Source organism: Pseudomonas linyingensis (assembly GCF_900109175.1).
GTDB classification, from domain to species: Bacteria; Pseudomonadota; Gammaproteobacteria; order Pseudomonadales; family Pseudomonadaceae; genus Geopseudomonas; species Geopseudomonas linyingensis.
This window is the reverse complement of record NZ_FNZE01000004.1, coordinates 207,818-263,530: the sequence shown is the minus strand read 5'-3', so window position 1 is coordinate 263,530 and position 55,713 is coordinate 207,818. Positions and strand designations below refer to the sequence as shown.

Here is a 55,713-nt window from a genome sequence, read left to right as displayed (position 1 = left end):
AGGGCCAGATCGAGGCCGTCGCGCCGCGCCAGCAGCCCGGCGCGGGCGAGGATGCGCTGGCGCAGGTCGCCGCCGGCGGCGCGGGCTAGGCGGCAGGCTTCGGCGTCTTCCAAGGGGCCGCTGCGTTCTTCGACGAGGCGCAGGGCTTCGGCGAGCCAGAGGGCGTCGGGGATGCGGGTGAGGGGCAAGCGGCCTCCGTGGTCGGGTATTGTTCAGGAGCCAGGATGGTACGCAGGCGCTGGCTGAATGGTGAATCCTGGCTGGAGGTCAGCAGCAGGTGCTCCAGCGAGCGGGTCATGCCGACGTAGAGTACGCGGCTCTCGTCCTCTACGGACGCGGCCTTGGGATGCGGCAGGCGGCCGACGAAGGGGATGGCTACCGCTTCGAACTCCAGGCCCTTGCTGGCGTGCAGGGTCAGCACCTTCACACTGTCCTCAACCAGCGCTGCCTGCGCGTCCTTCTGCGCCAGCAGGCCGGCAGGGATGCCGGCGCGCTGCAAGTGGTCGCGGACCTTCACGCAGTCGGCGTTGGTGCGCACCAGCACGGCCAACTGCCCCCAGCTGTCCAGGCTGGCGCGGCGCTCGCGCAGGAAGGCGGTCACCGCGGCGAGTTCGGCGGCCTCGTCGGCGCACTCGCGCCACAGCGGTAGCGGCCCGTGGCGGCCGACGCTCTGCGGCGGCACTAGCGGAATGCCGTCCTCCTCGGCGGTCTGCTCGGTCAATCCTGAGCCGGCGAAGCTCGCCGCGGTGTGCAGGATCTCGGCGGTATTGCGGTAGTTCAGGCGCAGGATGGTGGTGCGCCCGCGGGCCTGGATGCCGACGCTGGAGAAGCTGAACTTGCGCCGCCGATACAGGCTTTGGGCGTCGTCGTAGAGCAGCAACAGCGACTGGGTAGCAGGGTCGACCTGCTGCGCGGCCAGCTGGAACCACTCCGGCTGTAAGTCGTGGCCTTCGTCGATGAGGATAGCGCCGTACTGACCGGTGGGAATCCGCCCGTCGGTGACGGCTTCGAGGACTTTCGCCACCAGCTGCTCGTGGTATTCGTCGGCGCGGCCGCGAGACTGCGGTGGGGCGATGCCGTGCCGACGCAGCAGCTCGGCGCACCAGCCGTGGAAGTGGCGCACCTGCACTCGTGCGCCGGCGCCATGGCTCTCCATCTGCAGGGCCAGGCGCGCGGCCAGCGCCTTGTTGAAGCACAGCACCAGGATGGGTGTGCTCAACAGCTTGGCCAGTTGCAGGGCGCGGTAGCCGAGGATCATGGTCTTGCCCGAGCCGGCCACGCCGTGGATCACCCGGTGACCGTCGCCGAGATTGCGCGCCAGCTGCTCCTGCTGCAGGTCCATGATGCGGATCAGGTCGGGCGGGGCGGCCAAGGGCTGGTCGGGATCGGGCGCGTCGTCGAACAGGCTCTGCTGCGAGGACTGCAGGCGCAGCTCGGGGAACAGGTGCCAGCGCACGCGATCGACCTGCGTCGGGCTCAGCTGGCAGGGGAAGGCGACGGTGAACATGCCCCACAGGCGGCTCTGCAGGGTTTCCGGGTCCTGGTCCTCGCCCAGCTCGTCCTTGCAGATCACTTGGCTGGGGTTGAGGGCCTCGCCGAGACCGGCCTGGTCGAACTGCGCGCGGCTGATCTGGGTGAGGATCACCCCGTGCCCCCAGGGCAGGCACAACTGGCCCTGATGGCCGTCGTCCTGCCGGACCAGCTGCGGATCGCGCTGCAGCAGGCCGCTCAGTACGTAGCAATACTGGCGCACCTGCTCCAGTGGGTTGCTGACCCGCTTCGGCCCCGAGGGCAACTGGAGCGTGGCTTGCCTGCGGTCGAGCTTGAGCAGGGTGGACAGCTTCCAGTCCTTGACCTCCAGCAGCAGGATGCCGCGCAGCGGGTGCAGCAGGGTGAAGTCAGGGCGCTGGCCGCGGGCGCCCAGCGGCACGTCGTACCAGCACAGGTAGTCCTCGTCGAGCAGGCGGTCAAACAGGCTGGCGATCTTTCGTTCGCCGCTCGTGGCCGGGCAGCCGTTGAGCGAGGTGAGCAGGGTGGCCATCACAACTCCATGTGGTCATCAGTCTTATGCGGCGCAGGATACCGCAACGGCCTCGGCTCAATCGTCAGCGGTGCCTGCCGGCTGGTATTCTGCCAGTCATGAACATGACTCCGCTCCCCCTCGCCCTGATCGCCGCGCTCGCCGACAACCGCGTGATCGGCATCGAAAACCGTCTGCCCTGGCACCTGCCGGCGGATCTCAAGCACTTCAAGGCCGTGACCCTCGGCAAGCCGATCATCATGGGTCGCAAGACCTGGGATTCGCTCGGCCGGCCGCTGCCCGGGCGGCTCAACCTGGTGGTCAGCCGCCAGGTCGGACTCACGCTGGAGGGCGCCGAGGTGTTCGCCTCGCTGCCGGCGGCCATCGCCCGCGCCGACCAGTGGGCGCGCGCTCAGGGCGTCGACGAACTGATGCTGATCGGCGGCGCCGAGCTGTACGCGCAAGGGTTGCCGCTGGCGCAGCGCCTGTACCTGACCCGTGTGCATCTGCAGCCGGACGGCGATGCCTTCTTTCCCGCGTTTGCCGAGGACGACTGGCAGCTGCTCAGTCGCGACGAGCAGGCGGCCGCGGCGGAAACGCCGGCGCATGCCTACGAGCTGTGGGTGCGCGCCTGAACCCGCCGCGGGGCGCGCAAGGCGCCCCGCGGGCTACTCAGAACTTCTCGGGGAACTGCTTGACCAGCGCTCCGGCCAGCGCGTCGGCAACGCCGAGAATGTGCTCGCGCATGGCGTGCCAGGTCTTCGCCTCGCCGGCGTAATCCATCTTGGCGAACTGGTCGATCTGGCTGATGTGGTGCCCGCCGTGGGCGCTGAGCAGGGTCACCAGGGTGTCTTCCGGCAGGTAGGGGTTGGCCTTGGCGAGGAAGGCAGCGATGGCCTTGGCGTTGCTCACCAGGGTGTCCATGGCGGCTTTCTGCTTGGCTGCGTCCTTGGCCACGCCGGCGTCGCTGTAGTCCTTGATCGCCCCCCAGTGGCCGGCCAGCAGCTTGAGCATCTGGTCGGCGGCCGGCTGGCCGTACAGCGGTTGCAGGCTGTTGGCGATCGCCGTGGCGTTGGCCACCACCTCCTTGGCGGCGGTCTCGGCCTGGGCGGCCTTGCCGTTCTGGTTGGCCAGCGCGTAGTTCCTGACCCAGAAGATGTGCTCGACCCACAGGTCGCGCAGGGCCAGGCGGGTGGTCAGGGCGGCGTTCGGCTTTTCGGCCTGGGCGGCAGCGGGCGCCGCCGGGGTTTGGCTCCAGGCCAGCGGTGCGCAGCACAGCGCCAGCAGCAGGGCCAGGGTTCGGATGAGCATGTCGGTACCCTCACGTGATGGATGGTTCCCCCTGCTCACTAGTGAAGGTCGGAATCGGCGAAAGGCGAACCCGCCGGACGGACGGCGCGGGAAGGTCGCAGGGTGGAAAATGACCGCAGGTCTTATCCGCCTTTGCGGCACAGAGCGTGGTGGAGAGTCGCGACGCGAGTTTGTGATCAGGTGGGGCGAATATCCTCATGTTGCTGCGCCTGCAGAAACGGGGCGGCCTGTGTGCTAGCGATCGACCTCCGCGCCTATCGCTCCGCAGGTGTCAGCTGAAGTTATAGCCAACTGACGTCCAGCACTCGCACAAAAACCCTCCGGCGCTCCTCCTCTGTCAACTGAGCTTCGAGTTTGGTTTTCAGCTCATCCGGAGTCGTCGGCTTTGGTTCCCGGTTCGGGGGGCTTTTCAGCTTGCTGCTTTCACCAAACCAGAACACCAGATAGATGCCGTGGCCTGCGGACTTCGGGGCATGCACATATTGTGCAATCAGTTGATCGCGCAGAGCTGTCCAGAGCTTTTCATGGTCATCGCGCTTGATCTCGATCGGCAGGGCCAACTGGTTGCGGTAGTCCAGATGCAGATCGGCGCGCTTATCTGCTGCGTGGTCATATTCCGGATCGATGCCGATGCCGTGTGCATTCAGGCGCGAGCGCAGGCGGGTCAGCAGGACATCGCGGCACAGGTTTTCCCCGCGCCGTGCTTTATGGGGGGCTTTGTCCTCTGTCCATACATTCCAGAACGCCCGATAGCCGTCGTCGTTGGCGTGGCGCAGCTCATGGGCAATGTCGTCGAGGTGATGGAGGGTCAGCCAAGCCAGATCCGTCGCATCCGCCGGTTCTCGATTGGCCAGCACATCGGCTACTGCCTTGAGGCCAGGGAACTGGAACTCGGCTTCTCGTCGGCGGGCCTGCTGCTGTTCCAGTGTGCTCTGAATCCTGAAGCGTTGCGTCGCCAGCCTTGGGCAATCAAGCAGGCGCCGCAACTCATCACTGGCTTCTACCGTAGGTTGTGCCCCAAGCCAATCGAGCATGCCGCGCAGTTTGTTGCCAAGATCCATGGCTGTAGTGACAACGCCTCCTCTATGGCGCTCAAGCTCGGCATGCTGAACTATCGACTCGATCAACTGCCCCAGAATGCGCTCCGGATGCGCGGTGTGCTGAATACCTTGCTGCACGATTTCAACCGTCAGAAGCATCGTTACATCTGCTTCCTCTGCGTCACCAAGGTGCTGCCAGAATGCCTCTTCACCTTGGGAGTTTCCCGTCAGCAGCTGTATTGCCAGCCACGGGAGGCGCTGTTCGGCATGGAGTTGAGAGGATTCCAGCTTGTGCAACGCCAGTGCAGCAAGACAGTCGGGTGCTCTCATCAGGGCCGCCCCCAACAATTGCCGGAGATTACGCAACTGCTCCCCGGCAGCGCTCTCGGGGAATTGGCGTAGTAGTTCAGGGACTGCGAGATGAGCAACCTGTGCATATGCAGTATCCCTAGCCAAAAAATGCGCTATACCCGCAGAGGCATTGCCGGCAGCAAAAGCAGCAGAGGCTTGCTGTACCAGTACGCGGGCAAACAGCTCGGGGTGATGCTGCGCAATCTCGGCGGCCCAACCATCTAGGTCGTCCAGTCCGAAATATGAGCCGCAGAGGTGGAAGGCCAGCAGTCGCTCAAGCAGCGCGTCAGGTGGCGCAGCCACCGTCTCGGGCGCATCTGCCCGGCTCAACTGCAGGCCAAGCAGGCAGGGCAGGCCGATGAAGTGGCGCCGACCAGCCTGATTCTCTGTGATGATTTCTGCTGCCGAGGGCAGATCGGAGCGCTGCAAGCAATGGCGGAAGCCGGATTCGGCAGCCAGCATGAGTTCATCGCCCAGATCGCTGTAGTTGGCAAAGCGCGTGCTGATCGTTTCTCCGTTGATATCCGAGAAGTGATTCAGCCAAGCCATCGCCAGGTGTTCAAGCAGGTGTGGCGCCGCGGTGCCGGCGGTGATTGCGGGTAGCTCGGGAGTAATGTGCTGAGTGCGCTGGCGACGCTGCTCGGCTTCCTGTTCTTTGTATGGCCGGGTCCTAGCCGCATCCTCAAGTCGCCAATGCTCCTGTTCCAGATCGCAGGCAAGCCAGTTGTTCAGCCAGTCTGCCCGCGTCGTGGATTCCCGCCCCCAGGCCTCGATGACCTCCAGCGATAGCCCCTCGGCGCCGCGTTGCCACGTAAGTGCGTTGACCGCATTCTGCAAGTGAATTCTGGCTGCAGCTTCCTCGGACGTGCCTGCTTGATGCAGATGCCAGAGGCCTATGTCTGCTGGTGGCGTTGCATCATGCAGGCGGGGGTACGGTGAATAGCGGCTACTTGAAATGGTTTGGATGCACTGTGCCAGTACGGCTTTGTATCGCTCGGGGTGCTGTTCGAGCCATCGCTGGATCAAAGGCCGGGACTCATGATCCCGGTTGAAGTAGCCGTACTGGTTGGCTCCGGCGCCCAGCCAGGTGAAAAGCTGCTCGTCGGTGGCAGACTCACCCAGCTCATTGAGGGTGCGCACAAGCAGTCGACCAATCGAGTAGGAACGCAGCGACTCGGTACTGTCTTCATCGAAAACTTCAGGTCTTGCGCAGAGCCCTTCTAGCAGAGTCGGCAACTGATCTGCCGGTGCACGCATTGGTAGCCAGTGCTCCCAGAACATTCGATAGCAGCCGATCAGACGAGAGTCCTTGGGAGGGTGAAGGTACTGAAGTAGCTCATCCGGTATCAGAGACTCCGGGTAAAGCCGATCCAGCAGCTTGCCCAGCAATTCGTCATCTTCGTCCTCAACCTGATTGCTGTGGACCCGCGTCAGCAGGGCTTTGATCTCTGCAGAGGGTGCCAGCTGGAACCAGACCCTGAGTGCGGCGTAGCGTAGTCGTGGCCAGAAAGAGGCGTCCTTGATGATCGCAAGCAACGGAGCCGCCAGGCAGGGGTAGGCATGGCCGTATTCGAGGATGTCCAGCACGCAGTCGATATGGGACTGGGTGGCCTCGTCTCGCTCGGTCGTCCGAAGGATGTAGCGGAAGTCCTCAAGCAAGGCTTCGTCGACCAGTGCGCCGAATCCTTTCATGTCCTGCCAGAGATGCCAGCGGAACCCCGGAAACCGCTCCGCCTGTTGCCGCAGAGCCTGCAGCAGATGGCGCTTGTCTGCCGTACTGAATGGACGGACATCGCCATATAGCACGATGCCGAGCGGATCGACGTCGATCAGCCGCGTGCGGATTGAGGTGCTGTGCTGGGCCAGCCAGGCGAGCAGGCCGCGCAGGTCAGCCACCACGCCGCCGTCGAAGCCAAGCAACAGCTTGAGCAGGCGGCCGTGCGGCAGGCTTTTCCGGTCCAGCTTTTCCGCCAGCCATCGGGCAGCGAGATACTCGGCGACGGTGCGGTGACAGGGAACCAGGCGCTCGGCATGTCCTGTGGCGGGAGAGAACAAGGCGGACTGCAGCGCTCTTCTGGCTGCGGCGGGGACTTCGGGCTTGAACTGATCGAGCGCTGGATGCTCGGTGTCGCTGGCGTCTAGGTCGAGGGCAACTCCTGTCTTGCCAGACAGTAGCTGTACGGCAAACAGCTGTCCCGCCGCCACCAGCAAGGTTTCGCTATCGATAGCCTTGGCTTCACTGATGTGCCGGTGCTGCGCGTTGCTCTCCTGTGTCAGTTTCTCGCAGGCCAGTCGATAGACCTCGCTGCTGCTTTCCGGCCAGCAGTCGCCGCTGACTGCCCTGGCCATCAGTTTCAGCGTCTGCGGATTGCGCAGCAGCGGAGCGATCCTGTGTCGCTCGGCCTGTTCGACGAAGGCCTGGGGATCGGCGACGTTGTGATTGTTCTGCAGGATCTGCCGGATGTCGTCATCACTCAGCGGGCACAACTGCAACACGGCCAGCTGGTTGTCCGGGCTGATGTCCCGTAACTCGGCTATGTCGGTTGAGCCGTGCCAGTCTGCCGCGCGACAGGAAAGGCGGAAGGCCGGCTTTCCAAGCTGGCGCAGTTGCTGGCGGATGTACAGGGTCAGGCTCTCTGAGCCTGCGGCACGGGCTTCGTCCAGTGCATCGATGAACAGTGTCTTGCCGCGCCACTCTTCCAGAGGGGGCGTTGTCATTACCAGCTCGCGCACCGTGACGTACTCGCCACCAGTCTCCCGAGCCTCTTGCTTCAAGGCTTCGCTCTTGCCCGCTCCCGGCTCGCCCAGTAGTACCCAGGCAGGTGTGTGGCGAAAGTCGCTGAGGGGCAGCTCTTCCGGCGTTTCCGCCCCGTCTCGCGCCTCCCTCTGCACGCGTCTGGCTACCAGCACCATCCATTGCTCCCGAATAAACCTGCGGACGTGACAGGATACAGCGGCTGAGGACACCCCAGAAAGCGGAAAGCCCGGCGCTAGGCCGGGCTTTCCGTGACTGCTGGGCTGACTGCTATCAGTCCTCCAGCAGCGCCTTGTTGCGCACCGCGCCCTTGTCGGCGCTGGTGGCGAGCAGGGCGTAGGCCTTCAGCGCGGTGCTGACCTTGCGCGCGCGCGGCGCGGCCGGCTTCCAGCCCTTGTGGTCCTGGTGCAGGCGGCGGGCCTTCAGTTCGTCATCGCCGACCAGCAGGTTGATGCTGCGGTTGGGGATGTCGATGAGGATCTTGTCGCCTTCCTCGACCAGGCCGATGGCGCCGCCTGCGGCGGCTTCCGGCGAAGCGTGGCCGATCGACAGGCCCGAGGTGCCGCCGGAGAAGCGGCCGTCGGTGAGCAGGGCGCACTGCTTGCCCAGGCCCTTGGACTTCAGGTACGAGGTCGGGTAGAGCATTTCCTGCATGCCCGGACCGCCCTTCGGGCCTTCGTAGCGGATGATCACGATGTCGCCCGGCTTGACCTCGTCGGCGAGGATGCCCTTCACCGCGGCGTCCTGGCTCTCGTAGATCTTCGCCGAGCCTTCGAACACGTGGATCGATTCGTCGACGCCGGCGGTCTTCACCACGCAGCCGTCGAGGGCGATGTTGCCGTACAGCACGGCCAGGCCGCCTTCCTGGGAGTAGGCGTTCTCGACACTGCGGATGCAGCCCTCGAAGCGGTCGGTGTCCAGCGTTGGCCAGCGGGTCGCCTGGCTGAACGCGGTCTGGCTGGGGATGCCGGCCGGACCGGCCTTGAAGAAGGTGTGCACGGCTTCGTCGCGGGTCTGGGTGATGTCCCACTGGGCGATGGCGTCGGCCATGGTCTTGCTGTGCACGGTCGGCACGTCGGTGTGCAGCAGGCCGCCCCGGGCCAGTTCGCCGAGGATCGAGAAGATGCCGCCGGCGCGGTGCACGTCTTCCATGTGGTACTTCTGGATGTTCGGTGCCACCTTGCACAGCTGCGGCACGCGACGCGACAGGGCGTCGATGGCGCGCAGGTCGAAGTCGACCTCGCCTTCCTGGGCGGAGGCCAGCAGGTGCAGGATGGTGTTGGTCGAGCCGCCCATGGCGATGTCCAGGGTCATCGCGTTCTCGAACGCCTTGCGGTTGGCGATGTTGCGTGGCAGCACCGACTCGTCGTTCTCGCCGTAGTAGCGCTGGCACAGCTCGACGATCAGCCGGCCGGCGCGCAGGAACAGCTGCTCGCGGTCGGCGTGGGTGGCCAGGGTGGTGCCGTTGCCCGGCAGCGCCAGGCCGAGGGCCTCGGTCAGGCAGTTCATCGAGTTGGCGGTGAACATGCCGGAGCAGCTGCCGCAGGTCGGGCAGGCGCTGCGCTCGTATTCGGCGACGGTCTCGTCCGAACAGCTGTCGTCGGCGGCGGCGACCATGGCATCGACCAGGTCGAGGCCGTGGCTGGCCAGCTTGGTCTTGCCGGCTTCCATCGGGCCGCCGGAGACGAACACCACCGGGATGTTCAGGCGCAGGGCGGCCATCAGCATGCCGGGGGTGATCTTGTCGCAGTTGGAGATGCACACGATGGCGTCGGCGCAGTGGGCGTTGACCATGTACTCGACGGAGTCGGCGATGATCTCGCGGCTCGGCAGCGAATAGAGCATGCCGTCGTGGCCCATGGCGATGCCGTCGTCGACGGCGATGGTGTCGAACTCCTTGGCCACGCCGCCGGCCTTCTCGATCTCGCGGGCGACCAGCTGGCCCAGATCCTTCAGGTGCACGTGGCCGGGCACGAACTGGGTGAAGGAGTTGGCGATGGCGATGATCGGCTTCTTGAAGTCCTCGTCCTTCATCCCGGTGGCACGCCACAGGGCGCGTGCACCGGCCATGTTGCGGCCGAAGGTGGAGGTTTTCGAGCGATAGTCAGGCATGGCGGGTTCCCGGAAATCAGGCAGATATTCAGTTGCTCAGAATACCGCGATTGGCGGGCGGGTGCATCGTGGCGGGACAGGCGTGGTGCGCCAGGCGCACCACGTGTCGGCGAGGAACGGCCTCAGTTGGGCAGGATGCGGCAGGTCAGGCTCTTGATGTAGCGGGTCTCGTGGATCGCCGGGTGTACCGGATGGTCCGGGCCCTGGCCGCCGCGCTCGAGCAGCTGGATGTGGCGGTCGAGGTGGCGGGCGCTGGACAGCAGGATGTTCTGCAGGTCGTCCTCGGGCAGGTGCATCGAGCAACTGGCGCTGACCAGGATGCCGTCGCGGCTGAGCAGGCGCATGGCGGCCTCGTTGAGGCGGCGGTAGGCGGCTTCGCCGTTCTTGAGGTCCTTCTTGCGCTTGATGAAGGCGGGCGGGTCGGCGACGATCACGTCGAAGCGCTCCTCGGCGGCCTTCAGCTCCTTGAGCGCCTCGAACACGTCGCCCTCGACGCAGGCCATCTTGTCGGCGACGCCGTTCAGCGCGGCGTTGCGCTCGACGCCGTCCAGCGCCAGCGCCGAGCCGTCCACGCACATCACCTCGGAGGCGCCGAACGCCGCGGCCTGCACGCCCCAGCCGCCGATGTAGCTGAACAGGTCGAGCACGCGCTTGCCCTTGACGTAGGGGGCCAGGCGCGCGCGGTTCATGCGGTGGTCGTAGAACCAGCCGGTCTTCTGGCCGCTGAGCACCGGCGCCTCGAACTTGACGCCGTTCTCTTCCAGCGCCACCCACTCGGGGACCTGGCCGTAGGCGCTGTCGACGTAGCGCGGCAGGCCCTCGGCATCGCGGGCGGCGGAGTCGTTCTTGAGCAGGATGCCGGCCGGCTTGATCACCTGGACCAGCGCCTCGATCAGGTGGTGCTTGTGATGCTCCATGGTCGCCGAGGCCATCTGCACCACCAGGTAGTCGCCGAAGCGGTCGACCACCAGACCGGGCAGCAGGTCGGAGTCGCCGTAGACCAGGCGGTAGAACGGCTTGTCGAACAGGCGCTCGCGCAGGCTGAGGGCGACGTTGATGCGGTGCACCAGCAGCGACTTGTCGAGGATGTGCTTGGTGTCGCGGGAGATCAGGCGGGCACAGATCAGGTTCTGCGGGCTGATCGCGACGATGCCCAACGGCTTGCCGTTGCTCATCTCGAGGATGGCCTGGTCGCCGGCGCCGAACAGCGACAGCGGGGTGGCCGCCACGTCCACCTCGTTGCTGTAGACCCACAGGTGGCCGGCGCGCAGGCGGCGCTCGGCGTTGGCTTTCAGTCGCAGGCTGGGCAGGGTCATGGGGCACTCTCGCAAAAAGCGCGCAGTATAGCGGAAGGCGGGGCGCCGGGCGCCTGCCGGCTGGCGCGCGGAGGTGAGCGGTGGCGGCAATCCTGCTATGTTGACGCCCCCTGTTCTGCCCGTGCCTGCCGCCATGCCCGAACTGCCCGAAGTCGAAACCACCCGCCGCGGCATCGCCCCGCATCTGGAGGGCCACCGCGTCACTCGCGTGATCGTCCGCGAGCGCCGCCTGCGCTGGCCGATCCCCGAAGATCTCGACGTGCGTCTGTCCGGCCAGCGCATCGAGCGGGTCGAGCGGCGCGCCAAATACCTGCTGATCGGCGCCGAGTGCGGCACCCTGATCGGCCACCTCGGCATGTCCGGCAGCCTGCGCCTGATCGAGGCCGGCCTGCCGGCGGCCAAGCACGAGCACGTCGACATCGAGCTGGATTCCGGCCTGGCGCTGCGCTACACCGACCCGCGGCGCTTCGGCGCGCTGCTGTGGAGCCTGGACCCGCTCAATCACGAACTGCTGCGCAAGCTGGGGCCGGAACCGCTGGGCGAGGACTTCGACGGCGAACGCCTGTACCAGCTGTCGCGCGGCAAGCGTGTGGCGGTCAAGCCGTTCATCATGGACAACGCGGTGGTGGTCGGCGTGGGCAACATCTACGCCACCGAGGCATTGTTCGCCGCCGGCATCGACCCGCGCCGCGAGGCCGGCAGCATCTCGCGGGCGCGCTATGTGAGGCTGGCCGATGACATCCGGCGCATCCTCGCCCAGGCCATCGACTGCGGCGGCACCACCCTGCGCGACTTCGTCGGCGGCGACGGCAAGCCCGGCTACTTCCAGCAGGAGCTGTTCGTCTACGGCCGCGGCGGCGAGTTCTGCAAGGTCTGCGGCAGCACCCTGCGCGAGGTCAAGCTGGGCCAGCGCGCCAGCGTGTACTGTCCGCGCTGTCAGCGCTGAGTGACGCGCCGGCTCCGGCGAGCGCAGGCGGTTTTGCCGGGCGGTTTCCTCGCCGGTCTGGCCGCAGCGATTGACGGCGTTCACGCTGGCGGCCGGCGATTCGCTGATATAGTTATCCCCACGTGCAACGCGGCAAAAAGGACCCTGCGCATGAATCTGTTCCGTTCCACAGCCCTTGGCCTGCTTCTGACCACCGGTCTGGCCTCCCTTCCGCTGTCCGCGTCTGCTTCCCAGGACAACGTCAGCGGCGATCCCACCTACACCCTGGAGGCTCCGCCGGCCTACGCCATGGTCGGCGACCTGCTGATCGCCCGTCCGCTGCTGATCGCCGGCACCATCATCGGTGCGGCGGTCTTCGTCGTCAGCCTGCCGTTCTCGGCGCTGGGCGGCAACGTCGGGGAGTCCGCGGATGCGCTGATCGGCGAGCCGGGCCGCGAAGCCTTCGTGCGCTGCCTGGGCTGCACCAGCTCCTGGGGTCAGAACCAGTCGTACCAGCGTTAAAGCGGATTCGGGCGCCCGTCCGGGCGCCCATCCTGCGCTCCCGCGCACCTTCCCCTTCCCGCTGCGTTTTCGGGCAGAATTGCCCGCGTGACGGTCATCTGTTCGTCATTCCCTTGTCATGCCGCTTCCTCTCGTGCGCAGAGGTGCTCTGCGGTATCTCCTTGAACGTGCACCGTGGGTTGTCAGCCGAGGGCCGTCTTGTCCAGTAAAACCGCTAATACCGTCGTGATGTGGCTGCTGGCCATCGCACTGGCTACGTCGTTCTGGTTCAGCAGCGGCTGGACGCGGCTGGCCGGCGGCCTCGCCCTGTTCCTGTTCGGCATGCAGTGTCTGGAGGAGGGGTTGCGCCTGCTGGCCGGCAGCGAGCTGGAACGTTTCCTCGCCAAGGCCACCGACCGGACCTGGAAGAGCCTGGCCTTCGGCGTGCTGGCCACGGTGATGGTGCAGTCCAGTACCCTGGTGTCGCTGCTGACCATCGCCTTTCTAGGCACCGGGCTGATCGGCCTGGGCGCGGGGTTGTGCATCGTCTTCGGTGCCAACCTGGGCACCACCAGCGGCATCTGGCTGCTGGCGCTGGCCGGGCAGAGCGCCAGCCTGGCCGACATGGCCCTGCCGCTGGCGGTGTTCGGCATCCTGCTCGGCTTCAACGGCCCCAGAAGCAAGGGCGCCGGGCGGGTGCTGCTGGGCATCTGCTTCCTGTTCTTCGGCATCGACCTGATCAAGGGCGGCTTCACCGACGCCACGGCGATGTTCGATCCGGCGCAGTTCAAGGTGCCGGGGCTGTTGGGCATCCTGCTGTTCGTCGGCATCGGCGCGCTGGTCACCGCGGTGGTGCAGTCCAGCCATGCCAGCCTGATGCTGGTGCTGACCGCGCTGGCCTCGGGGCAGATCGATGTCGATCAGGGCTTTGCCCTGGCCATCGGCACCAATGTCGGCGGCGTGCTGACCGCGGTGATCGGCTCGCTGGGCGGTGGGCGGGCCGGCAAGCGCCTGGCGCTGGCCAACGTGCTGTTCAACAGCGGGGTGGCGCTGCTCGCCCTGGTCTTCCTGCAGCCACTTACAGCGCTGGTGCTATGGCTGGCGGAGCTGTCCGGCTTTGCCGGCAACGCGCTGCTGGAGCTGGCGCTGTTCCATACCCTGTTCAATGGCCTGGGGGTGCTGCTGTTCGTGCCCTGGCATCCGCGTCTGGCCACGGCACTGGAGCGCTGGCTGCCCGAGCTGGCCGAGCCCAGTGTGCTGATCGCCGAGGTGCAGGCCCAGGCGCAGCCGGTGGCGCTGCAGGTGGTGACCCGCGCCCGCTACCTGGACGACAACGCGCTGGATTCGGCGGATGCCGCCGTGCAGGCGGTGGCCCGCGAGCTGCAGCACCTGGCGCGCCTGAGTCTGGAGGTGATCTGCCATGCGCTGTACCTGCCGGTCGATCAGCTGCGCAGTGCGCAGGTCGACGAGCGTGCCTTGCAGGATGCGGCGCAGGGGGCCAGCCGTGGCCTGGATGCCGAGCAGCTGTACCAGCACCACATCAAGGGCGTGTACAGCGACCTGGTCAGCTACATGGGCCGCTTGAAGGCCAATCTGGACGAGACGCACAACCGGGAATGGATCGCCAGCCAAGTGCTGGCCATGCAGCTGGTGGATGCGGTCAAGGATGCCAAGCACCTGCAGAAGAACCTCGGCCGCCAGCTCAACGGCCGCGAGCCGGCGGTGAGCGCGGCCTATGCCGAGCTGCGCCGGCACATGCTCTGGGTGCTGCGCGAAATGCGCGTGATCAGTCTGCTCGATCTGCCGGAGGAGGCGCTCAGGGCGCGGCTGGAGCTGTTCGACGGCGCCGCGGCGAAGTTCGATGGCCAGTTCCGCGAGCGGCTGTTCGCGGCGGTGCGCGAGAACAAGCTGGACGGCCTGCACGCCAGCTCGCTGATGAACGATCTGGGCTACGTCAGCCGCATCAGCCAGAGCCTGCGCAACGTGCTGATGCTGGGCCTGGGCGATGCGCACGAGCTGTTGCCGCAGCTGCCGTTCCGCAGTGAAGACGAGGCGCCGCTGATTCAGCTGTAATGAACGACAGCGGCGGCAGGTTCGCGCGCGCTCAAGGGAGGGACGTCTTGTCCAGGCATGCGGCGAATGAAGTGGTGATCTGGCTGCTGGTGGCGGCGCTGCTGGTGTCGTTCTGGTTCAGCACAGGCTGGACCCAGCTGGCCGGTGGCCTGGCGCTGTTCCTGTTCGGCATGCAGTGCCTGGAGGAAGGCTTGCGCATGCTGGCCGGCGGCAGGCTGGAGCGGATTCTGGCCAAGGCTACCGATGGGGTCTGGAAGAGTCTCGGTTTCGGCATCCTGGCCACCGCGCTGGTGCAGTCCAGCTCGCTGGTGTCCCTGCTGACCATCGCCTTCCTCGGCACCGGGCTGATCGGCCTGGCGGCGGGGCTGTGCATCATCTTCGGCGCCAATCTGGGCACCACCAGCGGCATCTGGCTGCTGGCGCTGGCCGGGCAGAGTGCCAGCCTAGGCTCCCTGGCCCTGCCGTTGGCGGTGATCGGCATCCTGCTCGGCTTCAACGGCCCGCGGGCGAAGGGCATCGGTCGGCTGCTGTTCGGCATCTGCTTGCTGTTCCTCGGCATCGATCTGATGCAGAGCGGTTTCTCCGGCGCCACCGCCTGGCTGGATCCGGCCAGCATCCGGGTGCCGGGGCTGCTCGGCACCCTGCTGTTCGTCGGCGCCGGCCTGCTGGCAACGGTGCTGCTGCAGTCCAGCCATGCGGCGCTGATGCTGACCCTGACTGCCCTGGCAGGCGGGCAGGTCGGCCTCGAGCAGGCCTTTGCGCTGGCCATCGGTGCCAACATCGGCACCACCATCACCGCCGTGCTCGGCTCGCTGGGCGGCGCGCGCGCCGGCAAGCGTCTGGCCCTCGGTCATGTGCTGTTCAACCTGGGTACGGGGGGGCTGGCCATCCTACTGGTTGCGCCCCTGGCGGCGCTGACCGGGCAGATCGCCGCCTGGCTCGGCCTGGGCGACAACGCCCTGCTCAAGCTGGCGCTGTTCCATACCCTGTTCAACGGCCTCGGCCTGCTGCTGTTCGTGCCCTGGCATCGCGGTCTGGCTGTCCGTCTGGAGCGCTGGCTGCCGGATGTTGCCGAACCGCAGGTGCTGATCACCGAGATGCAGGGTGCGACGCAGGCGCCGGCGGTCACCCATGCCCGCTACCTCGACGAGAGCGCACTGGGCTCGGCCGGTGCCGCGGTGCAGGCGGTGGCGCGCGAGCTGCAGCATCTGGCGCGTCTCAGCCTGGAGGTGATATGCCACGCCCTGTACCTGCCGGTCGACCAGCTGGGCAGCCGGCAGGTCGACGAGGCGCTGCTGCGCAGTTCGGCGCAGACGGCCGGGCGCACCCTGGATGCCGAGCAGCTGTACCAGCGCCATATCAAGGGCGTGTACAGCGACCTGGTCAGCTACATGGGGCGCCTGGAAGTCAGCCTGGACGAGGCGCACAGCCGGGCGTGGATCGCCAGCCAGCTGGTGGCGCTGCAGCTGGTGGACGCGGTGAAGGACGCCAAGCATCTGCAGAAGAACCTCGGTCGCCTGCTGGTCAACGGCGAGCCGGCGGTGAGTGCCGCCTATGCCGATCTGCGCCGCCAGCTGCTCTGGGTGTTACGCGAGATGCGCGCCATCAGTCTGCTCGATCTGCCGGCGGAGACGCTCAAGGCGCGTCTGGAGTTGTTCGACAGCCAGGCGGCGAAGTTCGATGCCGCCTTCCGCGAGCGGTTGTTCGCCGCGGTGCGCGAGAAGCGCCTGGACGGCCTGCAGGCCAGCTCGCTGATGAACGACCTGGGCTATGCCAGCCGCATCGGCCAGAGCCTGCGCAACGTGCTGCTGCTGGGGCTGGGCGAGGGGCGCGAGATCATGCCGCAGCTGCCATTCCGCGGCGAGGACGAGGCGCCGCTGATCCGCCTGGAATGAAAAACGCCGGCCACCCTGGGCGGGGTGGCCGGCGTTCTGTTCGGCGCAGGGCGCTGGCGGTGGATCAGGCCTTGCCGCTGATGATCAGGTATTTCTGCATCAGCTCGTCGCGGCTTTCCACATGGTTCGGGTCCAGCGGGATGCAGTCCACCGGGCACACCTGCTGGCACTGCGGCTCATCGTAGTGGCCGACGCATTCGGTGCACAGGTTCGGGTCGATCTCATAGATCTCCTCGCCCTGGGAAATGGCGCCGTTGGGGCACTCAGGCTCGCAGACGTCGCAGTTGATGCAGTCGTCGGTGATGATAAGGGACATGGGAACTACTCCAGACGCAGGAACGGTCAACGTGCTTATTGTGCCGCAACTGTACGCGGCCTGCATGCGTCCGTGTGTCTCAACCCGGGTAGCGTTCGTGCAGGGCCTGGGCGACAACCGGGTGGACGAACTTGCCGATCTCGCCGCCGAGCGCCGCGATTTCCCGCACCAGACTCGAGGAAATGTACGAGTACTGCTCGGACGGGGTAAGGAACAGGCTCTCCACCTGCGGTGCCAACTGGCGGTTCATGTTGGCCAGCTGGAACTCGTACTCGAAGTCCGACACCGCGCGCAGACCGCGCAGCAGCACGTTGGCCTGCTGCTGCTGGGCGAACTGGGCCAGCAGGTTGGAAAAGCCGATCACCCGCACGTTGGGCAGGTGGGCGGTCACCGCCTCGGCCAGCTCGACGCGCTTGTCCAGGCTGAACAGGGGATTCTTCTTGGGGCTGGCGGCCACGGCGACGATCACCTCGTCGAACAGCCGGGCGGCGCGCTCGATCAGATCGCCATGGCCCTTGGTGATCGGGTCGAAAGTGCCCGGGTAAAGCGCTCGGTTCATCCTGTGGTCCTGCTTTAGGGGGCGTAGGAGGCCCGGATGGTAGCGCAGCGCCGGCGGGGCGGCCAAGCCGAACCTGTGGGCCGGCTCAGGCTTCCTCGAATTGCGGCTCGCTACATACCCGGTTGCGCCCGGCGTCCTTGGCGGCATACAGCGCCTGGTCGGCGCGCAGCAGCAGGCTCTCGTGGCTGTCGCCGGGGCGCGCGCTGCTGACCCCGAAGCTGGCGGTGACCGCGCCGACCTGGGCGAAGGGCGTGTCCTGCACCAGTTGGCGCAGGGCTTCGGCCAGGTGGGCGGCCTGGCCTGCCTCGGTCTCGGGGCAGATGATGACGAACTCCTCGCCGCCGAGGCGGCAGAACATGTCGATCCGCCGCAGGCGCGCGCCGATGCGCCGGCACAGCTCCTGGAGCACCTGATCGCCGGCATCGTGACCCCAGGTGTCGTTGACCCGCTTGAAATGGTCGATATCCAGCATGACCAGGCTGAGTGGGCGCCGGGTGCGGGTGCGGCGCTCCAGCTCGATGTCCAGATGGTCGAGAAAGTAGCGGCGGTTGTGGATGCCGGTCAGCGGGTCGGTGATGGTCAGCGTGCGCAGTTCGTGTTCGACCTGCTTGAGGCTGCTGATGTCGGCGATGAAGCCGTGCCAGAGCACCGAGCCGTCGGCCAGGCGTTCCGGCACCGACTCGCCGCGCAGCCAGCGCAGGCCGCGCTGCGGCAGCTGCACGCGGTAGTCCTCCTGCCAGCGGGTCAGCTCGCGGGCCGACTGCTGGATCGAGTCGATGATCCGCTGGCGGTCGAGCGGATGGATGCGCTCGATGACCGCGCTGGCATCGCCGCGCACCTGCTCCGGCTCCACCTCGTAGACCTCGCGGATGCCGGCGCTGGCATAGGGAAAGCAGCTGTGGCCGTCGGCGAACAGGCGGTATTGGAAGATGCTGCCGGGCACCTGGGCACCGAGCTTTTCCAGCAGCTGGCTGCGCTCCTCGAGGGCCTGGCGGGCGCGCAGGCGCTCGCCGATGTCGAGGGCGATCAGCAGGTAGCCGCCGCGCTGGCCGTCGGGCTCGATGATGGCGGAGAGCATCAGGGTCACGTGCAGCGGCGTGCGGTTGCGGCGCAGCAGGATGGTTTCCAGCTCGCGGTGCTGGTGCTGCGGGTCGAGCAGCGCTTCCAGCAGCGCCAGGGCGCCGCCCGGCGGCACGCTCAGGCCGGCACTGGCAGCCAGCTGGGGGCCGTCCAGCAGCGGGTCGACCGGCTGCTGCTGGATGTCCCCGCGCTCGTAGCCGAGCAGGCGCTGCGCACCGGCATTGAAGGTGCGGATCAGGCCGTCCGCGCTGACGCCGATGATGGCCACCTGGCTGGCGGCCTCGAGCAGGCGCTGCAGGCGGGCATTGCTCTGGCGCAGCTCCAGTTCCAGCGTCTTGCGCCTCGAGATGTCGACGTGGGTGCCGATCATGCGCAGCGGCTGGCCGTCGGCCCGGCGCTCGACCACCTTGCCGCGGGCCAGCAGCCACAGCCAGCTGCCGTCCTTGCAGCGCAGGCGCTTCTCGCAGCGGTACATCGACGTGCGCCCGGCCAGGCATTCGTGCAGGGCGTGCTCGCAGCGGGCGGCATCCTCCGGATGCAGGCGGTCGCGCCACTCCTGCGGGCTGTCGCCGATCTCGTCCTCGGCGTAGCCGAGCAGCGCCTTCCACGTCGGCGAGAAGTACAGGCGGTCGCTCTGCAGGTCCCAGTCCCAGACTCCGTCGCCGATGCCGTCGAGGGCCAGGGTCCAGCGCTCCTCGCTGATGCGCAGCGCCTCGCGGTTGCGCTGCAGCTCGGCGGTGCGCCGCTCGACCAGGGCCAGGGCGCGCTGGCGTTGGCTGAGCAGGACGAACAGCAAAAGGCCGAGCAGCAGGCTGAGGCTGGCGCCCGGCAGGGCCACACTCCAGGCGGCCAGGCTGGGATGCTGGTCGAGGAAGCGGGCGGTGGGGCGCAGCACCAAGCGGTAGTGCCAGTGCCCGGAGCGGAGCTCGCGACTGGCCTGCAGCGGGCTGTCGTGGACGGGGCTGCCCAGCCGGTACAGCGGCGGACTGCCGGCCTGCTCGAGGTCATGAAGCTCCAGGGCCAGGCCGCCGAGGGTTGCCTGCCTCTCGTCCAGCAATTGGCGCAGGCTGATGGCGCTGAACAGCGCACCCAGCAGCGGGGCCTCAGCGACGCGGGCGTGCTGCGTGCTGGCTGCTGCCCGCACCGGCGCAACCAGCAGCAGGCCGAGGCGGTCCTCCTCGGCGCCGCTGGTGAAGCGCAGGATGGCGCTGGCGCCGATCTGCTGGCTGTTGATGGCTTCCTCGAGGGCGTCCCGGCGCGGGCCGGGCGAGGCCATGTCGAGACCCAGCGGCAGCTCGGCGATGCTGCGCGATACGCTGAACAGCAGTGGGAAGTAGCGGTCGCGGGCCTGCAGGGGCTGCAGGTTGCCGGCGTGATCGGCTTCGCGCAGCCGGAAGTGGCTGCCGACCAGGGCCTCGGCGTGCTGGGTGAAGGCGTGCAGCTGCGCGTCGGGGTCGTGGGCGTCGAGCTGCAGCAGCGGCGCCCAGGACAGCGCCAGGTTGTCGCTCAGCAGGGGCTGGGTGTACTGCTCGAACTCGGCGCGGGTCACCTCGCCGGAGTTCTCGAACAGGCGGCGCACGCTGTCGAGGTCGCGCTGGCGCTCCTTCAGGCGTGTGTCCAGGCGGGCGAAGCGCTCCTCGGCCAGATGCTCGAACTGGTGGCGGACATGGGCCTGGCTGTCCTGCCAGAGCTGGCGGGCCAGCAGTGCGGTGAGAGCCAGGCCAACCAGGGTCAGCAGGCAACAGAGCAGCCACTGGCAGCGTCGGCTGCAGCGGCTGGGTGAGGCATCGTGAGGGGCGGGCATGCGACTCCTGGTCCACCGCGCAGCAGTCGGGGTGCGGTTGGACAGCGCCGCCAAGGATATCGTCCCGGCTGTCATTTTTGCAGCAATGTGACGCAGTTAATGCTTGCGCTGTGACGGGGTCGACAAAAACTTGGCGCGCCAGCGTCCGGCTGCGGTGCGCTGCGAGTGCGCAGTCAGGCGCCGGTGGACTCGGCCAGCGCCTGGCGCTGCCACAGCGCATAGTGTACCTGGCCGGTGTGCTTCTCGCGGTGCAGACGCCAGTTGCCCGGCAGGCCGAGACTGGACGGCGCGTTCTCGCTCTCCGTATAGATCCAGGCGCGGGGGGCCAGCCAGCCGCGCTCTTCGAGCAGCTGGCAGGCGGGGGCGAGCAGGTCCTTGTGAAACGGCGGGTCGAGGAACACCAGGTCGAAGGGTTCGGCGGCGGCACCCTGCAGGTGCTGCAGGGCATCGGTCTGGCGCACTTCGCCGTTGCCGGCGCGCAGCAGTTCGAGATTGCCGCGCAGGGCGCTGACCGCCGCCGGATTCAGCTCCAGGGCCAGGCCGCGGCTGGCGCCACGCGACAGGGCTTCGAGGAGCAGCGCGCCGCTGCCGGCGAAGGGGTCGAGCACGCGGGCGGCGCCCACGTAGGGCGCCAGCCAGTTGAACAGGGTCTCGCGCACCCGGTCCGGCGTCGGGCGTAGGCCGGGCGCATCGGGAAAGCTCAGGCGCCGCGAGCGCCAGTCGCCGCCGATGATGCGCAGCTGGCCCTGGCTGGCGGTGGCGCGGGCGGGTTTTGCGGGGGATCTGGCCATCAGTGCTCCGGTACGCCGGCGCTCTGCACGGCGGGACGTTCGACAGGGGGCGGCAGCGGCTGCTGGGCGACCGTGGGGCCGCTGGAGACCACCACGAAGGCATCGGCATCCAGGTGGCGGGCCATGGCCTCGCGGACCTGCGCGACGCTGAGCTGCTGCACCTGGTTCATGAAGTCTTCCAGCTGGGTGCTGGGCAGGTCGTAGAAGCCGATGGCGGCCAGCTGGCCGACGATGTCGGCGTTGCTGGCGGTGGTCAGCGGGAAGCTGCCGGCCAGCTCGCGCTTGACCTGCTTCAGCTCCTCTTCGCTGGGCCCCTGGGCGACGAAGTCGCGCACCAGCGCACGGACCAGCTCGAGGGTGGCCTCGCTCAGTTCGGCGCGGGTCTGCACGTTGATCATGAACGGCCCGGCCACCTGCATCGGGGTGAAACCCGAGTAGATGCCGTAGGTCAGGCCGCGCTTCTCGCGCACCTCTTCCATCAGCCGGCTGCCGAAGCCGCCGCCGCCGAGGATCTGGTTGCCGACGTAGAGCGCGGCGTAGTCCGGGTCGCGGCGCTCGATGCCGAGCTGGGCGAGCATCAGGTGGGTCTGCTGCGAGGGGAACTCGATGTGCTGGCGGGCGGCGGCCGGTGCCTGCGGTGCTGGCGGGGCAGGCAGGGCCGGCCCCTTGGGCAGGCTGGCGGAGAGCTGGGTGGCGATGGCCTCGGCCTCGCTGCGCGAGAGGTCACCGACCAGGGCGATCACCGCGTTGCCGGCGGCGTAGGCGCGGGCGTGGAAGGCGGCCAGCTGGGCGCGGTCGAGGGCCGGGACGCTCTCCAGGGTGCCGTCGCTCGGCGGGGCATAGGGGTGCGCGCCGTACAGCTGCTGGAACAGGGCGATGCTGGCCAGCTTGCCGGGGTTCTGCTTCTGCTGCTCGAGGCCGGCGAGGATCTGGTTCTTCAGCCGCGCCAGGGCGGCGTCGGGGAAGTTCGGTGCACCGACCACCTGGGCGAACAGCGCCAGCGCCGGTTCGCGCTGTTCGGCGGCCGACAGGCTGCGCAGCGAGGCGACCGCCATGTCGCGGTAGGCGCCGTTGCCGAACTGGGCGCCGAGGCCCTCGAAGCCGGCGGCGATCGCGGTGGTGTCGCGGCCGTCGATGCCCTCGTTGAGCATGGCGTTGGTCAGCATGGCCAAGCCGGGCGTGGCGCCGTCCTGGCTGCTGCCGGCGGCGAAGGTCAGGCGCAGGTCGAACATCGGCAGCTCGCGGGCCTCGACGAACAGCACGCGGGCGCCTTCGGCGGTTTCCCAGCGCTGGATGTCGAGGTGGCGGCGGGCCAGGGCCTGGCCGTTGATGCCGGCCAGCGAGGCGATCTTCGGCGCCGCGGCCGGTGCGCTGCTGGTGACGGGTGCCGCGGGGGCAGGTTGATCCGGTTCGGCCACCGGGCGACTGACCAGCAGCAACAGGCCGAGCAGGACCAGCAGCGCCAGGGCGAGCAGCAGGTGGCGTTTATTCATGGCGGGTCTCCGCGGTGGTCGGCTCGGTGCTGGCCAGCGGCAGCACCTGAGCCAGGGTCAGGCGCTCGCGCTGGAACAGGCGCTGGGCGGCGGCCTGGATGTCGGCGGGGGTGACCGCCTTGAGGGCCTCGAGCTCCTGGTCGAGCAGCTGCCAGGACAGGCCGACGGCCTGCAGTTGGCCGATGCCGGTGGCCTGGCTGGCGATGGAGTCGCGCTCGTAGATCAGGCCGGCGATCACTTGGGCCTGCACCCGCGCCACTTCCTCGGCGCTGGGTGGCTGGCTCTTGAGCAGTTCCAGCTCCTGCCACAGGCCGGCCTCGACCTGCTCGAGGGTCTTGCCTTGTTGCACGTTGGGACGGGCGGACAGGATGAACAGGCTGTCGCCGCGGGTGAACGGGTTGTACCAAGCCGAAGCGCCGGTCACCAGCTCCTGCTCGCGCTCGAGGCGACTGGGCAGGCGCGCGCTGTAGCCGCCGTCGAGCAGGGCGGCGATCAGGCGCAGGGCGTGTACTTCGCGGGGGTTGTCGCTGCTGGCCAGGCCCGGCACGTTGAAACCGAGCAGCAGGCTGGGCAGCTGGGTCTTGACCCGCAGGGTCAGGCGTCGCTCGCCGAGCGCGGGCAGCTCCAGCGGCGCCTTGGCGGTCGGCAGCGGGCGGGCCGGGATGGCGGCGAAATGGCGCTCGGTCAGGGTCTTCACCTCGTCGGCGGTGACGTCGCCGACCACCACCAGGGTGGCGTTGTTGGGGCTGTACCAGTCCTTGTGCCAGGCACGCAGGTCGTCCACCGTCATGCGCTCGAGGTCACTCATCCAGCCGATGGTCGGGTTGCGATAGCCGGTGGCCGGGTAGGCAGCGGTCTTGAAACGCTCGAAGGCCAGCGAGGAGGGGTTGTCCTCGGTGCGCAGGCGGCGCTCCTCCTTGATCACCTCGATCTCGCGGCTGAACTCGTCGGCCGGCAGGGCCAGGCTGGCCAGGCGGTCGGCCTCCATTTCCAGGGCGACTTCCAGGCGATCGCGGGCCAGCACCTGATAGTAGGCGGTGTAGTCGTCGCTGGTGAAGGCATTCTCCTCGGCGCCCAGTTCGCGCAGGATGCGCGACGATTCGCCGGGGCCGAGACGGGCGCTGCCCTTGAACATCATGTGCTCGAGGGCGTGCGACAGGCCGGTGAAGCCGGGGCGCTCGTAGCTGGAGCCGATCTTGTACCACAGCTGGGAGACCACCACCGGCGCGCGGTGGTCCTCGCGCACGATCACGGTCAGGCCGTTGTCCAGGCGGAACTCGTGGGTGGGCTGGCCGCTGGCGGCCAGGGCGCTCAGCGGCAGGCAGAGAGCGCTCAGCAACAGGCTGGCGACGCGGCGCGCGAATGCATTCATCAATAGTGCCTTTTCAGACTGCCGGCCGGTTTTGGCGCCGGCGGGCGAGGAGGTGCTAGGATACCCAACCGATTTCCTGGCGGCCACGTCGGTGCGCAGCCGCCCACTTGAGATGCAAGCCGTCCATGTTTGGTTCCAAAGACGACAAGAAGACTCCGGATAGCGGAGAAAAGAAAGGCCTGTTCGGCTGGTTCCGCAAGAAGGGCCCGGCGCAGGTCGAAGAGCAAGCGGCCGCCGCCGAGCCGGTACCTGCTGCTGCGTCCGAGACGCCGGAGGGGGTGGCCGAGCCGGTCGCCGCCGCAGCGCCCGCGGCCGTGCAGGCCGAGCCGCAAGCGCCCGCGGTGGTCGCGCCGTCGGTCATCGAGCCCGAGCCCGCTCCGCAGCCGGTTGTCGAGCCGCTCGCCGCCGCCGCTGCCCTTGAATCCCCAGTCCCCGCGCCCGCCGCTCCTGAACCCACGGCCCCCGAATCCGCCGCGCCGCCCGCCCCGGTCGCCGCCGAGGCGCCGGCCAAGCCGGGCTTCTTCGCCCGTTTGCGCGCCGGCCTGGCCAAGACCAGCGCCAGCCTCGGCGAGGGCATGGCCAGCCTGTTCCTCGGCAAGAAGGCCATCGACGACGATCTGCTCGACGAGTTGGAAACCCGCCTGCTGACCGCCGACGTCGGCGTCGAGGCGACCAACGCGATCATCCAGAGCCTGACCAAGCGCGTGGCGCGCAAGGAGCTGACCGACAGCGATGCGCTGTACAAGGCGCTGCAGGAGGAGCTGGCGGCCATCCTGCGTCCGGTCGAGCAGCCACTGGTCATCGACAGCGGCCGCAAGCCCTACGTGATCCTCGTGGTCGGCGTGAACGGCGCCGGCAAGACCACCACCATCGGCAAGCTGGCCAAGAAGCTGCAGGACGAGGGCAAGAAGGTCATGCTCGCCGCCGGCGACACCTTCCGTGCCGCCGCCGTCGAGCAGCTGCAGGTGTGGGGCGAGCGCAACAGAATTCCGGTGATCGCCCAGCACACCGGTGCCGACTCCGCCTCGGTGATCTTCGATGCGGTGCAGGCCGCCCAGGCCCGCGGCATCGACGTGCTGATCGCCGACACCGCCGGACGCCTGCACACCAAGGACAACCTGATGGAGGAGCTGAAGAAGGTCCGCCGGGTGATCGGCAAGCTCGACGACAGCGCGCCGCACGAGACCCTGCTGGTGCTGGATGCCGGCACCGGGCAGAACGCCCTCAGCCAGGCGCGGCTGTTCCACCAGGCGGTCAACCTCAGCGGCCTGGCGCTGACCAAGCTGGACGGCACCGCCAAGGGCGGGGTGATCTTCGCCCTGGCCAAGCAGATGCAGATGCCGATCCGCTACATCGGCGTCGGCGAGGGTATCGACGATCTGCGTCCGTTCGAGGCCGATGCCTTCGTGAGGGCGCTGTTTGCGGGACAGGAGCAGGCATGATCCAGTTCGAGCAGGTAGGCAAGCGCTATTCCAACGGCCATGTCGGCCTGCACGAGCTGAGTTTCCGTGCCCGGCGCGGCGAGTTCCTGTTCGTCACCGGCCATTCCGGGGCGGGCAAGAGCACCCTGCTGCGCCTGCTGCTGGCGCTGGAGCGTCCGACCAGCGGCAAGCTGCTGCTGGCCGGCCAGGACATCGGCTCGATCCGCAGCTCGGAAATTCCCTTTCTGCGCCGGCAGATCGGCGTGGTGTTCCAGAACCACCACCTGCTGTTCGACCGCAGCGTGTTCGACAACGTCGCCCTGCCGCTGCAGATCCTCGGTCTGCCGCGTGAGGAAATCCGCCAGCGGGTGGACACCGCGCTGGAGCGGGTATCGCTCCAGGAGATGGGCGAGCTGCTGCCGAGCGACCTGTCCAGCGGCCAGCAGCAGCGCGTCGGCATCGCCCGCGCAGTGGTGCACCAGCCGGCCCTGCTGCTGGCCGACGAGCCGACCGGCAACCTCGATCCGCGCCTGGCCGCCGAGATCATGGGCGTCTTCGAGGACATCAACCGCTTGGGGACGACCGTGCTGATCGCCAGTCATGACCTTGCCCTGATCGCGCGCATGCGCCATCGCCTGCTGACCCTGCAACGTGGTCGCCTGATCGGCGACGGGGAGGCGGCCTGATGAGCGCGACCAAGCAGTTGCCGCGCGGCGCCGAGGAAGGCGCGCCGGAGCAGCGTCAGCGCCACCTGCAGGAGGACGAGGCCAGCGACTGGAGCGGCCTGCTGCGCGCCTACCTGGACAGCCATCGCGCCAGCCTGGTCGACAGCCTGCGCCGCCTGGCGGGCCAACCGTTCGGCAGCTTTCTCACCTGTCTGGTGATGGGCATCGCCCTGTCGCTGCCGATGGGCCTGGCCCTGCTGCTCGACAGCGTCGAGCGCCTCGGCGGCTCCTGGCAGCGCGCCGCGCAGATCTCGGTGTTCCTCAAGCTCGAGGTGGCCGACGTCGAGGGCCAGTCCCTGCGCGAGCAGATCGCCGGCATGGAGGAGGTGCTGGCCGCCGAGTGGGTCAGTCGCGAGCAGGCCTTGAGCGAGCTGCAGCAGCATTCGGGTCTCGGCGACGCGCTCAAGGAACTGCCGGAGAATCCCCTGCCGGCGGTGGTGCTGGTCACCCCGCAGGAAATCGACAAGGCCGCCCTGGCTGCCCTGCGCGAGCGTCTCGCGGTGCTGCCCGGCGTGGAGCAGGCGCAGCTCGACCTGCTGTGGGTCGAGCGCCTCGGCGCCATCCTCAAGCTCGGCGAGCGCTTCATCTTCGGCCTGGCGGTGGTGCTGATCCTCGCTCTGCTGCTGGTGATCGGCAACACCATCCGCCTGCACATCGAGAACCGCCGCGCCGAGATCGAAGTGATCAAGCTGGTCGGCGGCACCGACGGCTACGTGCGCCGGCCGTTCCTGTATACCGGGGCATTCTACGGCATCGGCGCCGGTCTACTGGCCTGGGGGCTGCTGGAGTACGGCCTGGGCTGGCTGAACGAATCCGTGGTGGGTCTGGCCGGGCTGTACGACAGCCAGTTCGCCCTCGGTGGCGTGCCGGCCGAGGATGGCCTGTCGCTGCTGGTCGGTGCCGTGCTGCTGGGCTGGGTCGGCGCCTGGCTGGCGGTCGCCCGGCACCTGCGTCAGCTCGAGCCGCAGTAGTAACTATTTGATTTTATTGGTTTTTTTGAAGTGTAAGGGAACTTTTCGTGGGTGTTCCCCGTCTTATTGGCACAGTGCTATAGTCATGAGCTGATTAGGTACCTTGGAGGATGTCCATGTCCACGTCTCTGCAACCTGTATATGCTCTGGCTCCCGGCGCCAACCTGGAGGCCTACGTGCATTCGGTCAACAGCATCCCGCTGTTGTCGGCCGAGCAGGAGCGCGAGCTGGCCGGGCGTCTGTACTACGCGCAGGACCTCGAGGCCGCCCGGCAGATGGTGCTCGCGCACCTGCGCTTCGTGGTGCACATCGCCCGCAGCTACTCCGGTTACGGCCTGGCCCAGGCCGATCTGATCCAGGAAGGCAACGTCGGCCTGATGAAGGCGGTCAAGCGCTTCAACCCGGAAATGGGTGTGCGCCTGGTGTCGTTCGCCGTGCACTGGATCCGCGCCGAGATCCACGAATTCATCCTGCGTAACTGGCGCATCGTCAAGGTCGCCACCACCAAGGCACAGCGCAAGCTGTTCTTCAACCTGCGCAGCCAGAAGAAGCGCCTGGCCTGGCTGAACAACGACGAGGTCAACGCCGTCGCGCAGACGCTGGGCGTCGAAGCCCGCGAAGTGCGCGAGATGGAAAGCCGTCTCACCGGTCAGGACATGGCCTTCGATCCGGCCAGCGATGCCGACGACGACTCGGCCTTCCAGTCGCCGGCGCACTATCTGGAAGACAACCGCTACGATCCGGCGCGCCAGCTGGAAGAGGCCGACTGGAGCGACAGCGCCAACGCCAGCCTGCACGACGCCCTGGAAGGCCTCGACGAGCGCAGCCGCGACATTCTCCAGCAGCGCTGGCTGAGCGAGGAGAAGGCCACCCTGCACGAGTTGGCCGCCAAGTACGGCGTCTCCGCCGAGCGCATCCGCCAGCTGGAAAAGAACGCCATGGGCAAGCTCAAGGGCCGTCTGCTGGCCTGACCAGCAGCGGCTTCGGCGCACAAAAAAACCGCATCCCTGGCTGCGGTTTTTTTGTGCCTGGTGTTCCTGCCGCGTCTAGAGGCGCCTGAGGTAGTGGCTGCCGCCCAGCTGCCACATCTGCTGGCGAATCCAGTTGGCCCGACGGCTGACGTAGGCCCCCGGCCGGCCGGCGCTCCACACGCGCGGGTTGGGCAGTACGGCGGCGAGCAGGCTGGCCTGCTGGCGCGACAGGTAGGGCGCGCCCTTGCCGAAATGGTGGCGGGCTGCGGCCTCGGCGCCGAACACGCCGTTGCCCCACTCGACCGTGTTCAGGTACACCTCGAGGATGCGCTGCTTCGGCCACAGGGTCTCGATCAGCAGGGTGAACCAGGCTTCCAGACCCTTGCGCAGCCAGCTGCGCCCGGACCAGAGGAACAGGTTCTTGGCCACCTGCTGGCTGAGGGTGCTGGCGCCGCGCAGATTGCCGCCGCGCTCGTTGTGGGCCAGGGCGGCGCGGATCGCGGCGACATCGAAGCCCCAGTGCTCGGCGAACTTCTGGTCCTCGGCGGCGATCACCGCCACCTTGAGATCGTCCGGCAGCTCCTGCCAGGGGCGCCAGTCGCGCTGCAGGTCGATCGGCTCGCCGTCCAGCCAGGACTCGAGCTTGCGCTCGACCATCAGTGCGCTGCCCGGCGGCGGCAGCCAGCGCAGGGCCAGCACCAGCAGAGCACTGGCCAGCAGGGCGCCGAGCAGCAGGCGTGCGGCAAGGGCGGGCAGGCGACGGAGAGGAGGGCGGCGCATGGCGAACCGGGTATCGAAACGGGCCGCCAGTATACCGGTCTGCTCGGCGTGGCTGCCGGCAGGCCGTCGTGTTTCTGGGTTTGCCAGCGCCGGCGCGCGGGGCGATCATGCGCCGCTCCATCTCCATGCAGGGATCTGCCCATGCCACGTCTGTTCGTCCTGCTCGCCGCGCTCTACGGTTTCACCGGCGTGGCCCTCGGCGCCTTCGCCGCCCACGGCCTGCGTGGCCGCCTGAGCCCCGAATACCTGGCGGTGTTCCACACCGGCGTGCTCTACCAGTTGGTCCACGCCTTGGCCCTGCTCGGCGTCGGCGTGCTGGCGCTGCGCTGGCATTCGCGCCTGCTGGGCGCGGCCGGCAGCCTGTTCGCCGTCGGCATCCTGCTGTTTTCCGGCAGCCTGTACCTGCTGACCCTGAGCGGCGTGGGCAAGCTGGGCATGGTTACCCCGCTGGGCGGCACCTGCTTCCTCGCCGGCTGGCTGTGCCTGGGGATCGGCGCCTGGAGCGCCCAGGCGCGCCACCACTAGGCCGTCGGGCCGCTGTCTTGGTCATCCTCCGTGATCGGCGCTAGAATGCCGGCTTTCCCTGTGTTTGCGAGCGGATACCCATGCACATTCAGCTGAATGGCGAAGCCCTCGACCTGCCCGACGGTCTGTCCGTCGCCGACCTGCTGGAGCGGCTCGAGCTGACCGGCAAGCGTGTGGCGGTCGAACTCAATCTCGATATCGTGCCGCGCAGCCAGCATGCCGCGACCCGCCTCGGTGAGGGCGACCGCATCGAGGTAGTGCATGCGATCGGCGGCGGCTAGTCGGCTGTCACCCGTACCGTCGTCCATTACCCGTTCCCGCCCGCCCGTATGGAGCCTTCCATGACCCAGTCTTCCCGCACCGACAAGCCGCTGGTCCTTGCCGGCCGCACCTACCACTCGCGTCTGCTGGTCGGCACCGGCAAGTACAAGGATCTCGACGAGACCCGCCTGGCCATCGAGGCCTCCGGCGCGGAGATCGTCACCGTCGCCGTGCGTCGCACCAACATCGGCCAGAACCCCGGCGAGCCCAACCTGCTCGACGTGATTTCGCCGGACAAGTACACCATCCTGCCCAACACCGCCGGCTGCTACGACGCGGTGGAAGCGGTGCGCACCTGCCGCCTGGCCCGCGAACTGCTCGACGGCCACAAGCTGGTCAAGCTGGAAGTGCTGGCCGACCAGAAGACCCTGTTTCCCAACGTGATCGAGACCCTCAAGGCCGCCGAGACCCTGGTCAAGGACGGCTTCGACGTGATGGTCTACACCAGCGACGACCCGATCATCGCCCGCCAGTTGGCCGAGATCGGCTGCATCGCGGTTATGCCGCTGGCCGGTCTGATCGGCACCGGCCTGGGCATCTGCAACCCGTACAACCTGCGCATCATCCTCGAGGAAGCCAAGGTGCCGGTGCTGGTGGATGCCGGCGTGGGCACCGCCTCGGATGCCGCCATCGCCATGGAGCTGGGCTGCGAGGCGGTGCTGATGAACAGCGCCATCGCCCACGCCCAGAACCCGATAGTGATGGCCGAGGCGATGAAGCACGCCATCGTCGCCGGGCGCCTGGCCTACCTGGCCGGACGCATGCCCAAGAAGCTGTATGCCAGCGCCTCGTCGCCGCTGGAAGGGCTGATCCGCTAAGCGATGTTTACATGGGCAGGCCCCGGCGCTGCCCCGACTTCAGCACAGCGAGTCCTGTCCGCGAGGGCAGGGCTCGTTTGTCTTTACAGCGAAAGTGTTCATGACTGACGAAATCCAACAAGCGCCGCAAGCTGCCGGCGAAGTGCGCCGCCTGCGCACCATCAAGAGCTTCGTGATGCGTGCCGGGCGGGTGACCGAGGGCCAGCAGCGCGGCCTCGACCAGGGTTGGCCGAAGTTCGGCCTGGAACTGGAGGACGGCCTGCGTGACTTCGACCAGGTCTTCGGCCGCAGCGCGCCGCGTACCTTCGAGATCGGCTTCGGCATGGGCCACTCGACCCTGGAGATGGCCGCTGCCGCCCCCGAGCAGGACTTCATCGGCGTCGAGGTGCACAAGCCGGGCGTCGGTGCCCTGCTCAGCGGCGCCCTGGCGCAGAACCTCGGCAACATCCGCGTGTACAGCTGCGACGCGCTGGACGTGCTGCGCCAGTGCGTGGCCGACGCCAGCCTGGATCGCGTGCTGCTGTTCTTCCCCGATCCCTGGCACAAGGCCAAGCACAACAAGCGGCGCATCGTGCAGCCGGCGTTCGCCGAGCTGGTGCGCCAGAAGCTCAAGATCGGTGGCGTGCTGCACATGGCCACCGACTGGCAACCCTACGCCGAGCACATGCTGGAAGTGATGAGTGCGGCGCCCGGCTACTGCAACCTGGCCGAGGACGGCGCCTACGTGCCGCGTCCCGAGGAGCGCCCGGTGACCAAGTTCGAGCGCCGCGGCGAGCGCCTCGGCCATGGCGTGTGGGATCTGAAGTTCCAACGCGTGGAGTGAGGCGCTGCTGATGCGACAAAGCCGGGCATTGCCCGGCTTTGTCGTTTCTGGCGGTCGCTCAGCGCCGCTCGGCGATCACGCCGATGCCGATGAACACCAACAGCAGCGCCGGCGCCAGGGTGTAGTTGTTCAGCTGCGCCAGGCCCTTGGCCAGCCAGGGGGTGGCATGCACGATGACCATGCCGTAGCCGATGGCGCAGAGCAGGATGAACAGCAGGGTGCGGAACACGAAGTTCAGGCTGCCAACCTGGCGCTGCAGCCAGGCGTTGAGCCGCGGGCCGAACAGCACCAGCAGCGCGGCGACCACCGCCAGGGCGATCTCGTCGAGATGGCTGCGGCACCAGCGCGACAGGGTGACGAACAGGTCGAGTAGCAGATCCATGCGGACTCCTGACTAGTACGGGAAGGCTCGGGCCAGTTTACCCGGTGCGACGTGACGGGCCTGCCACGCCGCACACGCTTAGGGCAGAAAGTGCTGCAGCAGGTCGTTGAGGAACAGCTGGCCGCGCGCGGTTGGCCTGAGCACCTGAGGATCGGCATCCAACAGGCCGGCCTGGCGCGCTAGGGCGCAGGCCTCGGCGATACTGGCCAGCGGCAGGCCGGTGCGCTGCTCGAACAGCGCGGCCGGCACCCCCTCGGTCAGGCGCAGGGCGTTCATCATGAACTCGAACGGCAGCTCGGCTGCCTCCAGCAGGCGTTCGCCGGCCTGGAACTGTTTGTCCGGGTCGAGGTAGTCCCTGGGCAGGCGGGTCTTCCAACTGCGGCGGATCTGCCCGTTCGGGGCGCTGAGCTTGGCGTGGGCACCGGCGCCGATGCCAAGGAAGTCGCCAAAGCTCCAGTAGTTGAGGTTGTGCCGGGCGCGGCGGTTGTCGCGCGCATAGGCCGAGGTCTCGTACTGGGCGAAGCCCTCGCTGGCCAGCAGCGCCTGGCCGGCCTCCTGGATGTCCCAGAGGATGTCGTCCTCGGGAACCTCCGGTGGCTGGCTCCAGAACACCGTGTTCGGCTCCAGGGTCAGCTGGTACCAAGACAGGTGGGTCGGCTCCAGAGCGATGGCCTGACGCAGGTCGGCCAGCGCGCCGGCGACGTCTTGGCCGGGCAGGCCGTGCATCAGGTCGAGGTTGAAGTTGTCGAAGCCGGCCGCGCGCGCCATCCCGGCGGCGCGGATCGCCTCATCACCGTCGTGGATGCGTCCCAGCGCCTTGAGCTGTTCGCTCTGGAAGCTCTGCACGCCGATCGACAGGCGATTGATGCCGAGCCGGCGGTAGTCGACGAACTTGGCCTGCTCGAAGGTGCCGGGGTTGGCCTCGAGGGTGATCTCGATGTCGTGGGCGAAGCCCAGGCGCCGCTCGACGCCGCGGAGCAGGCGGTCGAGAGCGCGCGCCGAGAACAGGCTGGGCGTGCCGCCGCCGAAGAAGATCGACCCCAGCTCGCGGCCATGGGCGGCGGGCAGGTCGGCGTCGAGGTCGGCGAGCAGGGCGTCGACGTAGGCTTCTTCCGGCAGTTCCGGGCCGGCGGCGTGGGAGTTGAAGTCGCAGTACGGGCATTTGCGCACGCACCACGGGATGTGGATGTACAGCGCCAGCGGCGGCAGCTGGAACTGCCCGGCCGGCGACACGCGAGGCGTGCCGCCATGGTCGCTCACGCCGCTCAAGCGAGGCTCAGCCGCTGCTTGAGCAGGGCCATGGCCCGCGCGCGGTGGCTCAGCTGATTCTTCTCGGCCGGCGCCAGCTCGGCGCTGGCGCACTCGCGCTCGGGTACCCAGAACAGCGGGTCGTAGCCGAAGCCGCCCTCGCCGCGGGCCTTGTGGAGGATGCGGCCGTGCCACAGGCCCTCGCAGATGATCGGCAGCGGATCGTCGGCGTGCTGCACCAGGGCCAGGGCGCAGACGAACTGGGCGCCGCGCTCGGCGTCCGGCACGTCCTGCAGTGCCTCCAGCAACTTGGCGTTGTTGGCCGCATCGCCGAGACCGTCGGCGTAGCGCGCCGAGCGGATGCCCGGAGCGCCGCCGAGGGCGTCCACGGCCAGGCCCGAATCGTCGGCCAGCGCCGGCAGGCCGGACACCCGTGCGGCGTGGCGGGCCTTGAGGATGGCGTTCTCGACGAAGCTCAGGCCGGTTTCCTCCGGCTCGTGGCTGCTGAACTCGGCCACCGAGCGCACGCGCACGGCGTCGCCCAGCATGGCCTGCAGTTCCTTGAGCTTGCCGGCGTTGTGGCTGGCCAGTACCAGTTCGGTCAGGGCTTTCATTCGTCGGGGAATACTTCCTGGTTGAAGGTGAGGCTGTGGGTGGCGCTGCCTTCCTGCACCTTGAGGTCGAAGGTCAGCACCTCGCGGTCGTTCATGCTGAACTGCGCCAGGTGATAGACCGCCTGGGTGTCACCCTCGCCTTCGCTGACGCGCTGGAAGTTCAGCGTCTTGCTCTGGCCGAGGAGGTTCTTCACCGAGCCGCTGACGACGGCGGCGGATACCGCCTTGCCGGCGCGCATCACCGCGACGTTGACCACGCCCTGGGTCTTGCTGCGGGTCAGGCCGGAGGCGGCGGCGATGTCCGGCTGCAGGAAGCTGGAGTTGAATACGTTGTAGTGCACCTCGAGGTCGCCGAAACGTTGCAGGCGTTCAGCGGCGGCCGGCAGGGCCAGGCTCAGGGTCAGCAGGAGGAGGGCTAGGCGACGCATGGTGGATCTCCTTGGTCAGCGGGTGACTCGGTAGATACCGATCTCACCCAACAGATTAGGCCACAGGCGGGTGAGTGCATGCAGCCGGTGGTCGCGGTCCACCGCCAGGCGATCGAGCACGCGCAGGCGCTGTTCGCGGCACAGTGCCTCGAAGTCGCGGAAGGTGCAGAAGTGGATGTTCGGCGTGTTGTACCAGGTGTAGGGCAGGAAGTCCGAGCGTGGCATCTCGCCGCGACGCGTCAGGTACCAGCGACAGCGCCAGTGGGCGAAGTTGGGGAAGGTGATGATGCAGGTCTTGCCGACCCGCAGCATGTCGCGCAGCAGGCGGTCGGGGTAGTGCACCGCCTGCAGGGTCTGGGTCATCACCACCACGTCGAAGCTGTCGTCGCCGAAGTGGTCGAGACCGAGGTCCAGATCCTGCTCGATGACGTTGACCCCGTGGTCCAGGCACAGGGCGATCTTGTCCGGATCGCGCTCCAGGCCGTAGCCGTGCACCTGCTTGTGCTCGCGCAGCCAGGCCAGCAGCTCGCCATTGCCGCAGCCGAGGTCGAGGACCCGGCTGCCGGCGGGGATCCATTCCTGAATGATTTCCAGATCGGCACGCATGTCGGACAGGCTTCCTTACACGGCAATACGGTTCATGTAGCGACCAAAGCCCTGCAGGTAGCGCGGGCTGGGGATGAGGAAGGCGTCGTGGCCGTGGGCCGACTCGATTTCCAGGTAGCTGACGTTCTTCTTCGCCGCCACCAGGGCGTCGACGATCTCCCGCGAGCGCGCCGGCGAGAAGCGCCAGTCGGTGGAGAAGGAGATCACGCAGAAGTCGGCCTTGGCCGGTTCGAGGGTGCGCACCAGGTCGCCGTCATGGGCGGCGGCCGGGTCGAAGTAGTCCAGCGCCTTGGTCATCAGCAGGTAGGTATTGGCGTCGAAGCGCCCGGAGAACTCCTCGCCCTGGTAGCGCAGGTAGCTCTCGACCTGGAACTCGACGCTGTGGAAGTCGTAGTTGAGCTGGTCGGTCTTCAGTTCGCGGCCGAATTTCTCGCCCATGGCGTCGTCGGACAGGTAGGTGATGTGGCCGACCATGCGCGCCAGCATCAGACCGCGCCTGGGGATGGTGCCCTGCTCCTGGAAGTGGCCGCCGTGAAAGTCCGGATCGGTGAGGATCGCCTGGCGCGCCACCTCGTTGAAGGCGATGTTCTGCGCCGACAGCTTGGGCGCCGAGGCGATCACCAGGCAATGGCGGATGCGTTCGGGGTAGCTGATGCTCCACTGCATGGCCTGCATGCCGCCCAGACTGCCGCCGACCACCGCGGCCCACTGGGCGATGCCGAGGGCGTCGGCCAGGCGTGCCTGGCTGTGCACCCAGTCTTCCACGGTCAGCACCGGGAAGTCGGCGCCGTAGGCGCGGCCGGTTTCCGGGTTGCGGCTGCCGGGTCCGGTGGAGCCGTTGCAGCCGCCGAGGTTGTTGAGGCTGACGACGAAGAACTTGCGGGTGTCGATCGGCTTGCCGGGGCCGATGCAGCTGTCCCACCAGCCCGGCTTGCGGTCGTCGGGGCTGTGGTAGCCGGCGGCGTGGTGGTGGCCGGAGAGGGCATGGCAGATCAGCACGGCATTGCTGCGCTCGGCGTTGAGCGTGCCGTAGGTTTCGTAGACCAGCTCGTAGTCGGCCAGCTGGCGGCCGCAGGCCAGCGGGAGGGGGTCCTTGAAGTGCAGTACCTGGGGACTGACCAGGCCGACGGAATCTTCGGCGAAGACGGTGGGCATCGACCCTGCTCTCGAAAAATGAAGTGCGCCAGTCTAAAGAGCGCTGCCCCCAGGGGCAAGGGCGCGGCCCCGCAAGCTCAGCGCCCGGCCGCGAGTTCCGCGGCCAACTCCGCCGGCAGCTTCTGCGGCGCGTGGATGCGCACGCGCTTCTGCCGGTTGAGTTCGCCGCTTTCCAGGCTGACCTGACTCTTGGCCACGCCGAAGGCCTTGCCGAGGAAGGCCAGCAGGTGGGCGTTGGCCTTGCCCTCCACCGGCGGCGCGGTGAGGCGGATCTTCAGGCGCTCGCCATGCAGCCCGGCGAACTCGTCCTTGCTGGCCTTGGGCTGCAGGTGGCAGGCGAGGATCAGGTCCTCGCCGTCCCAGCGGAACCAGCTCATCAGAGGAACGGGCTGAGCAGCTGGGGCATGTGGCTCATGGCGGCGAGGTTCTTGATCACCAGCATGTCCACCAGGTTCAACGCGATGAAGGCGAAGATCGGCGAGATGTCCAGGCCGCCGAGGTTCGGCAGGATGCGCCGGATCGGCATCAGCAGCGGCTCGCAGAGCTGGTTGACCAGCTGGGCACCGGGGTTGTGGCTGTGCGGGGCGACCCAGGAGAGGATCACGCTGGCGATCAGGGCGAAGAAGAAGATCTTCACGAACAGCGCGGTGACGCCGATCACCGACCAGACCAGCAGTTGCGGCAGCAGGGCGCCGAAGCCGTAGCCCATCAGCAGCAGGGTGAGGATCATCAGCAGCAGCTGGACCAGCAGCGCCAGCACCAGGGAGGCCAGGTCGAGGCCGCCGAAGCCGGGAATCACCTTGCGCAGCGGGTTGAGCAGCGGCTTGGTGGCCTTGACCGCGAACTGGCTGAGCGGATTGTAGAAGTCGGCACGCACCAGCTGGAGGATGAAGCGCAGCAGGACGATCAGCAGGTACAGGCTGCCGAGGGTCTGCAATACGTAGACGGCGGCAGTGTTGAGTCCGTTCATCGGGGCTCCTTATTGACCGAGCTGCTCGGCCAGTTCGGCCGAGCGGTGGGCGGCAGCCTGCAGGGCCTGGTCGACCAGCACCTCGAAGCCACCGGCCTGGAAGGCCTTGATCGCCGCCTCGGTGGTGCCGTTGGGTGAAGTCACCCGGCGGCGCAGTTCGGCCGGATCGAAGTCGCTGACCAGCGCCATGCGCGCCGCGCCGAAGGCGGTCTGGCGGGCCAGCAGGCTGGCGGTTTCGGCGGGCAGGCCGAGGCGCTCGCCGGCGGCGGTCATCGCCTCCATGAGCAGGAAGAAGTAGGCCGGACCGCTGCCGGACACTGCGGTCACCGCGTCGATCTGCTGCTCCTCGTCCAGCCACAGCACCAGGCCGACCGCATCCAGCAGGGCCTCGGCCTGCTCGCGCTGGGCCGCGCTGGTGCGCGCGTTGGCGTACAGGCCGCTGGCGCCTTCATGGAGCAGCGCCGGGGTGTTGGGCATGCAGCGCACGATGGCCTGCTCGCCGAGCCAGCGCTCGAGGCTGGCGCAGGGGATGCCGGCGGCGATGGAGACGATCAGCACGCCGGCCGGCAGCGCCGGAGCGAGGGCCAGGCAGACCTCCTTCATCACCTGCGGCTTGACCGCCAGCACCACGATGTCGGCGCCGGCCGCGGCGGCGGCGTTGTCCTCGAAGACGGCGATGCCGTGCTCTCCGGCGATGCGCTGGCGCTGCTCGGCCTGTGGTTCGCTGGCGGTGATGCGCTCGGCGGGCACGCTGCGGGCGATCAGGCCGCCGATCAGGCTGGTGGCCATGTTGCCGGCGCCGATGAAGGCAATACGCGGATGGGTCATGGGGCAAATTCCTTTCTGGTCGGGGAGTCGCCGCCTCAGCGGACGGAACTCTCGGAGGATTTCTGAGGGTAGTCGCGGGCGCCGAACAGCGCGCTGCCGATGCGCACCCAGCTGGCGCCCTCGGCGATGGCCGCTTCGAGGTCGTCGCTCATGCCCATCGACAGGGTGTCGAGTTCCAGCGGCAGGCTGTCCTTGAGCTGACGCAGGCGGGCGAAGGCGGCGCGCTGGGCGGCGACGTCCGGGGTCGGTTCGGGGATGGCCATCAGCCCGCGCAGGCGCAGATGCGGCAGGGCGGCCACCGCGGCGGCCAGCGCCGGCAGCTCCGCGGGTTCGCAGCCGGACTTGCTGGCCTCGCCGCTGACGTTGACCTGCAGGCAGATGTTCAGGGGTTCGAGGTGCGCGGGGCGTTGGGCGGACAGACGCTCGGCGATCTTCAGGCGATCCACCGAGTGCACCCAGGCGAAGTGCTCGGCCAGCGGTTTGGTCTTGTTCGACTGGATCGGGCCGATGAAATGCCAGACCAGGTCCAGGCCGGCCAGTTCGGCCTGCTTGGCCAGGGCTTCCTGCAGGTAGTTCTCGCCGAAGTCGCGCTGGCCGCAGGCGCGGGCGTCGCGCAGGGCATCCGCCGGCTTGCTCTTGCTCACCGCCAGCAGCTGTACCGTTTGCGGATCGCGTCCGGATGCTTGCGCCGCCTCACGGATGCGCGTTCGGACCTTTGCAATATTGTCGTGGATCGTGGACATTTACTTCCGCTTCCTGCCCGGCCGCTGGCTGTCGCAGCATTCTACCCGCTTGTTTGTGATTGGGGACCCCCATGGATATTACCGAGCTGCTGGCCTTCAGCGCCAAGCAGGGCGCATCGGACCTGCACCTCTCCGCCGGTCTGCCGCCGATGATCCGCGTCGATGGCGACGTGCGCCGCATCAACCTGCCGCCGATGGAGCACAAGCAGGTGCATGCGCTGATCTACGACATCATGAACGACAAGCAGCGCAAGGACTTCGAGGAGTTCCTCGAGACCGACTTCTCCTTCGAGGTGCCCGGCGTGGCGCGCTTCCGGGTCAACGCGTTCAACCAGAACCGCGGTTCCGGCGCGGTGTTCCGGACCATTCCCTCGCGCGTGCTGAGCATGGAAGACCTCGGCATGGGCGAGGTGTTCAAGAAGATTTCCGATGTGCCGCGCGGCCTGGTACTGGTCACCGGGCCGACCGGCTCGGGCAAGTCGACCACCCTGGCGGCGATGATCGACTACATCAACAGCAACAAGTACCACCACATCCTCACCATCGAGGACCCGATCGAATTCGTCCACGAGTCGAAGAAGTGCCTGGTCAACCAGCGCGAGGTGCACCGCGACACCCTCGGCTTCTCCGAGGCGCTGCGCTCGGCCCTGCGTGAAGACCCGGACATCATCCTGGTCGGCGAGATGCGCGACCTGGAAACCATCCGCCTGGCGCTGACCGCCGCGGAAACCGGTCACCTGGTGTTCGGCACCCTGCACACCACCTCGGCAGCGAAGACCATCGACCGGGTGGTCGACGTGTTCCCCGCCGAGGAGAAGTCCATGGTCCGCTCCATGCTCTCCGAGTCGCTGCAGGCGGTGATCTCGCAGACCCTGCTGAAGAAGACCGGCGGTGGCCGGGTGGCGGCCCACGAGATCATGATCGGCACCCCGGCGATCCGCAACCTGATCCGCGAGGACAAGGTGGCGCAGATGTATTCGGCGATCCAGACCGGCGGTGCGCTGGGCATGCAGACCCTCGACGCCTGCCTGAAGACCCTGCTCAGCAAGGGCCTGGTCAGTCGCGAGGCGGCCAAGGAAAAGGCCAAGGCGCCGGAAAGCCTGTAACCGTTCGGCCAGGCGGCCCGGTCGGGCGCCTGGCTGCCAACGCTGCCTGGGCAGCGGGAAGAATCAAGGGAAAACCATGGAATTCGAGAAACTGCTGCGCCTGATGATCGAGAAGGGCGGCTCCGACCTGTTCATCACCGCCGGGGTGCCGCCGTCGATGAAGGTCAACGGACGCATCCTGCCGGTGACCAAGAACCCGATGTCCCCCGAGCAGACCCGCGAGACCGTGCTGTCGGTGATGAACGAGCAGCAGCGCCGCGAACTGGCCGAGACCCACGAGTGCAACTTCGCCATCAGCGCGCGCGGCGTCGGTCGCTTCCGGGTCAGCGCCTTCTACCAGCGCAATCTGGTGGGCATGGTGCTGCGCCGCATCGAGACCAACATCCCGACCATCGAGGAGCTCAAGCTGCCCGAGGTGCTCAAGCAGCTGTCGATGAGCAAGCGCGGCCTGGTGCTGTTCGTCGGCGGTACCGGTGCGGGCAAGTCGACCTCGCTGGCGGCGATGATCGGCGAGCGCAACCGGAACTCCCAGGGCCACATCATCACCATCGAGGACCCCATCGAGTTCATCCACCAGCACCAGGGCTGCATCGTCACCCAGCGTGAGGTGGGCATCGATACCGAGTCGTTCGAGGTGGCGCTGAAGAACACCCTGCGCCAGGCGCCGGACGTGATCATGATCGGCGAGGTGCGCACCCGCGAGACCATGGACTACGCGGTGGCCTTCGCCGAGACCGGCCATCTGTGCCTGGCCACCCTGCACGCCAACAACGCCAACCAGGCGCTGGACCGCATCATCCACTTCTTTCCGGCGGACCGCCACGAGCAGGCGTGGATGGATCTGTCGCTCAACCTCAAGGCCATCGTCGCCCAGCAGCTGGTGCCGACTCCGGACGGCAAGGGTCGTCGGGTGGTGATCGAGGTGCTGATCAACACCCCATTGGCGGCCGACCTGATCCGCAAGGGCGAGGTGCACGAGCTGAAGAACCTGATGAAGCGCTCCACCGAACAGGGCATGCAAACCTTCGACCAGGCGCTGTACCATCTGTACAGCAATGGCGAGATCACCTACGAGGATGCGCTGGCCCATGCCGACTCGGCCAACGACCTGCGCCTGATGATCAAGCTCGGTTCGGAAACCGACGCCGAGCACCTCGGCAGCCTGACCCAGAGCCTGAGCCTCGAGCGCAACGAAGAGGATCATCCGGGGCTGCGCCGCCGCTGAGGGGAACGCCTGGCCGTGCAGTCGGTCGAAGCGGGTGGCAGCCTTGGCTGTCACCCTTGATTCTTTCCAGGAGGCGGCATGACGACATTGACTCGGGATACCCACAGCAAGCTGATCGGCTACCTGTTGTGGATCTTCGGCTTTCTCGGCGCGCACCGCTTCTACTACGGGCGTCCGGTGACCGGCACCATCTGGTTCTTCACCCTCGGCCTGCTCGGCATCGGCTGGCTGATCGACCTGTTCCTGATCCCCGGCATGGACCGCGAGGCCGACATGCGCTTCCATAGCGGGCGCACCAGCTACAACGTGGCGTGGATCCTGCTGACCTTTCTCGGCGTGTTCGGCGTGCACCGCATGTACATGGGCAAATGGATCACCGGCATCCTCTACCTGTGCACCGGTGGTTTCTTCCTGGTCGGCGTGCTCTATGACTTCTGGACCCTCAACGACCAGATCTCGGTACGCAATGCCTGGCGTTTCTGACCCGGACCCGCAACGACAAGGCCCGCCATTTGGCGGGCCTTGTCGTTTACACGGAGCCGATCAGGCCTGGTGGCTGATCCGCCCGCCGAGCAGGGTATAGCGTACCGCGCCCGGCAGGCAGTGGCCGAGGAACGGGCTGTTGCCGCCGCGCGACAGCCAGCGCTCGCCGGCCAGGGTCTGCGCCTGGGCATCGAACAGCACCAGGTCGGCATTCTGGCCGACGGCCAGCTGGCCGGCCGGCAAGCGCAGGGCCGTGGCCGGGCCGCAGGTCAGGCGTGCCAGCAGGGTCGGCAGGTCGAGCAGGCCGTCCTCGACCAGGCTCAGGGCCAGCGGCAGCAGCAGCTCGACGCTGCTGATGCCCGGCTCGGTGGCGCCGAACGGCGCCAGCTTGGCATCCGCCTCGTGGGGCTGGTGGTGGCTGGCGATGGCCTGCACCACGCCGCTCTGCACCGCCGCGCGCAGGGCGTCACGATCGCCGCGCGAGCGCAGCGGCGGTTGCACGTGGTACAGGCTGGAGAAGCCGGCCAGCGCCTCGTCGGTGAGGATCAGCTGGTACAGCGCGACGTCGGCGCTCACCGGCAGGCCGCGGGCCTGGGCGGCGGCGATCATCTCCACGCCGCGGGCGCTGGTCAGCTGGCTGAAGTGGGCGCGTACGCCGCTCTGCTCGACCAGCAGCAGGTTGCGCGCCAGGGCCACGGTTTCCGCGGTTTCCGGAATGCCCGGCAGGCCGAGGAAGCTGGCGGTCGGACCCTCGTGGGCCAGGCCGCCTTCGGCGAGGTCCGGGTCTTGGGAGTGGAACACCACGGTGAGGTCGAAGGTGGCGGCGTATTCCAGGGCGCGGCGCAGCACGCGGCTGTTGGCCATCGGCGCCAGACCGTTGGCGAAGGCGACGCAGCCGGCGTCGCGCAGGGCCACCAGCTCGGCCAGCTGCTCGCCGTCGAGGCCCTTGCTCAGCGCGCCGATGGGGAACACGCGGGCATGGCCGGCGGCCGCGGCGCGGTCGAGGATCAGTTCGGCGACCGCGGTGGTGTCCAGCACCGGCTTGGTCTGCGGCGGGCAGCACAGGCTGGTGACACCGCCGGCGGCGGCGGCGCGGGTTTCGCTGGCGATGCTGCCCTTGCGGGTGTAGCCCGGCTCGCGCAGGCTCACCGCCAGGTCGACCAGGCCGGGAGCGGCGATCAGGCCGTGGGCGGCGATCTGCTGCTCGGCGTCGAAGTCGGCCGGAGCCGCGCCGAGGGCGGCGATGCGCCCGCCGTCGATGTGGATGTCGCCGATCTGGTCGAGGCCGCTGGCCGGGTCGATCAGGCGGGCGCCGTGGATGCTGAGTTTCACTGGGCGTCTCCCTGTTCGAGCTGGCGCTGGGTCTGCTGGCCGCTCATGGCCATGGACAGCACGGCCATGCGGATGGCGATGCCGTAGGTTACCTGGTTGAGGATCACCGACTGGGGGCCGTCGGCCACCGCCGATTCGATTTCCACGCCGCGGTTGATCGGCCCGGGGTGCATGACGATGGCATCCGGCTTGGCCAGCGCCAGGCGCTGCTCGGTGAGGCCGTAGAGGCGGTAGAACTCGCCTTCGCTGGGCAGCAGGCCACCCTGCATGCGCTCGCGCTGCAGGCGCAGCATGATCACCACGTCGACATCCTTGAGGCCTTCGGCCAGGTCGGTGTAGGCGCGCACGCCATACTGCTCGACGCCGACCGGCAGCAGCGACTTCGGCGCGATGACGCGGATGTCCGGGCAGCCTAGGGTCTTCAGCGCCAGCATGTTGGAGCGCGCCACCCGCGAGTGCAGGATGTCGCCGACGATGGCCACCGAGAGGTTCTCGAAGCTGCCCTTGTGGCGGCGGATGGTCAGCATGTCGAGCATGCCCTGGGTGGGGTGGGCGTGGCGGCCGTCGCCGCCGTTGATCACCGCCACATGCGGGCAGACGTGCTCGGCGATGAAGTGTGCGGCACCGGAGTCGGCATGGCGCACGACGAACATGTCGGCGGCCATCGCCTCGAGGTTGCGCAGGGTGTCGGTCAGTGTCTCGCCCTTGCTGGTCGAGGAGGTCGACACGTTGAGGGTGATCACGTCGGCGGACAGGCGCTTGGCCGCCAACTCGAAGGTGGTGCGGGTGCGCGTGGAGTTCTCGAAGAACACGTTGCACACGGTCTTGCCGCGCAGCAGCGGCACCTTCTTCACGGCACGCGCACCGACTTCGAGGAAGGAGTCGGCGGTGTCGAGGATCTCGGTGAGCAGCTCGCGGGGCAGGCCGTCGAGCGACAGGAAGTGGCGCAGCTGGCCCTGGTCGTTGAGCTGCAATGGGCGCTTGGCGTCGGTTGGCGTCATCGCGGAAATTCTCAGTGGGAGGCGGCGAGGGTCTGCAGCTCGAGGCCGAGCGGTGCGGGACCGTGCAATTTTACCCGCTGGTCGGGGGCCAGCGACAGGGTGGCGCCGAGCACGTCGGCACGGATCGGCAGTTCGCGGGCGTCGAGGTCGAGCAGGCAGACCAGGGTCACGCTGGCCGGGCGGCCATAGTCGAACAGCGCGTTGAGGGCGGCGCGCACGGTGCGCCCGCTCATCAGCACGTCGTCGATCAGCACCAGGTGCTGACCCTCGACCTCGAACGGCAGTTCGGAGGGGCGCACCTGCGGGTGCAGGCCGTGCTGGCTGAAGTCGTCGCGATAGAAGGATACGTTGAGAACGCCCAGCGGTGCATCGCGCTGGCCAAGCTGCTCGAGCAGGGCGCTGGCCACCCACACGCCGCCGGTATGGATGCCGATGAAGCGGGGATCGTGGATGCCGCGGCGGGCGAGGTGGGCGCGCAGGTCGGCGGCCATCTGCGCCAGCAGGGCGGCGGGGTCGGGCAGGGTCATGGGCACTCCTCGGACAGTCAAAGCGGGTGGGCGGGTTGCTGCTCGAGCCAGCCCTGCAGCAGCAGGGCGGCGGCCAGCGCATCCACCGGGCGTTCACGATAGCCGCCGCGCTGGCCCTGGGCCAGGCGCTGGCCCTTGGCCTCGTAGGTGGTCAGGCGCTCGTCGTGGGTGAACACCGGCAAGTTGAAGCGGCCGTTGAGGCGGCGGGCGAACTTCTCGGCGCGCGCGCTCATCTCGCTGGGCGTGCCGTCCATGTTCAGCGGCAGGCCGACGACGATGGCGTCCGGTTGCCACTCCTGGATCAGCTTCTCGATCTGTATCCAGTCGGGCACGCCGTTCTGCGCCTTGAGCACGCACAGCTCGCGGGCCTGGCCGGTGATCGCCTGGCCGACGGCGACGCCGATCTGCTTGCTGCCGTAGTCGAAGCCGAGGAGCAGGCGCGGCGCACTCATGCGTGGCCGGCCTGGCTGGTCAGCAGGCTGAGATCGATGCCCAGCGGGGCGGCGGCGCGCTGCAGGCGCTGTTCGACGTCGACGTCGAACAGCACGGCCGGGTCGGCCGGGCAGGTCAGCCAGGCATTGTCGATCAGCTCGGCCTCCAGCTGGCCGGCCTCCCAGCCGGCGTAGCCGAGGGCGATCAGGTGGCGTGGCGGGCCGCTGCCGTCGGCGATCGCCAGCAGCACGTCCTGGGAGGTGGACAGCGCCAGCTCGCCGAGTTCGAGAGTGGCCTGGTAGCTCCACTCGCGTGGATGCAGGACGAAACCGCGGTCGGTGTGCACCGGACCGCCGGCGTAGATCGGCAGCTGGCGGCAGCGCTCGTCCGGCTCGGCTTCCGGCTGCAGCTGCTCGAGCACGTCGGCCAGACTGAGGCCGCTGCTGCGGTTGATCACCAGGCCCATGGCGCCGTGCTGGTTGTGCTCGACCAGATAGATCACCGTGTGGGCGAAATTGGGGTCGGCCATGTGCGGCATGGCGATCAGGAAATGATGCTTGAGGTAGCTGGGGGTTGTGCTTTTCATGAGCCCTAGTTTCGGCTGTGGCGGCGGTCACCGCAAGGGTGGCGCAGCGACCGTGCCCCGCCGGGGTGCACTGGGCTCAGAAGCTGCCCAGGCGGTCGCCGCGTTCGAAGCGCCAGGTGCGGATGATTTCCAGCACGTCGACATCGCTGAGGTCGCCGCTGAACGGCGCGAACGGTGCCGACAGGCGCACGATGCGCAGGGCGGCCTGGTCGAGGATGGTGTGGCCGGAGGACTCGAGGACCTGGACCTCGCGCAGGGTGCCGTCGCGATTGATCGAAACCAGCAGGCGCAGGCTGCCGTAGAGACGCTCGCGGCGTGCGGCATCGGGATAGTTCAGGTTGCCGACCCGCTCGACCTTGCGCCGCCACTCCTCCTTGTACCAGGCGCCCTTGTCGCGCATGGTCGAGGCGGCGTTGAGGCGGTGGATGCGCGGACGCTTGGCGTACAGCTGCTGTTCGTGGCTGAGCTGTGCCTCGAGGCTGGCGATCTCGGCGGACAGTTGACTGCTGTCGAACTCCGGAGCCGCTTGGGTCGGCTGCGGCGGGCGCGGCGCCGGTGCCTTGGTGCTGGTCTTGTCGGGTTGCGCTGCACGGCTGGCGACGGCGGCACGGGTTGGCTGCGGCGGCGGGCTGGCCTTCGGTCGGGCTGGCGGTTCGACGCGGCGGATCTCGCTGTCCTGGAAGGGCGCCAGCTCGGTGGTCTTCGGCGTCGCCTTGTGCTCCAGGCTGCCGCTGCCCTGCTGGTCATGCTGGGCGAGGAAGTCGGCCTGCTTCGGCGCTTCGGCACTCTTGAAGCTGGCGAGGGTGACGTCGAGCGTCTTGCTCACCATGTTCGGTTCGGGCAGGGCGAAGCTGACCCCGAGCAGCAGGGCCAGATGCACGGCTGCGGTGAGGAACAGGGTGAAACCCAGGCGATCCGCCGGGCGCACGCCGGCGGAGGGGGGTATGGCGGTTTGGACGGCTGCGTTCATCGGTTGGCGCACGGCAGAGAATCGGCGCAGTCTGCCGCCGGCTCAGGCAAAAGTCCATGAAGCACTCCGCGCCTTGACGCTTTGCCTGGCTCAGTTCCGGCGTTCGGCAAGTTTGCCGGCAATCGTCTCCATCAATTGGCCGGCGATGTCGGTGTTGAAGGCAGCATCGATCTCGCGGATGCAGGTCGGGCTGGTCACGTTGATCTCGGTGAGGTGCTCGCCGATCACGTCGAGACCGACGAACAGCAGGCCCTTCTCGCGCAGGGTCGGGCCGACTTGGGCGGCGATCCAGCGGTCGCGCTCGCTCAGTGGCCGGGCTTCGCCGCGGCCGCCGGCGGCGAGGTTGCCGCGGGTTTCGCCGTGCGCCGGGATGCGCGCCAGGCAGTAGGGCACCGGCTCGCCGTCGATCATCAGGATGCGCTTGTCGCCGTCCTTGATTGCCGGCAGGTAGCGCTGGGCCATGATCTGCCGGGTGCCGTGATTGGTCAGGGTCTCGAGGATCACCGACAGGTTGGGGTCGCCGTGGCGGTGGTGGAAGATCGAGGAGCCGCCCATGCCGTCCAGGGGTTTGAGAATGATGTCACGCTGTTCGGCGGCGAACTCGCGCAGAATGTCGACCCGCCGGCTCACCAGGGTCGGCGGCGTGCAGTGCGGAAACTGCGTGGCGAACAGCTTCTCGTTGCAGTCACGCAGGCTCTGCGGGCGGTTCACCACCAGCAGCCCCTCGCGCTCGGCCTGCTCGAGCAGGTGGGTGCAATAGAGGAACTCGTTGTCGAAGGGCGGATCCTTGCGCATCAGGACCACATCCAGCTCGTGCAGTGCCAGGTCCTGTTCGTCATCAAGATGGAACCAGTGCTTGGGATCATGGAAGACCTGCAGCGAACGCCCGCGGGCGCGGACCTGGCCGTCGCGCAGGTAGAGGTCGTGCTGCTCCATGTAGTACAGCGACCAGCCGCGGGCCTGGGCGGCCAGCAGCATGGCCAGCGAGCTGTCCTTCTTGAAGGCAATGCGACCGATGGGGTCCATGATGATGCCCAGGCGAACGCTCATAGGGGAAATCCTCCACAACGAAACCACGGCTTGGCAGCCGTACAAAGCGATTAGCGGTCGCCCAAGGTGGCCGCGAGTTTGTTTTGAGTCAAGGAAAAACCTTGCGCATCCGGGGTTTATGGCTTGCCGCCGGAGAGTGTGCTAAAAAGCCCCGACGATCAGGTTGCAGCCCGTGGGTGGCCGCGCCGCAAGCGTTGGGTGATGGACAATAACGACTCACCGAGGCAATGGTAGGGCAGACATGGAACAACATTCCGATAGCTTGAAAGTCATGGTGATCGACGATTCGAAAACGATTCGTCGTACCGCCGAAACGCTGCTGAAGAAAGTGGGTTGTGACGTCATCACAGCTGTCGACGGCTTCGATGCCTTGGCCAAGATTGCCGATTCGCATCCGAGCATCATCTTCGTCGACATCATGATGCCGCGCCTGGACGGCTACCAAACCTGCGCCCTGATCAAGAATAATAGTGCGTTCAAATCTACGCCGGTGATCATGCTGTCCTCCAAGGACGGTCTGTTCGACAAGGCCAAGGGGCGCATCGTCGGCTCCGACCAGTATCTGACCAAGCCCTTCAGCAAGGAAGAACTGCTCGGCGCCATCAAGACGCACGTTCCAGGCTTTGTGCCGGTGGAGCAAGCAACCACCTGACGTCCGGCCGTCCGGCTGCCGACGCGTGCCTTTATTGGGGGATTTCATGGCTCGAATTCTGATTGTTGATGACTCGCCAACCGAGATGTACAAGCTGACCGCCATGCTCGAAAAGCATGGTCATCAGATTCTCAAGGCGGAAAACGGTGCCGACGGCGTTGCCCTGGCGCGCCAGGAAAAGCCCGATGTGGTGCTGATGGATGTGGTCATGCCGGGGCTCAACGGCTTCCAGGCCACCCGCCAGCTGACCAAGGATCCGGAAACCGGTCACATTCCGGTGATCATTGTCACCACCAAGGATCAGGAAACCGATAAGGTCTGGGGCAAGCGCCAAGGCGCTCGCGACTACCTGACCAAGCCGATCGATGAAGAAACCCTGTTGAAGACCATCAGCGCCGTCCAGGCCGGCTGAGCGTTGGAGCGGGCGCGATAATCCTAACCAGAAGGCCAGGGCCGGCATGTCCGATGTCATCACACCTTTCCAGCGACTGCTCGAAATCGATCAGCTTTGTCGGCGCTATTCTGCGGGTTTGCCAGCCCGGCAGGAGGTAGCGCAGAGCTGGAGTGGCATCGGCTTTCGCATGGGCTCGCGACTGTTCGTCGCGCCCATGGGCGAGGTCAGCGAAGTCCTCCACGAGCCCCGTTACACCCTGCTGCCCGGCGTCAAGGGCTGGGTCAAGGGGGTGGCCAACGTGCGCGGGCGGCTGCTGCCGATCATGGACCTGTGTGGTTTTCTGGGGGGCGAACTGTCCCCGTTGCGCAAGCAGCGGCGGGTGCTGGTAGTCGAGCACGACAAGGTCTTTGCCGGCCTGGTGGTCGACGAAGTGTTCGGCATGCAGCACTTTTCCGTGGAAGCCTTCGCCGAGCAGCTGCCACCGCTCGAAGCCTCCATTCAGCCTCTCATTCATGGCGTTTTCCTGCGCGAGCGACCCTGGCTGGTATTCAGCCCGCACGCGCTGGCCAGGGAGCAGGCATTCCTCGATGTAGCCGTATAACTAGATCTACTGGCCGGGACGCTGTTGCCGTCCTGTGGTGTTACTTGGGAACAGTTTAGTGTGGTAGGTCCAGGCGGGGGCCAGACGATGAAAAAACTTAACGCGGGCAATTTGTTCACCGGCATGAGCAGCAGCCGATTGATCGGCGGGCTGTTTGCCGTCCTGATCGTTTCCGTGGTGTTGCTGTTTGCCAACTTCGCATACCTCAACCAGCAGGCCGAGCATGACAAGCAGTACATCGGCCATGCCGGCGAGCTGCGCCTGCTGTCGCAGGGTATCGCGAAGAACGCCATCGAGGCGGCGGCGGGCAAGTCCGAGGCGTTCGCTCTGCTGAGCAGCGAGCGTGAGGATTTCCAGCTGCGCTGGAACTGGCTGACCGAAGGCAACGCGGAGACCGGCCTGCCGGCCAGCCCGGAGGCGGTATCGGCGAGCATGGCCGTCCTGGGCGACGAGTGGACGCGTCTGCGCAGTAGTGCCGACGCCATTCTGGCCAGCCAGCAGACCGTGCTTTCGCTGCACCAGGTGGCCGAGACCCTGGCCGAAACCATTCCCCAGCTGCAGGCCGAATACGAGGAAGTGGTAGACATCCTCCTCGAGAACGGTGCCTCGGCCGACCAGGTCGCCGTGGCCCAGCGCCAGACCCTGCTCGCCGAACGTATCCTCGCGGCAGTGAACAAGGTACTGGCCGGTGCCGAAGACTCGGTGCAGGCCGCCGACAGCTTCGGCCGCGACGCCAGCCTGTTCGGCCGCGTCCTGAAGGGCATGCTCGAAGGCAACCCGGCGATGTCGATCTCCAAGGTGACCGACGCCGAGGCCATCAGCCGTCTGAGCGAAATCTCCGAGCTGTTCTCCTTCGTTTCCGGTTCGGTGGACGAGATTCTGGAAACCTCGCCGCAGCTGTTCCAGGTGCGCGAGTCCGCCAACAACATCTTCGGCGTGTCGCAGAAGGTGCTGGAGCAAACCACCCAGCTGAGCACCGACTTCGAAAACCTGGCCGACGGCCGCGCCTTCAACACCCTGGCCGGTTACCTGCTGGGTCTGCTGGCTCTGGCCTCGATCATGCTGATGGCGCTGGTCCTGGTGCGTGATACCCGTGGTCGCCTGGCCGAAACCGCCGAGAAAAACGACCGCAACCAGACCGCGATTCTGCGTCTGCTCGACGAGATCGGCGACCTCGCCGACGGTGACCTGACCGTACAGGCCACGGTAACCGAGGACTTCACCGGTGCCATCGCCGACTCGATCAACTACTCCATCGACCAGCTGCGCGACCTGGTAGAGACCATCAACCAGACCGCCGTGCAGGTGGCGGGCGCCGCCCAGGAAACCCAGGCCACCGCCATGCACCTGGCCGAGGCTTCCGAGCACCAGGCCCAGGAGATTGCCGGTGCCTCCGCGGCAATCAACGAAATGGCCGTGTCAATCGACCAGGTATCGGCCAATGCCGCCGAATCCACCGCGGTAGCGGAACGTTCGGTAGCCATCGCCAACAAGGGCAACGAGGTGGTACAGAACACCATCGCCGGCATGGACAACATCCGCGAGCAGATCCAGGACACCTCCAAGCGGATCAAGCGCCTCGGTGAATCGTCCCAGGAGATCGGTGACATCGTTAGCCTGATCAACGACATTGCCGACCAGACCAACATCCTGGCACTGAACGCGGCGATCCAGGCCTCCATGGCCGGTGACGCCGGCCGCGGCTTCGCCGTGGTAGCGGACGAGGTACAGCGCCTTGCAGAACGTTCCTCGGCGGCGACCAAGCAGATCGAGGCACTGGTGAAGACCATTCAGACCGACACCAACGAGGCGGTTATCTCGATGGAGCAGACCACCACCGAGGTGGTGCGTGGTGCCCGTCTGGCGCAGGACGCCGGTGTGGCCCTGGAAGAGATCGAGAAGGTATCGCGCAGCCTCGCCGCGCTGATCCAGAACATCTCCAACGCCGCCCGCCAGCAATCCTCCTCGGCCGGTCATATCTCCAACACCATGTACGTGATTCAGGAGATCACCACCCAGACCTCGTCCGGTACCACCGCGACGGCGCGCAGCATCGGCACCCTGGCCAAGATGGCCAGCGACATGCGCAAGTCGGTATCCGGTTTCACCCTGCCCGAAGAGCGCGAGCAGGCCTGAGGCCATGGAGCGCGGCAGCCTGAAAGGGCTGCCGCCGGACGAGCATCCACGAGGGGCGCGGCATGCAGCCAAGCGCGGTCTGGGCGATGAAGCCGCTGCCCGATATCACGGCAGCGGAATTCCGCGCCTGGCAGGAATTGCTGGAAACGCGTAGCGGCATCGTGCTCAACGAGCAGCGCCGCGCGTTTCTGCAGACCATTCTGGCGACTCGTCTGCGCGAGCTGGAGCTGGGCAGCTATGCCAGCTACTACCAGCAGGTGACCGCCGGGCCGCGTGGCGCCGTCGAGTGGTCGCACCTGATGGACCACCTGACCGTGCAGGAAACCCGCTTCTTCCGCCATCCGGCGTCGTTCGAGCATCTTGCCGGCTACCTGCGCGGGCGGCTGCTGGCGAGCCCGGATGAGCGTGCCTGGCAGTTGTGGAGCGTCGGTTGTTCCACCGGCGAGGAGGTCTATTCGCTGGCGCTGCTGGCTGCCGAGGTGCAGCGCGAGGCTGGGCTGGATGGGCGTTTCGGCGTCACTGGTACCGATCTCAGTCTCAGCGCCCTGGAGCGTGCCAGAGCCGCCTGCTACAACCCGCGGCGGGTGGGTGAGCTGGCGCCGGAGCTGCTCGAACGCTATTTCCAGACGCAGGACGATGGCCGCCTCACGGTGTGCGATGCCCTGCGTGAGCGAGTCTGTTTTTCCCGTCTGAATGTGCTCGATCTGGCGCGTGCGCCGCAGCGCGGCATGGACGTCATTTTCTGTCAGAACCTGCTGATCTACTTCCGACGCTGGCGCCGGCGCGAGATTCTCTCGCGCCTGGTCGAGCGTCTGGCGCCTGGCGGGCTGCTGGTGATCGGAGTCGGCGAAGTGGCCGACTGGAGTCACCCGCAGCTGCAGCCGGTCGCCGATGAGCAGGTGCTGGCTTTTACCCGAAAGGGGTAACCATGATCAATGTTTGGAGTCGCTATGGGTGATCGGCACGACTATGTCGCCCTGGAGTGGGTCAAGGGCGAAATCGCGGAGACCCTGAAGCAGGCCCGCCAGGCCCTTGAGGCATTCGTCGAAAGCCCGCAGGACCTGACGCGCCTGCGGTTTTGCCTGAACTACATCCATCAGGTGCAGGGCACCCTGCAGATGGTCGAGTTCTACGGCGCCGCCCTGCTGGCCGAAGAAATGGAGCAGCTGCTCCAGGCGTTGATCGAAGGACGCGCCAGCACCCAGGGCGATGGCTTGCCGGTGCTGATGCAGGCGATCCTGCAGCTGCCGGTCTATCTCGAGCGGATCCAGAGCGCGCGCCGCGATCTGCCGCTGGTGGTGCTGCCGCTGCTCAATGACCTGCGTGCCGCGCGCAGCGAAAGTCTGCTGTCGGAAACCAGCCTGTTCGCCCCCGACCTGTCGGTACGCCCGGCGGCTCTGCCACAGGCCACCCTCGAGCGTCTGGAACGCGCCGGTCTGCCGGCGCTGCTGCGCAAGCTGCGGCAGATGCTGCAGGTGGCGCTGGTCGGCTACATGCGCAACCAGGAGCCGGCAACCCAGCTGACCTACCTGGCCAAGGTGTTCGCCAAGCTGGAAAGCCTGTGCACCGCTGCGCCGATCACCCCCCTGTGGTCGGTGGCCGCCGGCGTGGTCGAGGGCCTGAGCGGTGACAGCATCCCGGCCAGCAACACGGTGCGCACCCTGTTGCGCGAGGTCGACCGCGAGCTCAAGCGCCTGGTCGACGAGGGCGTTGCCGCGCTCAATCAGCCGGCCCCCGACCAGCTGCTGAAGAACCTGCTGTTCTACGTGGCCAAGAGTCCGAGCGAGGACGGCCGCATTGCCGAACTGAAGACGCGCTTCCAGCTGGCCGAGGCGATGCCCGACAGCCGGGTGGTGGACGAGGAGCGGGCCCGCATGGCCGGCCCCGATCGCGACGCCATGCGCTCGGTGGTCGGTGCCCTGTGCGAGGAGCTGGTGCGGGTCAAGGACAGCCTGGACCTGTTCGTGCGCAGCGATCGCCGCCAGTTGACCGACCTCGGCGTCCTGCAGGCGCCGCTCAAGCAGATTGCCGACACCCTGGGCGTGCTCGGCTTCGGCCCGCAACGCAAGGTGATTGCCGATCAGCTGGACATGATCGGTCACCTGATCGGCGGGCAGCAGCAGCCCAATGACGCGGTGCTGATGGATGTCGCCGGGGCCCTGCTGTTCGTCGAGGCGACCCTGTCCGGCATGGTCGGTCCGGCGGAAGGCGAGCGGGCGGAAGACAACCTGCTGCCGACCACCGACGTGGGGCAGATCCACCAGCTGGTGATCAAGGAAGCGCGCAACGGGCTCGAGCAGTCCAAGGACGCGATCATCGAGTTCATCGGCTCGCAGTGGAACCACGAGCATCTGGCCCGCGTGCCGGAGTTGCTGACCCAGGTGCGCGGCGGTCTCGGCATCATCCCGCTGCCCCGCGCGGCGGCGCTGCTGGACGCCTGCTGCCGCTACATCCGCGAGCAGTTGCTGGTGCGTCAGACGGTGCCCAGCTGGCAGAGCCTGGATACCCTGGCCGATGCCATCACCAGCGTCGAATACTACCTCGAGCGGATTGCCGAAGATCATGCCAGCCAGGGCGACCTGATCCTCGATGTCGCCGAGGAAAGCCTGGCGGCGCTGGGCTATGGCCTGAAGCCGACGCGCTCGATTCTCGATGTGCCGAGCGAGGTGCTGGTGACGGCCGAGCCGGCGAGCCCGACGGTTGTCGCGCCGGTTCCGGCGCTGGAGCTGATCGCGCCGGCGCCAAGCGTCGAACAGCGCGATACGCACTCCTTCGATGCGGCGGACGAGACCGCCCGTCTGTCGATGCCGGCTGCCGAGGCCGTACCTGCCGAGCAGTCCGACGTCGTGCCCGAGGCGGTTGCCGAAGCCGAGCTGCCGGCCGAGCCACCACTCGCTCCGCTCGAGGCCGTCGCGGCCCCGCTCGCCAGCGCAGCCGAAGCCGAAGCCGAAGCCGAGCCTGCGGTCGTGCTGACCCTGGCCGAAGTGATGGCCAGCCCGGTGGCGGCGATCAATCCGCCGGCCCAGGATGCGCCCCCCCAGCTGTTGCCGCCGCCGGCCGACGAAGAGCCGGTGGACGAAGACTTGCAGGAGGTGTTCGTCGAGGAAGCCGGCGAGGTGCTCGAGACCCTCAACGAATACCTGCCGCAGTGGTCCGCCGATACCGGCAACCGCGAGGCGCTCACCGAAGTACGCCGGGCCTTCCACACCCTCAAGGGCAGTGGCCGCATGGTCCGTGCCCTGGTGGTTGGCGAGCTGGCCTGGTCGATCGAGAACATGCTCAACCGGGTCATTGATCGCAGCATCCAGGCTGACGCGCCGCTGCTGCAGTTGATCCGCGAGGTGGTCGACCTCCTGCCGGCGCTGGTCGAGGAGTATGCCGGCAAGACCCAGCGCCAGCGCGACGATGTCGACCAGCTGGCGGCGGCGGCCCACGCGCTGTCCAACGGGCAGCCGTTGCCGCGCGCCGCCATGGCCGAACCGGCACTGCCGCCGGTGGCTGCCCCCGTGGCCGACAACGCCAACTGCAACGACGATGAGCTGCTCGATCCGCAGCTGCTGGAGGTCTTCTGCACCGAAGCCGAAGCGCATCTCGAGGCGCTGGCGCACTTCCTCGCCGCCTGCGATCGCGAGCTGCCACAGCCGGTCACCGACGAACTGCAGCGCGCCCTGCACACCCTCAAGGGCAGCGCCTACATGGCCGGCATCCTGCCGATCGCCGAAGTGGCGGCGCCCCTGGAGAAGCTGGCCAAGGAGTTCAAGACCAATCTGATTCCCTTCGGTCTGGCTGCCGCCGAACTTCTGCGCGATGCCGAAAGGATGCTGCAGCACGGCCTGCAGCAGCTCGGTCGCGCGCCTCTGGCCAGTCTGCCCGATAGCGCGGCCTTGCTGGAGAGGGTGCAGCAGTTGCATCAGGAGCAGCTGGATGCCGCCGAAGCCAGCTGGCGCAACCACGACAACCGCGATCCCAAGCTGATCAGCCAGTTCCTCGCCGACGGCATGGATATCCTGCTGGACGCCGACGACCTGCTGGCGCGCTGGCGCCTGCATCCGGCCGCGCACGTGGAGCTGGATGCCCTGCGTGACGAACTGGCCACTCTGGCCCACGGCGCACGACAGGCCGACCTGCCGCAGGTCGACCTGCTCTGTGCCGCTCTGCTGGCTACCTACAACGCGGTGGGCGAAACGCGCCTGGCCGTTGACGAGGCCTTCTTCCGCGAAGCCGAGGCCGCCCACGAAGCGCTGATCGGCATGATGGATCAGGTGGCCGCCGGTCTCGAGGTGAGCTCGCAGCCGGAGCGTGTGCAGGCCCTCTACCAGCTGCTGAGCAATGCCGCGGCGAAGGCGGAAGCGGAAGCCCGTGCAGCCGCAGAGGCCAGGGCGGAAGCCGAAGCCCGTGCAGCCGCAGAGGCCAGGGCGGAAACCGAGGCCCGCGCAGCCGCGGAGGCCAGGGCGGAAGCCGAAGCCCATGCAGCCGCAGAGGCCAGGGCGGAAGCCGAGGCCCGCGCAGCCGAAGAGGCCAGGGCGGAAGCCGAAGCCAGGGCTGCCGCAGAAGCTGAACTGGCGTTCGTATTCGATGCCGAACCCGGGCTTGAGTCCGAGGTGGAGCCAGCCGCTTTCGAAATCATCGAAGCCGTCGAGACTGTCGCGCCGCTCCCCGATATCCCGGCTACGCCGGTGGCAACGTTCGAGCAGGCTGTCGGCGAGGATGCACCCGATGCGGAAATGGTCGAGATATTCCTCGAGGAAGCCAGTGACATCCTCGACAGTGCCGCCGAAGCCCTCGAGCACTGGCTGGCCGAGCCGCAGGCGCGCTCGTCTCTGGCCTCGCTGCAGCGCGACCTGCACACCCTCAAGGGGGGGGCACGGATGGCCGGCGTGCGTGCCATCGGCGATCTGGCCCATGAGCTGGAGTCGATCTACGAGGGCCTGACCGATGGCCGCTTTGCCATGGCGGCGGCCTTTGCCAGCCTGCTGCATGAAGGCCACGATCTGCTGGCCCGTCAGGTGGAGGAGTTGCAGCTGGGGCTGCCACTGACCGCCGCAGGCGTCCTTCTCGAGCAGATGCGTGCGCTGCGCCAGGGGAATGCGCCGGAGTTGCCTGCGCCAGCCATCCAGCCAGATCCTGAAGCCGAAGCCGAAGCCGAAGCCGAAGCCGAAGCCGAAGCCGAAGCCG

The 55,713-nt window shown here is 67.5% G+C and carries 52 protein-coding genes (1 of these 52 running past the window's edge); 22 read left to right on the top strand and 30 right to left on the bottom strand.

The window, feature by feature from the left end; translation table 11 throughout:
- Positions 1-188, bottom strand: partial view of a DUF2868 domain-containing protein gene (locus tag BMZ19_RS07120; protein WP_090308972.1) — the start only. Its footprint begins 1,192 nt before the window's first position; only the first 188 of its 1,380 coding nucleotides appear in the window; it begins with the start codon at positions 186-188; its stop codon lies beyond the left edge, outside the window.
- A complete protein-coding gene (locus BMZ19_RS07115; protein ID WP_090308969.1) occupies positions 86-2,041 on the bottom strand; it encodes a DEAD/DEAH box helicase in 1,956 nt (651 codons plus the stop codon). Before BMZ19_RS07115 ends, BMZ19_RS07120 begins: the two co-directional genes overlap by 103 nt.
- A gap of 98 nt (positions 2,042-2,139) precedes the next feature.
- On the opposite strand from BMZ19_RS07115, the gene BMZ19_RS07110 reads away from it, so the two are divergent.
- A complete protein-coding gene (locus BMZ19_RS07110; RefSeq protein ID WP_090308966.1) occupies positions 2,140-2,655 on the top strand; it encodes a dihydrofolate reductase in 516 nt (171 codons plus the stop codon).
- A 37-nt stretch (positions 2,656-2,692) separates the two neighbouring features.
- Here the strand turns inward: BMZ19_RS07110 and BMZ19_RS07105 are convergent, their stop codons facing one another.
- The 4 genes from BMZ19_RS07105 to BMZ19_RS07090 form a co-directional block, all read right to left on the bottom strand.
- Positions 2,693-3,331 carry a hypothetical protein gene (locus tag BMZ19_RS07105; protein ID WP_090308962.1) on the bottom strand — a complete coding sequence of 213 codons (639 nt, stop codon included), beginning with the start codon at positions 3,329-3,331 and terminating at the stop codon, positions 2,693-2,695.
- A 281-nt stretch (positions 3,332-3,612) separates the two neighbouring features.
- Positions 3,613-7,635: an NACHT domain-containing protein gene (locus tag BMZ19_RS07100; protein WP_090308959.1), complete on the bottom strand. Its 4,023-nt coding sequence runs from the start codon at positions 7,633-7,635 to the stop codon at positions 3,613-3,615.
- Between the two features lie 115 nt (positions 7,636-7,750).
- Positions 7,751-9,589 carry a dihydroxy-acid dehydratase gene (gene ilvD / locus BMZ19_RS07095; protein WP_090308957.1) on the bottom strand — a complete coding sequence of 613 codons (1,839 nt, stop codon included), beginning with the start codon at positions 9,587-9,589 and terminating at the stop codon, positions 7,751-7,753.
- 122 nt (positions 9,590-9,711) lie between these two features.
- On the bottom strand, positions 9,712-10,905 hold the full coding sequence (locus BMZ19_RS07090; protein WP_090308954.1) for a class I SAM-dependent rRNA methyltransferase: 1,194 nt from the start codon (positions 10,903-10,905) through the stop codon (positions 9,712-9,714).
- Positions 10,906-11,038: 133 nt separating this feature from the next.
- On the opposite strand from BMZ19_RS07090, the gene mutM reads away from it, so the two are divergent.
- The 4 genes from mutM to BMZ19_RS07070 all read left to right on the top strand — a co-directional run bounded on the left by mutM (position 11,039) and on the right by BMZ19_RS07070 (position 16,299).
- On the top strand, positions 11,039-11,851 hold the full coding sequence (gene mutM / locus BMZ19_RS07085) for a bifunctional DNA-formamidopyrimidine glycosylase/DNA-(apurinic or apyrimidinic site) lyase (protein WP_090308952.1): 813 nt from the start codon (positions 11,039-11,041) through the stop codon (positions 11,849-11,851).
- A 150-nt stretch (positions 11,852-12,001) separates the two neighbouring features.
- On the top strand, positions 12,002-12,352 hold the full coding sequence (locus BMZ19_RS07080) for a multidrug transporter (protein WP_090308949.1): 351 nt from the start codon (positions 12,002-12,004) through the stop codon (positions 12,350-12,352).
- A gap of 228 nt (positions 12,353-12,580) precedes the next feature.
- Positions 12,581-14,404, top strand: a complete 1,824-nt coding sequence (locus BMZ19_RS07075) for a Na/Pi cotransporter family protein (protein ID WP_090308947.1) — start codon at positions 12,581-12,583, stop codon at positions 14,402-14,404.
- Positions 14,404-16,299, top strand: coding sequence for a Na/Pi cotransporter family protein (locus BMZ19_RS07070; protein WP_090308944.1), 1,896 nt, complete (start codon positions 14,404-14,406; stop codon positions 16,297-16,299). The genes BMZ19_RS07075 and BMZ19_RS07070 overlap by 1 nt, the downstream gene beginning before the upstream one ends.
- Before the next feature lie 64 nt (positions 16,300-16,363).
- Here the strand turns inward: BMZ19_RS07070 and BMZ19_RS07065 are convergent, their stop codons facing one another.
- From BMZ19_RS07065 to BMZ19_RS07040, 6 genes are all read right to left on the bottom strand, one after another.
- Positions 16,364-16,615, bottom strand: a complete 252-nt coding sequence (locus BMZ19_RS07065) for a YfhL family 4Fe-4S dicluster ferredoxin (RefSeq protein ID WP_090212384.1) — start codon at positions 16,613-16,615, stop codon at positions 16,364-16,366.
- Positions 16,616-16,694: 79 nt separating this feature from the next.
- Positions 16,695-17,174 carry a pantetheine-phosphate adenylyltransferase gene (gene coaD, locus BMZ19_RS07060; protein ID WP_090308940.1) on the bottom strand — a complete coding sequence of 160 codons (480 nt, stop codon included), beginning with the start codon at positions 17,172-17,174 and terminating at the stop codon, positions 16,695-16,697.
- Positions 17,175-17,259: 85 nt separating this feature from the next.
- Entirely contained in the window at positions 17,260-20,058 is a 2,799-nt protein-coding gene (locus BMZ19_RS07055) for a diguanylate cyclase (protein WP_170847715.1), read from the bottom strand.
- 173 nt (positions 20,059-20,231) lie between these two features.
- Positions 20,232-20,849 (bottom strand): 16S rRNA (guanine(966)-N(2))-methyltransferase RsmD, encoded by a 618-nt coding sequence (rsmD, locus tag BMZ19_RS07050; protein ID WP_090308933.1) that lies wholly within the window; start codon positions 20,847-20,849, stop codon positions 20,232-20,234.
- Positions 20,849-22,342, bottom strand: a complete 1,494-nt coding sequence (locus tag BMZ19_RS07045) for a M16 family metallopeptidase (RefSeq protein WP_090308931.1) — start codon at positions 22,340-22,342, stop codon at positions 20,849-20,851. Before BMZ19_RS07045 ends, rsmD begins: the two co-directional genes overlap by 1 nt.
- Positions 22,335-23,714 (bottom strand): M16 family metallopeptidase, encoded by a 1,380-nt coding sequence (locus BMZ19_RS07040; RefSeq protein WP_090308927.1) that lies wholly within the window; start codon positions 23,712-23,714, stop codon positions 22,335-22,337. The genes BMZ19_RS07045 and BMZ19_RS07040 overlap by 8 nt, the downstream gene beginning before the upstream one ends.
- A 125-nt stretch (positions 23,715-23,839) precedes the next feature.
- Between BMZ19_RS07040 and ftsY the strand changes: the two genes are divergently transcribed.
- The 4 genes from ftsY (at position 23,840) to rpoH (ending at position 27,802) form a co-directional block, all read left to right on the top strand.
- Positions 23,840-25,156, top strand: a complete 1,317-nt coding sequence (gene ftsY, locus BMZ19_RS07035) for a signal recognition particle-docking protein FtsY (RefSeq protein WP_090308924.1) — start codon at positions 23,840-23,842, stop codon at positions 25,154-25,156.
- The gene (gene ftsE / locus BMZ19_RS07030; protein ID WP_090308921.1) at positions 25,153-25,821 is read left to right on the top strand and encodes a cell division ATP-binding protein FtsE; all 669 of its coding nucleotides are present in this window, start codon (positions 25,153-25,155) and stop codon (positions 25,819-25,821) included. Before ftsY ends, ftsE begins: the two co-directional genes overlap by 4 nt.
- Positions 25,821-26,831, top strand: coding sequence for a permease-like cell division protein FtsX (gene ftsX / locus BMZ19_RS07025; RefSeq protein ID WP_090308918.1), 1,011 nt, complete (start codon positions 25,821-25,823; stop codon positions 26,829-26,831). Before ftsE ends, ftsX begins: the two co-directional genes overlap by 1 nt.
- Positions 26,832-26,947: 116 nt before the next feature.
- Positions 26,948-27,802 (top strand): RNA polymerase sigma factor RpoH, encoded by an 855-nt coding sequence (gene rpoH, locus BMZ19_RS07020; RefSeq protein WP_090308915.1) that lies wholly within the window; start codon positions 26,948-26,950, stop codon positions 27,800-27,802.
- Between the two features lie 75 nt (positions 27,803-27,877).
- Here the strand turns inward: rpoH and mtgA are convergent, their stop codons facing one another.
- Complete coding sequence (mtgA, locus tag BMZ19_RS07015) at positions 27,878-28,582, bottom strand: monofunctional biosynthetic peptidoglycan transglycosylase (protein ID WP_090308912.1); 705 nt, start codon at positions 28,580-28,582, stop codon at positions 27,878-27,880.
- Positions 28,583-28,723: 141 nt separating this feature from the next.
- On the opposite strand from mtgA, the gene BMZ19_RS07010 reads away from it, so the two are divergent.
- From BMZ19_RS07010 to trmB, 4 genes are all read left to right on the top strand, one after another.
- Positions 28,724-29,107: a DUF423 domain-containing protein gene (locus BMZ19_RS07010; protein WP_090308909.1), complete on the top strand. Its 384-nt coding sequence runs from the start codon at positions 28,724-28,726 to the stop codon at positions 29,105-29,107.
- 80 nt (positions 29,108-29,187) lie between these two features.
- Positions 29,188-29,388 (top strand): sulfur carrier protein ThiS, encoded by a 201-nt coding sequence (gene thiS, locus BMZ19_RS07005; RefSeq protein WP_090308907.1) that lies wholly within the window; start codon positions 29,188-29,190, stop codon positions 29,386-29,388.
- Positions 29,389-29,448: 60 nt separating this feature from the next.
- A complete protein-coding gene (locus BMZ19_RS07000; protein WP_090308904.1) occupies positions 29,449-30,246 on the top strand; it encodes a thiazole synthase in 798 nt (265 codons plus the stop codon).
- Between the two features lie 151 nt (positions 30,247-30,397).
- Positions 30,398-31,069 carry a tRNA (guanosine(46)-N7)-methyltransferase TrmB gene (gene trmB / locus BMZ19_RS06995; RefSeq protein WP_244517123.1) on the top strand — a complete coding sequence of 224 codons (672 nt, stop codon included), beginning with the start codon at positions 30,398-30,400 and terminating at the stop codon, positions 31,067-31,069.
- Between the two features lie 58 nt (positions 31,070-31,127).
- Here the strand turns inward: trmB and BMZ19_RS06990 are convergent, their stop codons facing one another.
- The 10 genes from BMZ19_RS06990 to BMZ19_RS06945 form a co-directional block, all read right to left on the bottom strand.
- Positions 31,128-31,451: a DUF3392 domain-containing protein gene (locus BMZ19_RS06990; RefSeq protein ID WP_090308899.1), complete on the bottom strand. Its 324-nt coding sequence runs from the start codon at positions 31,449-31,451 to the stop codon at positions 31,128-31,130.
- A gap of 78 nt (positions 31,452-31,529) precedes the next feature.
- Positions 31,530-32,684: a radical SAM family heme chaperone HemW gene (hemW, locus tag BMZ19_RS06985; protein ID WP_090309193.1), complete on the bottom strand. Its 1,155-nt coding sequence runs from the start codon at positions 32,682-32,684 to the stop codon at positions 31,530-31,532.
- 32 nt (positions 32,685-32,716) lie between these two features.
- Complete coding sequence (gene rdgB, locus BMZ19_RS06980) at positions 32,717-33,313, bottom strand: RdgB/HAM1 family non-canonical purine NTP pyrophosphatase (RefSeq protein WP_090308895.1); 597 nt, start codon at positions 33,311-33,313, stop codon at positions 32,717-32,719.
- On the bottom strand, positions 33,310-33,741 hold the full coding sequence (locus BMZ19_RS06975; RefSeq protein WP_090308892.1) for a DUF4426 domain-containing protein: 432 nt from the start codon (positions 33,739-33,741) through the stop codon (positions 33,310-33,312). Before BMZ19_RS06975 ends, rdgB begins: the two co-directional genes overlap by 4 nt.
- Before the next feature lie 15 nt (positions 33,742-33,756).
- Entirely contained in the window at positions 33,757-34,347 is a 591-nt protein-coding gene (gene metW / locus BMZ19_RS06970) for a methionine biosynthesis protein MetW (RefSeq protein WP_090308889.1), read from the bottom strand.
- 15 nt (positions 34,348-34,362) lie between these two features.
- Positions 34,363-35,502, bottom strand: coding sequence for a homoserine O-succinyltransferase MetX (metX, locus tag BMZ19_RS06965; RefSeq protein WP_090308886.1), 1,140 nt, complete (start codon positions 35,500-35,502; stop codon positions 34,363-34,365).
- Positions 35,503-35,579: 77 nt separating this feature from the next.
- Complete coding sequence (locus tag BMZ19_RS06960) at positions 35,580-35,879, bottom strand: DUF167 domain-containing protein (protein ID WP_090308883.1); 300 nt, start codon at positions 35,877-35,879, stop codon at positions 35,580-35,582.
- Entirely contained in the window at positions 35,879-36,472 is a 594-nt protein-coding gene (locus tag BMZ19_RS06955) for a YggT family protein (protein ID WP_090308881.1), read from the bottom strand. The genes BMZ19_RS06960 and BMZ19_RS06955 overlap by 1 nt, the downstream gene beginning before the upstream one ends.
- A gap of 9 nt (positions 36,473-36,481) precedes the next feature.
- Positions 36,482-37,300 (bottom strand): pyrroline-5-carboxylate reductase, encoded by an 819-nt coding sequence (proC, locus tag BMZ19_RS06950; protein ID WP_090308878.1) that lies wholly within the window; start codon positions 37,298-37,300, stop codon positions 36,482-36,484.
- A 35-nt stretch (positions 37,301-37,335) separates the two neighbouring features.
- On the bottom strand, positions 37,336-38,043 hold the full coding sequence (locus tag BMZ19_RS06945; RefSeq protein ID WP_090308875.1) for a YggS family pyridoxal phosphate-dependent enzyme: 708 nt from the start codon (positions 38,041-38,043) through the stop codon (positions 37,336-37,338).
- A gap of 71 nt (positions 38,044-38,114) precedes the next feature.
- Between BMZ19_RS06945 and BMZ19_RS06940 the strand changes: the two genes are divergently transcribed.
- The 3 genes from BMZ19_RS06940 (at position 38,115) to BMZ19_RS06930 (ending at position 40,857) form a co-directional block, all read left to right on the top strand.
- Positions 38,115-39,149 (top strand): type IV pilus twitching motility protein PilT, encoded by a 1,035-nt coding sequence (locus BMZ19_RS06940; RefSeq protein WP_090308873.1) that lies wholly within the window; start codon positions 38,115-38,117, stop codon positions 39,147-39,149.
- 76 nt (positions 39,150-39,225) lie between these two features.
- Positions 39,226-40,374 (top strand): PilT/PilU family type 4a pilus ATPase, encoded by a 1,149-nt coding sequence (locus BMZ19_RS06935; RefSeq protein ID WP_090308867.1) that lies wholly within the window; start codon positions 39,226-39,228, stop codon positions 40,372-40,374.
- A 78-nt stretch (positions 40,375-40,452) separates the two neighbouring features.
- On the top strand, positions 40,453-40,857 hold the full coding sequence (locus tag BMZ19_RS06930) for an NINE protein (RefSeq protein WP_090308866.1): 405 nt from the start codon (positions 40,453-40,455) through the stop codon (positions 40,855-40,857).
- 60 nt (positions 40,858-40,917) lie between these two features.
- Here BMZ19_RS06930 and BMZ19_RS06925 read toward each other — a convergent pair whose 3' ends face one another.
- From BMZ19_RS06925 to gshB, 7 genes are all read right to left on the bottom strand, one after another.
- Positions 40,918-42,189, bottom strand: a complete 1,272-nt coding sequence (locus tag BMZ19_RS06925) for a dihydroorotase (protein ID WP_090308862.1) — start codon at positions 42,187-42,189, stop codon at positions 40,918-40,920.
- Complete coding sequence (locus BMZ19_RS06920; RefSeq protein WP_090308859.1) at positions 42,186-43,190, bottom strand: aspartate carbamoyltransferase catalytic subunit; 1,005 nt, start codon at positions 43,188-43,190, stop codon at positions 42,186-42,188. Before BMZ19_RS06920 ends, BMZ19_RS06925 begins: the two co-directional genes overlap by 4 nt.
- Positions 43,191-43,201: 11 nt before the next feature.
- Complete coding sequence (gene pyrR, locus BMZ19_RS06915; protein WP_090308856.1) at positions 43,202-43,717, bottom strand: bifunctional pyr operon transcriptional regulator/uracil phosphoribosyltransferase PyrR; 516 nt, start codon at positions 43,715-43,717, stop codon at positions 43,202-43,204.
- A gap of 17 nt (positions 43,718-43,734) precedes the next feature.
- The gene (gene ruvX, locus BMZ19_RS06910; RefSeq protein ID WP_090308853.1) at positions 43,735-44,169 is read right to left on the bottom strand and encodes a Holliday junction resolvase RuvX; all 435 of its coding nucleotides are present in this window, start codon (positions 44,167-44,169) and stop codon (positions 43,735-43,737) included.
- Positions 44,166-44,735, bottom strand: coding sequence for a YqgE/AlgH family protein (locus BMZ19_RS06905; RefSeq protein WP_090308850.1), 570 nt, complete (start codon positions 44,733-44,735; stop codon positions 44,166-44,168). The genes ruvX and BMZ19_RS06905 overlap by 4 nt, the downstream gene beginning before the upstream one ends.
- 76 nt (positions 44,736-44,811) lie before the next feature.
- The gene (locus BMZ19_RS06900) at positions 44,812-45,705 is read right to left on the bottom strand and encodes an energy transducer TonB (protein ID WP_090308847.1); all 894 of its coding nucleotides are present in this window, start codon (positions 45,703-45,705) and stop codon (positions 44,812-44,814) included.
- A gap of 90 nt (positions 45,706-45,795) precedes the next feature.
- A complete protein-coding gene (gshB, locus tag BMZ19_RS06895) occupies positions 45,796-46,755 on the bottom strand; it encodes a glutathione synthase (protein WP_090308844.1) in 960 nt (319 codons plus the stop codon).
- 241 nt (positions 46,756-46,996) lie between these two features.
- On the opposite strand from gshB, the gene pilG reads away from it, so the two are divergent.
- From pilG to BMZ19_RS22520, 6 genes are all read left to right on the top strand, one after another.
- A complete protein-coding gene (gene pilG, locus BMZ19_RS06890) occupies positions 46,997-47,407 on the top strand; it encodes a twitching motility response regulator PilG (RefSeq protein WP_090308842.1) in 411 nt (136 codons plus the stop codon).
- 46 nt (positions 47,408-47,453) lie between these two features.
- The gene (pilH, locus tag BMZ19_RS06885; RefSeq protein WP_090308839.1) at positions 47,454-47,819 is read left to right on the top strand and encodes a twitching motility response regulator PilH; all 366 of its coding nucleotides are present in this window, start codon (positions 47,454-47,456) and stop codon (positions 47,817-47,819) included.
- 46 nt (positions 47,820-47,865) lie between these two features.
- Positions 47,866-48,402 carry a chemotaxis protein CheW gene (locus BMZ19_RS06880; RefSeq protein WP_090308836.1) on the top strand — a complete coding sequence of 179 codons (537 nt, stop codon included), beginning with the start codon at positions 47,866-47,868 and terminating at the stop codon, positions 48,400-48,402.
- An 87-nt stretch (positions 48,403-48,489) separates the two neighbouring features.
- Positions 48,490-50,538 carry a methyl-accepting chemotaxis protein gene (locus BMZ19_RS06875; protein WP_090308833.1) on the top strand — a complete coding sequence of 683 codons (2,049 nt, stop codon included), beginning with the start codon at positions 48,490-48,492 and terminating at the stop codon, positions 50,536-50,538.
- A 62-nt stretch (positions 50,539-50,600) separates the two neighbouring features.
- On the top strand, positions 50,601-51,464 hold the full coding sequence (locus tag BMZ19_RS06870; RefSeq protein WP_090308831.1) for a CheR family methyltransferase: 864 nt from the start codon (positions 50,601-50,603) through the stop codon (positions 51,462-51,464).
- Positions 51,465-51,488: 24 nt separating this feature from the next.
- Positions 51,489-55,713, top strand: a 4,225-nt coding sequence (locus BMZ19_RS22520; protein WP_212633203.1) for an Hpt domain-containing protein, incomplete at its 3' end; no start/stop codon positions are given.

Bases quoted from the DNA above. Each gene is read 5' to 3' on its own strand.
- BMZ19_RS07115 (WP_090308969.1), bottom strand. From the start codon at position 2,041: ATGGCCACCCTGCTCACCTCGCTCAACGGCTGCCCGGCCACGAGCGGC.
- BMZ19_RS07110 (WP_090308966.1), top strand. From the start codon at position 2,140: ATGAACATGACTCCGCTCCCCCTCGCCCTGATCGCCGCGCTCGCCGAC.
- BMZ19_RS07105 (WP_090308962.1), bottom strand. From the start codon at position 3,331: ATGCTCATCCGAACCCTGGCCCTGCTGCTGGCGCTGTGCTGCGCACCG.
- BMZ19_RS07100 (WP_090308959.1), bottom strand. From the start codon at position 7,635: ATGGTGCTGGTAGCCAGACGCGTGCAGAGGGAGGCGCGAGACGGGGCG.
- ilvD (WP_090308957.1), bottom strand. From the start codon at position 9,589: ATGCCTGACTATCGCTCGAAAACCTCCACCTTCGGCCGCAACATGGCC.
- BMZ19_RS07090 (WP_090308954.1), bottom strand. From the start codon at position 10,905: ATGACCCTGCCCAGCCTGCGACTGAAAGCCAACGCCGAGCGCCGCCTG.
- mutM (WP_090308952.1), top strand. From the start codon at position 11,039: ATGCCCGAACTGCCCGAAGTCGAAACCACCCGCCGCGGCATCGCCCCG.
- BMZ19_RS07080 (WP_090308949.1), top strand. From the start codon at position 12,002: ATGAATCTGTTCCGTTCCACAGCCCTTGGCCTGCTTCTGACCACCGGT.
- BMZ19_RS07075 (WP_090308947.1), top strand. From the start codon at position 12,581: ATGTGGCTGCTGGCCATCGCACTGGCTACGTCGTTCTGGTTCAGCAGC.
- BMZ19_RS07070 (WP_090308944.1), top strand. From the start codon at position 14,404: ATGAACGACAGCGGCGGCAGGTTCGCGCGCGCTCAAGGGAGGGACGTC.
- BMZ19_RS07065 (WP_090212384.1), bottom strand. From the start codon at position 16,615: ATGTCCCTTATCATCACCGACGACTGCATCAACTGCGACGTCTGCGAG.
- coaD (WP_090308940.1), bottom strand. From the start codon at position 17,174: ATGAACCGAGCGCTTTACCCGGGCACTTTCGACCCGATCACCAAGGGC.
- BMZ19_RS07055 (WP_170847715.1), bottom strand. From the start codon at position 20,058: ATGCCCGCCCCTCACGATGCCTCACCCAGCCGCTGCAGCCGACGCTGC.
- rsmD (WP_090308933.1), bottom strand. From the start codon at position 20,849: ATGGCCAGATCCCCCGCAAAACCCGCCCGCGCCACCGCCAGCCAGGGC.
- BMZ19_RS07045 (WP_090308931.1), bottom strand. From the start codon at position 22,342: ATGAATAAACGCCACCTGCTGCTCGCCCTGGCGCTGCTGGTCCTGCTC.
- BMZ19_RS07040 (WP_090308927.1), bottom strand. From the start codon at position 23,714: ATGAATGCATTCGCGCGCCGCGTCGCCAGCCTGTTGCTGAGCGCTCTC.
- ftsY (WP_090308924.1), top strand. From the start codon at position 23,840: ATGTTTGGTTCCAAAGACGACAAGAAGACTCCGGATAGCGGAGAAAAG.
- ftsE (WP_090308921.1), top strand. From the start codon at position 25,153: ATGATCCAGTTCGAGCAGGTAGGCAAGCGCTATTCCAACGGCCATGTC.
- ftsX (WP_090308918.1), top strand. From the start codon at position 25,821: ATGAGCGCGACCAAGCAGTTGCCGCGCGGCGCCGAGGAAGGCGCGCCG.
- rpoH (WP_090308915.1), top strand. From the start codon at position 26,948: ATGTCCACGTCTCTGCAACCTGTATATGCTCTGGCTCCCGGCGCCAAC.
- mtgA (WP_090308912.1), bottom strand. From the start codon at position 28,582: ATGCGCCGCCCTCCTCTCCGTCGCCTGCCCGCCCTTGCCGCACGCCTG.
- BMZ19_RS07010 (WP_090308909.1), top strand. From the start codon at position 28,724: ATGCCACGTCTGTTCGTCCTGCTCGCCGCGCTCTACGGTTTCACCGGC.
- thiS (WP_090308907.1), top strand. From the start codon at position 29,188: ATGCACATTCAGCTGAATGGCGAAGCCCTCGACCTGCCCGACGGTCTG.
- BMZ19_RS07000 (WP_090308904.1), top strand. From the start codon at position 29,449: ATGACCCAGTCTTCCCGCACCGACAAGCCGCTGGTCCTTGCCGGCCGC.
- BMZ19_RS06990 (WP_090308899.1), bottom strand. From the start codon at position 31,451: ATGGATCTGCTACTCGACCTGTTCGTCACCCTGTCGCGCTGGTGCCGC.
- rdgB (WP_090308895.1), bottom strand. From the start codon at position 33,313: ATGAAAGCCCTGACCGAACTGGTACTGGCCAGCCACAACGCCGGCAAG.
- BMZ19_RS06975 (WP_090308892.1), bottom strand. From the start codon at position 33,741: ATGCGTCGCCTAGCCCTCCTCCTGCTGACCCTGAGCCTGGCCCTGCCG.
- metW (WP_090308889.1), bottom strand. From the start codon at position 34,347: ATGCGTGCCGATCTGGAAATCATTCAGGAATGGATCCCCGCCGGCAGC.
- metX (WP_090308886.1), bottom strand. From the start codon at position 35,502: ATGCCCACCGTCTTCGCCGAAGATTCCGTCGGCCTGGTCAGTCCCCAG.
- BMZ19_RS06960 (WP_090308883.1), bottom strand. From the start codon at position 35,879: ATGAGCTGGTTCCGCTGGGACGGCGAGGACCTGATCCTCGCCTGCCAC.
- BMZ19_RS06955 (WP_090308881.1), bottom strand. From the start codon at position 36,472: ATGAACGGACTCAACACTGCCGCCGTCTACGTATTGCAGACCCTCGGC.
- proC (WP_090308878.1), bottom strand. From the start codon at position 37,300: ATGACCCATCCGCGTATTGCCTTCATCGGCGCCGGCAACATGGCCACC.
- BMZ19_RS06945 (WP_090308875.1), bottom strand. From the start codon at position 38,043: ATGTCCACGATCCACGACAATATTGCAAAGGTCCGAACGCGCATCCGT.
- BMZ19_RS06940 (WP_090308873.1), top strand. From the start codon at position 38,115: ATGGATATTACCGAGCTGCTGGCCTTCAGCGCCAAGCAGGGCGCATCG.
- BMZ19_RS06935 (WP_090308867.1), top strand. From the start codon at position 39,226: ATGGAATTCGAGAAACTGCTGCGCCTGATGATCGAGAAGGGCGGCTCC.
- BMZ19_RS06930 (WP_090308866.1), top strand. From the start codon at position 40,453: ATGACGACATTGACTCGGGATACCCACAGCAAGCTGATCGGCTACCTG.
- BMZ19_RS06920 (WP_090308859.1), bottom strand. From the start codon at position 43,190: ATGACGCCAACCGACGCCAAGCGCCCATTGCAGCTCAACGACCAGGGC.
- pyrR (WP_090308856.1), bottom strand. From the start codon at position 43,717: ATGACCCTGCCCGACCCCGCCGCCCTGCTGGCGCAGATGGCCGCCGAC.
- ruvX (WP_090308853.1), bottom strand. From the start codon at position 44,169: ATGAGTGCGCCGCGCCTGCTCCTCGGCTTCGACTACGGCAGCAAGCAG.
- BMZ19_RS06905 (WP_090308850.1), bottom strand. From the start codon at position 44,735: ATGAAAAGCACAACCCCCAGCTACCTCAAGCATCATTTCCTGATCGCC.
- BMZ19_RS06900 (WP_090308847.1), bottom strand. From the start codon at position 45,705: ATGAACGCAGCCGTCCAAACCGCCATACCCCCCTCCGCCGGCGTGCGC.
- gshB (WP_090308844.1), bottom strand. From the start codon at position 46,755: ATGAGCGTTCGCCTGGGCATCATCATGGACCCCATCGGTCGCATTGCC.
- pilG (WP_090308842.1), top strand. From the start codon at position 46,997: ATGGAACAACATTCCGATAGCTTGAAAGTCATGGTGATCGACGATTCG.
- pilH (WP_090308839.1), top strand. From the start codon at position 47,454: ATGGCTCGAATTCTGATTGTTGATGACTCGCCAACCGAGATGTACAAG.
- BMZ19_RS06880 (WP_090308836.1), top strand. From the start codon at position 47,866: ATGTCCGATGTCATCACACCTTTCCAGCGACTGCTCGAAATCGATCAG.
- BMZ19_RS06875 (WP_090308833.1), top strand. From the start codon at position 48,490: ATGAAAAAACTTAACGCGGGCAATTTGTTCACCGGCATGAGCAGCAGC.
- BMZ19_RS06870 (WP_090308831.1), top strand. From the start codon at position 50,601: ATGCAGCCAAGCGCGGTCTGGGCGATGAAGCCGCTGCCCGATATCACG.